51 protein-coding genes and 2 tRNA genes (1 of these 53 running past the window's edge) are annotated in these 57,671 nt (G+C 42.3%); 24 read left to right on the top strand and 29 right to left on the bottom strand.

The features are described from left to right. A protein-coding gene (locus IE130_RS11245; RefSeq protein WP_189585966.1) for a tyrosine-type recombinase/integrase crosses the window boundary here: on the top strand, positions 1-630 show its end. Its footprint begins 735 nt before the window's first position; only the last 630 of its 1,365 coding nucleotides appear in the window; its start codon lies beyond the left edge, outside the window; the stop codon is at positions 628-630. On the opposite strand, the gene IE130_RS11240 is transcribed toward IE130_RS11245, so the two are convergent. Then, the gene (locus IE130_RS11240; protein WP_189585962.1) at positions 627-1,541 is read right to left on the bottom strand and encodes a hypothetical protein; all 915 of its coding nucleotides are present in this window, start codon (positions 1,539-1,541) and stop codon (positions 627-629) included. The two genes, IE130_RS11245 and IE130_RS11240, sit on opposite strands and share 4 nt — an antisense overlap. A gap of 451 nt (positions 1,542-1,992) precedes the next feature. On the opposite strand from IE130_RS11240, the gene IE130_RS11235 reads away from it, so the two are divergent. The 6 genes from IE130_RS11235 (at position 1,993) to IE130_RS11210 (ending at position 7,084) form a co-directional block, all read left to right on the top strand. Beyond that, positions 1,993-2,907, top strand: coding sequence for a YagK/YfjJ domain-containing protein (locus IE130_RS11235; protein WP_189585959.1), 915 nt, complete (start codon positions 1,993-1,995; stop codon positions 2,905-2,907). 132 nt (positions 2,908-3,039) lie between these two features. After that, positions 3,040-3,330, top strand: a complete 291-nt coding sequence (locus IE130_RS11230) for a hypothetical protein (RefSeq protein WP_189585955.1) — start codon at positions 3,040-3,042, stop codon at positions 3,328-3,330. 49 nt (positions 3,331-3,379) lie between these two features. Next, positions 3,380-4,372, top strand: coding sequence for a DUF932 domain-containing protein (locus IE130_RS11225; RefSeq protein ID WP_189585952.1), 993 nt, complete (start codon positions 3,380-3,382; stop codon positions 4,370-4,372). A gap of 106 nt (positions 4,373-4,478) precedes the next feature. Continuing rightward, positions 4,479-5,606, top strand: a complete 1,128-nt coding sequence (locus tag IE130_RS11220; RefSeq protein ID WP_189585949.1) for a YqaJ viral recombinase family nuclease — start codon at positions 4,479-4,481, stop codon at positions 5,604-5,606. A gap of 140 nt (positions 5,607-5,746) precedes the next feature. Next, the gene (locus IE130_RS11215) at positions 5,747-6,658 is read left to right on the top strand and encodes a recombination directionality factor (protein WP_189585946.1); all 912 of its coding nucleotides are present in this window, start codon (positions 5,747-5,749) and stop codon (positions 6,656-6,658) included. A 165-nt stretch (positions 6,659-6,823) separates the two neighbouring features. Further along, positions 6,824-7,084 carry a helix-turn-helix transcriptional regulator gene (locus tag IE130_RS11210; RefSeq protein WP_227676208.1) on the top strand — a complete coding sequence of 87 codons (261 nt, stop codon included), beginning with the start codon at positions 6,824-6,826 and terminating at the stop codon, positions 7,082-7,084. Positions 7,085-7,140: 56 nt separating this feature from the next. Here the strand turns inward: IE130_RS11210 and IE130_RS11205 are convergent, their stop codons facing one another. The 14 genes from IE130_RS11205 to IE130_RS11145 all read right to left on the bottom strand — a co-directional run bounded on the left by IE130_RS11205 (position 7,141) and on the right by IE130_RS11145 (position 22,659). Next, on the bottom strand, positions 7,141-8,250 hold the full coding sequence (locus IE130_RS11205; protein WP_189585943.1) for a hypothetical protein: 1,110 nt from the start codon (positions 8,248-8,250) through the stop codon (positions 7,141-7,143). Positions 8,251-8,651: 401 nt separating this feature from the next. Then, entirely contained in the window at positions 8,652-8,816 is a 165-nt protein-coding gene (locus tag IE130_RS11200) for a hypothetical protein (RefSeq protein WP_189585940.1), read from the bottom strand. A gap of 518 nt (positions 8,817-9,334) precedes the next feature. Then, entirely contained in the window at positions 9,335-9,775 is a 441-nt protein-coding gene (locus IE130_RS11195; protein ID WP_189585937.1) for a hypothetical protein, read from the bottom strand. Continuing rightward, positions 9,745-10,848, bottom strand: a complete 1,104-nt coding sequence (locus tag IE130_RS11190) for an RNA/DNA-binding domain-containing protein (protein ID WP_189585932.1) — start codon at positions 10,846-10,848, stop codon at positions 9,745-9,747. Before IE130_RS11190 ends, IE130_RS11195 begins: the two co-directional genes overlap by 31 nt. Further along, the gene (locus tag IE130_RS14330; protein ID WP_264997271.1) at positions 10,838-10,969 is read right to left on the bottom strand and encodes a hypothetical protein; all 132 of its coding nucleotides are present in this window, start codon (positions 10,967-10,969) and stop codon (positions 10,838-10,840) included. Before IE130_RS14330 ends, IE130_RS11190 begins: the two co-directional genes overlap by 11 nt. A gap of 145 nt (positions 10,970-11,114) precedes the next feature. After that, positions 11,115-12,020, bottom strand: a complete 906-nt coding sequence (locus IE130_RS11185; RefSeq protein ID WP_189585930.1) for a hypothetical protein — start codon at positions 12,018-12,020, stop codon at positions 11,115-11,117. Continuing rightward, positions 12,017-12,877 (bottom strand): hypothetical protein, encoded by an 861-nt coding sequence (locus IE130_RS11180; protein WP_189585927.1) that lies wholly within the window; start codon positions 12,875-12,877, stop codon positions 12,017-12,019. The genes IE130_RS11185 and IE130_RS11180 overlap by 4 nt, the downstream gene beginning before the upstream one ends. 142 nt (positions 12,878-13,019) lie before the next feature. Continuing rightward, on the bottom strand, positions 13,020-13,451 hold the full coding sequence (locus IE130_RS11175; RefSeq protein ID WP_189585924.1) for a hypothetical protein: 432 nt from the start codon (positions 13,449-13,451) through the stop codon (positions 13,020-13,022). Positions 13,452-13,594: 143 nt separating this feature from the next. Further along, positions 13,595-14,419 carry a M48 family metallopeptidase gene (locus IE130_RS11170; protein WP_189585921.1) on the bottom strand — a complete coding sequence of 275 codons (825 nt, stop codon included), beginning with the start codon at positions 14,417-14,419 and terminating at the stop codon, positions 13,595-13,597. A 28-nt stretch (positions 14,420-14,447) separates the two neighbouring features. Further along, positions 14,448-17,765 (bottom strand): type I restriction endonuclease subunit R, encoded by a 3,318-nt coding sequence (locus IE130_RS11165; protein WP_189585918.1) that lies wholly within the window; start codon positions 17,763-17,765, stop codon positions 14,448-14,450. Beyond that, the gene (locus IE130_RS11160) at positions 17,765-18,373 is read right to left on the bottom strand and encodes an HNH endonuclease family protein (RefSeq protein ID WP_189585915.1); all 609 of its coding nucleotides are present in this window, start codon (positions 18,371-18,373) and stop codon (positions 17,765-17,767) included. Before IE130_RS11160 ends, IE130_RS11165 begins: the two co-directional genes overlap by 1 nt. Next, positions 18,357-19,832, bottom strand: a complete 1,476-nt coding sequence (locus tag IE130_RS11155; RefSeq protein ID WP_189585912.1) for an AAA family ATPase — start codon at positions 19,830-19,832, stop codon at positions 18,357-18,359. Before IE130_RS11155 ends, IE130_RS11160 begins: the two co-directional genes overlap by 17 nt. 21 nt (positions 19,833-19,853) lie before the next feature. Next, positions 19,854-21,152 carry a restriction endonuclease subunit S gene (locus IE130_RS11150; protein ID WP_189585909.1) on the bottom strand — a complete coding sequence of 433 codons (1,299 nt, stop codon included), beginning with the start codon at positions 21,150-21,152 and terminating at the stop codon, positions 19,854-19,856. Continuing rightward, positions 21,142-22,659, bottom strand: coding sequence for a type I restriction-modification system subunit M (locus tag IE130_RS11145; protein ID WP_189585906.1), 1,518 nt, complete (start codon positions 22,657-22,659; stop codon positions 21,142-21,144). The genes IE130_RS11150 and IE130_RS11145 overlap by 11 nt, the downstream gene beginning before the upstream one ends. A gap of 359 nt (positions 22,660-23,018) precedes the next feature. Here IE130_RS11145 and IE130_RS11140 point away from each other — a divergent pair, with 359 nt between their 5' ends. From IE130_RS11140 to IE130_RS11110, 8 genes are all read left to right on the top strand, one after another. After that, on the top strand, positions 23,019-24,326 hold the full coding sequence (locus IE130_RS11140; RefSeq protein WP_189585903.1) for an SEL1-like repeat protein: 1,308 nt from the start codon (positions 23,019-23,021) through the stop codon (positions 24,324-24,326). Between the two features lie 33 nt (positions 24,327-24,359). Then, complete coding sequence (locus IE130_RS14420) at positions 24,360-24,698, top strand: YkgJ family cysteine cluster protein (RefSeq protein WP_373299681.1); 339 nt, start codon at positions 24,360-24,362, stop codon at positions 24,696-24,698. A gap of 18 nt (positions 24,699-24,716) precedes the next feature. After that, on the top strand, positions 24,717-25,646 hold the full coding sequence (locus IE130_RS11135) for a hypothetical protein (RefSeq protein WP_189585900.1): 930 nt from the start codon (positions 24,717-24,719) through the stop codon (positions 25,644-25,646). A 17-nt stretch (positions 25,647-25,663) separates the two neighbouring features. Beyond that, positions 25,664-26,080: a hypothetical protein gene (locus tag IE130_RS11130; protein WP_189585897.1), complete on the top strand. Its 417-nt coding sequence runs from the start codon at positions 25,664-25,666 to the stop codon at positions 26,078-26,080. 913 nt (positions 26,081-26,993) lie between these two features. Next, positions 26,994-28,157: an iron-containing alcohol dehydrogenase gene (locus tag IE130_RS11125; protein WP_189585894.1), complete on the top strand. Its 1,164-nt coding sequence runs from the start codon at positions 26,994-26,996 to the stop codon at positions 28,155-28,157. Between the two features lie 74 nt (positions 28,158-28,231). Continuing rightward, positions 28,232-29,131 (top strand): SMP-30/gluconolactonase/LRE family protein, encoded by a 900-nt coding sequence (locus tag IE130_RS11120; RefSeq protein ID WP_189585892.1) that lies wholly within the window; start codon positions 28,232-28,234, stop codon positions 29,129-29,131. Positions 29,132-29,446: 315 nt separating this feature from the next. Then, positions 29,447-30,160, top strand: a complete 714-nt coding sequence (locus IE130_RS11115; RefSeq protein ID WP_189585889.1) for a hypothetical protein — start codon at positions 29,447-29,449, stop codon at positions 30,158-30,160. A gap of 71 nt (positions 30,161-30,231) precedes the next feature. After that, positions 30,232-30,912: a cupin domain-containing protein gene (locus IE130_RS11110; RefSeq protein ID WP_189585885.1), complete on the top strand. Its 681-nt coding sequence runs from the start codon at positions 30,232-30,234 to the stop codon at positions 30,910-30,912. A 50-nt stretch (positions 30,913-30,962) separates the two neighbouring features. On the opposite strand, the gene IE130_RS11105 is transcribed toward IE130_RS11110, so the two are convergent. The 3 genes from IE130_RS11105 to IE130_RS11095 all read right to left on the bottom strand — a co-directional run bounded on the left by IE130_RS11105 (position 30,963) and on the right by IE130_RS11095 (position 34,146). Beyond that, positions 30,963-31,505, bottom strand: coding sequence for a DUF3124 domain-containing protein (locus IE130_RS11105; RefSeq protein WP_189585882.1), 543 nt, complete (start codon positions 31,503-31,505; stop codon positions 30,963-30,965). A gap of 97 nt (positions 31,506-31,602) precedes the next feature. Continuing rightward, the gene (locus IE130_RS11100) at positions 31,603-32,304 is read right to left on the bottom strand and encodes a potassium channel family protein (RefSeq protein WP_189585879.1); all 702 of its coding nucleotides are present in this window, start codon (positions 32,302-32,304) and stop codon (positions 31,603-31,605) included. 81 nt (positions 32,305-32,385) lie between these two features. Then, positions 32,386-34,146 (bottom strand): TrkH family potassium uptake protein, encoded by a 1,761-nt coding sequence (locus IE130_RS11095; protein WP_189585877.1) that lies wholly within the window; start codon positions 34,144-34,146, stop codon positions 32,386-32,388. A 310-nt stretch (positions 34,147-34,456) separates the two neighbouring features. On the opposite strand from IE130_RS11095, the gene cls reads away from it, so the two are divergent. Further along, a complete protein-coding gene (gene cls / locus IE130_RS11090; RefSeq protein ID WP_189585874.1) occupies positions 34,457-35,908 on the top strand; it encodes a cardiolipin synthase in 1,452 nt (483 codons plus the stop codon). Between the two features lie 30 nt (positions 35,909-35,938). On the opposite strand, the gene IE130_RS11085 is transcribed toward cls, so the two are convergent. The 7 genes from IE130_RS11085 to rsmH all read right to left on the bottom strand — a co-directional run bounded on the left by IE130_RS11085 (position 35,939) and on the right by rsmH (position 45,555). Continuing rightward, on the bottom strand, positions 35,939-36,901 hold the full coding sequence (locus tag IE130_RS11085) for a putative RNA methyltransferase (protein ID WP_189585871.1): 963 nt from the start codon (positions 36,899-36,901) through the stop codon (positions 35,939-35,941). Positions 36,902-37,083: 182 nt separating this feature from the next. Then, positions 37,084-38,202 carry a phospho-N-acetylmuramoyl-pentapeptide-transferase gene (gene mraY / locus IE130_RS11080; RefSeq protein ID WP_010198007.1) on the bottom strand — a complete coding sequence of 373 codons (1,119 nt, stop codon included), beginning with the start codon at positions 38,200-38,202 and terminating at the stop codon, positions 37,084-37,086. A gap of 3 nt (positions 38,203-38,205) precedes the next feature. Beyond that, positions 38,206-39,657 (bottom strand): UDP-N-acetylmuramoyl-tripeptide--D-alanyl-D-alanine ligase, encoded by a 1,452-nt coding sequence (locus IE130_RS11075; protein ID WP_189585868.1) that lies wholly within the window; start codon positions 39,655-39,657, stop codon positions 38,206-38,208. Between the two features lie 109 nt (positions 39,658-39,766). Further along, a complete protein-coding gene (locus IE130_RS11070) occupies positions 39,767-41,506 on the bottom strand; it encodes a UDP-N-acetylmuramoyl-L-alanyl-D-glutamate--2,6-diaminopimelate ligase (protein WP_189585865.1) in 1,740 nt (579 codons plus the stop codon). Positions 41,507-41,576: 70 nt separating this feature from the next. Next, positions 41,577-43,667 carry a peptidoglycan D,D-transpeptidase FtsI family protein gene (locus tag IE130_RS11065; protein WP_189585863.1) on the bottom strand — a complete coding sequence of 697 codons (2,091 nt, stop codon included), beginning with the start codon at positions 43,665-43,667 and terminating at the stop codon, positions 41,577-41,579. Beyond that, entirely contained in the window at positions 43,664-44,161 is a 498-nt protein-coding gene (locus tag IE130_RS11060) for a cell division protein FtsL (protein ID WP_189585860.1), read from the bottom strand. Before IE130_RS11060 ends, IE130_RS11065 begins: the two co-directional genes overlap by 4 nt. Positions 44,162-44,496: 335 nt before the next feature. Then, positions 44,497-45,555, bottom strand: a complete 1,059-nt coding sequence (rsmH, locus tag IE130_RS11055) for a 16S rRNA (cytosine(1402)-N(4))-methyltransferase RsmH (RefSeq protein ID WP_189586159.1) — start codon at positions 45,553-45,555, stop codon at positions 44,497-44,499. A gap of 400 nt (positions 45,556-45,955) precedes the next feature. On the opposite strand from rsmH, the gene gltX reads away from it, so the two are divergent. The 4 genes from gltX (at position 45,956) to IE130_RS11035 (ending at position 48,563) form a co-directional block, all read left to right on the top strand. Next, complete coding sequence (gene gltX / locus IE130_RS11050; RefSeq protein ID WP_189585857.1) at positions 45,956-47,494, top strand: glutamate--tRNA ligase; 1,539 nt, start codon at positions 45,956-45,958, stop codon at positions 47,492-47,494. 272 nt (positions 47,495-47,766) lie between these two features. After that, complete coding sequence (locus tag IE130_RS11045) at positions 47,767-48,132, top strand: hypothetical protein (RefSeq protein WP_189585854.1); 366 nt, start codon at positions 47,767-47,769, stop codon at positions 48,130-48,132. Between the two features lie 122 nt (positions 48,133-48,254). Then, positions 48,255-48,330: transfer RNA gene (locus IE130_RS11040), tRNA-Ala, on the top strand. A 157-nt stretch (positions 48,331-48,487) separates the two neighbouring features. Next, positions 48,488-48,563 (top strand) — tRNA-Glu (locus IE130_RS11035). Positions 48,564-48,774: 211 nt separating this feature from the next. Here IE130_RS11035 and IE130_RS11030 read toward each other — a convergent pair. After that, entirely contained in the window at positions 48,775-49,683 is a 909-nt protein-coding gene (locus tag IE130_RS11030; protein ID WP_189585851.1) for a DMT family transporter, read from the bottom strand. 507 nt (positions 49,684-50,190) lie between these two features. Here IE130_RS11030 and IE130_RS11025 point away from each other — a divergent pair. Together IE130_RS11025 and IE130_RS11020 are read left to right on the top strand one after the other, a co-directional pair. Beyond that, positions 50,191-50,844 carry a LysE family translocator gene (locus IE130_RS11025; RefSeq protein ID WP_189585848.1) on the top strand — a complete coding sequence of 218 codons (654 nt, stop codon included), beginning with the start codon at positions 50,191-50,193 and terminating at the stop codon, positions 50,842-50,844. A gap of 32 nt (positions 50,845-50,876) precedes the next feature. Continuing rightward, positions 50,877-51,335, top strand: coding sequence for a hypothetical protein (locus IE130_RS11020; RefSeq protein WP_189585845.1), 459 nt, complete (start codon positions 50,877-50,879; stop codon positions 51,333-51,335). A gap of 247 nt (positions 51,336-51,582) precedes the next feature. Here the strand turns inward: IE130_RS11020 and acnA are convergent, their stop codons facing one another. Both acnA and IE130_RS11010 read right to left on the bottom strand, forming a co-directional pair. Next, on the bottom strand, positions 51,583-54,411 hold the full coding sequence (gene acnA, locus IE130_RS11015) for an aconitate hydratase AcnA (protein ID WP_189585842.1): 2,829 nt from the start codon (positions 54,409-54,411) through the stop codon (positions 51,583-51,585). Positions 54,412-54,699: 288 nt separating this feature from the next. Beyond that, positions 54,700-55,740, bottom strand: a complete 1,041-nt coding sequence (locus IE130_RS11010; protein ID WP_189585839.1) for a DUF3025 domain-containing protein — start codon at positions 55,738-55,740, stop codon at positions 54,700-54,702. 113 nt (positions 55,741-55,853) lie between these two features. Between IE130_RS11010 and IE130_RS11005 the strand changes: the two genes are divergently transcribed. Continuing rightward, positions 55,854-56,570 (top strand): metal-dependent hydrolase, encoded by a 717-nt coding sequence (locus tag IE130_RS11005; protein ID WP_189585836.1) that lies wholly within the window; start codon positions 55,854-55,856, stop codon positions 56,568-56,570. Positions 56,571-56,614: 44 nt separating this feature from the next. Continuing rightward, the gene (locus IE130_RS11000) at positions 56,615-57,166 is read left to right on the top strand and encodes a YchJ family protein (protein WP_189585832.1); all 552 of its coding nucleotides are present in this window, start codon (positions 56,615-56,617) and stop codon (positions 57,164-57,166) included. Positions 57,167-57,170: 4 nt separating this feature from the next. Here the strand turns inward: IE130_RS11000 and IE130_RS10995 are convergent, their stop codons facing one another. Then, complete coding sequence (locus IE130_RS10995; RefSeq protein ID WP_227676206.1) at positions 57,171-57,623, bottom strand: type II toxin-antitoxin system VapC family toxin; 453 nt, start codon at positions 57,621-57,623, stop codon at positions 57,171-57,173. Between the last annotated feature and the right edge of the window lie 48 nt (positions 57,624-57,671).

Here is a 57,671-nt window from a genome sequence, read left to right as displayed (position 1 = left end):
TCTTTCTGTCGTACTATCGAGCTTAGAATGATGAAGTGGGAGCATATCGACTTTCCTAACCGTCTATGGCGCGTCGATATTGATAATCTTAAGGTTGCGCGTAAACATGTGGTTCCTTTATCAGATCAAATGCTGGCAGTCTTGGAGGAAATGAAGCCTATTACAGGACAATACGAGTATGTGTTCTATCATACTGGTATGCACCAACCTTATAGCGAAGAATTCATCAATAATGCTTTAGACATTCTTGGCTACGCTGGCAAGCAGACTGGACACGGTTTCCGGCATATCGCATCTACCAACCTAAACGAGCTTGGCTACATGGGCGATGCGATTGAAAAACAGATGGCTCATGATAAGAAAGGCAGCATTAGAGCCGTATATAACCATGCTCAACACCTAGAAGAGCGACGGAAAATCATGCAAGTTTGGGCCGATTTTTTAGACTTACTTAGAGACAAAGGCGAGGTTGTAGACTTTCAGACAGCGCGGCAGCAGATTGAAAAGTCATTTAGTAATCCAACCGCAGCATCGCTATCAGATATAGATAGTGATGCTTTGATACAAGCTCTATTAAACAAGGGTTTGAGCTTTGAAGATATTCAAAAATTAGCTACCGTGAAGGCTTAATAAATATCTTTGCCATATCTATCCACATAGTCTGTTTCGTAAGCTGAATTGATCAGCATATCTAAAATTAAAGTTGCCGTAGTATTTTGAATCGAAGCCATTCTTTCAAGTCTTTTCTGCGTCTGTTGAGTCAAAGGTAAGTGATAAGGCTTTTTTGTCTTACCTGCATCACGGTATTTTTGCTGGCTCCAAGCTCTTTTCATTTTATCTATAACACGTTCTTTGCGGTCAGACTGCTTATATGATGTATAGTCATTACTATAGACGGGTGGATCTATAAGATCTAGCGAACCTAGTATTACTGCTCTTATTTCACTATAGTTTGATCTATCAACAGTTATACGACAATAGTGATTTTTAGTATTTAAATAATCTTTTGTCCATTCAATTTGCTTTACATCCTTTTCGTCTAACCACTCAGAATAGTTATCTTCTTGGCGTACTGCATCCCATCTTAATCTGATATTATTCAACAGATCTATTTTTGCGTTTATATGCATTGGTTGACTGTCAGTTTCTAGAAAATCAAAGAAATTATATATAGAGTTCATAATTCCTTCACCATAATTTTTGGGCTGGTTACCAGTTCTAAAGTCTGTTATTAATATAATATTGGAAAATATTTGTGCTCTAAGATCATTTATCAACCACTTGAAGTTTTCTTCAGGTATCAGATACGCTGCCATGTTTAAAAGTGCATGCTCTATTATATCCTTGAAATTTTCATATCTACTTAGAGCTAGTATCAACCCATTCTTTGAATCGGTAGAAGGTATTTGCATAAAATCTGCATCAGTAGTCAAAGCAAGATTGTTGCGTAACCAGATACCTTGCCTATCAGATAATGACCCAATTTTATCATCAAAATATTTCTTATTATCTTGTATTTTTTGTACATTTCCAATAGCCATGCTCACACTCCAGTTTTAATAAAAATTATTATCACGAGTGATATTACCGTGACATCACAATAGTATCACAGTATCATTCTGAGTCAATTCAAAATACATAAATAAGTTAATATAGAGTTATCACAGTAGTATTTTCATAGTGGTTGATCGCTCTATTTTTTTAATATCAACTACTTAGACAATATAATAAGTATCTATAGTGCCGTTTAGCTAACTCCATCTTAACCATAAGCCTATAAACCATAGCGAATTGCTATCGCTTATTACGTCATTCTCCAATGCTAGTTGGAAAATAGCTGCACTATGGCAGCTCATCCTTACTGGGTTCTATATATTATTGAATACACTAGGTACTTTATTGTAGTGCTGAGAGCTGACCTCTCAGCACTGAACATTATAAAAATACGTACCTACCTGACCCTATGAACATTAACTTAATAGGATCACAATCATGCCGTATTCAAACTTCAACCAACCTCAAGTTGTCGCTAACGTCCATAGCCTTGTTACAGACGTACTAGCAAACACTATCCACTTTGAGGATGTCAAAACTCAGCTGAACGGATTATATTATCCGTTCATGACACACTTCAATACTGAGCTATTTTATTCACAGCCGGTTGTTGCATTTGTATATAGCACCAACGCTATCGTTGGTGAATCATATCCAATTAACGTCGTCTGGGATCATGATAAAACCCAGCGGTTTATCGCTACGTTATCCTGCTATAGAAATGATATTGAGCGTGAACGCATTACGTTCAGCTATCAGGAGTCGCAAAATAGAAACAATTTAGCGAATTACTTAGGTAATCTGACCACTCATTACTCAAAACTGCTATTTATCCGCATCGACCTAAAGTACGCAAAAGAGACCAGCCATCATGTATCTATCGAAGACTTTGACTTTCACATGAGCAAGTTCCGTGAGCTTATCGGTAATAAAAAGACGTGCTTTGAGCATTTGCAAGGTAATGCTTGGGCTATTGAACAAGGTGGTATCGAGGGCGGGTTGCACTGTCATTTACTACTGATATACGATGGCTCAGAGCGACAGAACGATTGGTATATTGCTAAAGAGGTGGGTGAAAAATGGAACATGATTACAGCGGGTTTAGGTGAGTACTATAACTACCACGATCCAGAGTGTAAGCAGAAGTACCAACAATACGGCAAATTAGGTATCGGCATGATTCATCGTGATAACCCTCAGGAAGTCGAAAACGCTATAGCTTCAGCTTTATACTTAACGAAGCCAAGTAAAGATGAGCAGCAACTTAAACTGTGGCTACCAAACATGCGCACCTTTGGTCATGGTATTTATAGAATACCTAAACGTCGCGGACTACTGCCCATAGTAAAATAATATCAGATATATACTATCCTTATGAAATCAGTCAGGGAGACTAGCTACCTGTCTGTTTAACCCCAATCCATCCTAGTCAAAGGTCTGCTTAATCGCAGGCCTTTTTTATGCGCAATCTAAAAGGAGCTATTTATGAGACCGATCTGCCCACACTGTCATTCAGCAAACGTAAGAAGCACTACCGATACTGACAGTCCCTTTAATATCTTTGAGCAACTGTGCTCACAATCTGCCCTATCAGGTCTTGGTGTGAGTATCTGTAGGTATTACAAAATCAATTCAGCAATCGGTGTGGTAGTAGGCACAGCCCTTGCCTCAGCGATTAGCTTGGCTAAAGACAAGCTACAGCAGCCCCCTTTACTCGTTTTGGCAGAAAAGCCCCGTTATACCTGCAATACCTGCTCAAGAACTTTCAGCATTTAACCTATCTATCTAACCCATAATTCTAATCAAATCTAAAAGGAATATTCTCATGGCACATTTAATAGAATCAATGGCATACGTTGGTGAAACCCCTTGGCATGGCTTAGGTAATGAGCTGGCACCCAAGCAGCCTATCGATGTCTGGGCTAAGCAAGCTGGTATGGACTGGCGTATAGAATCCTCAGACGTCAGTTACATGGCTAATAATGACAAAGGGCATAACCTGATTCTGCCCTTTGCTGAGCAGAAGGTTTTATATCGTAGCGATAACTTCGAGCCGCTATCGGTGGTCAGTCAACGCTATCAAGAGGTACAGCCGCGTGAGATCTTAGAATTCTATCGTGATCTTACCGAGCAATCCGACTTTGAGCTGGAAACGGCAGGTGTGTTAAAGGGAGGTCGTAAGCTATGGGCATTGGCTCGTACAGGCCAGTCAGCAACGCTTCGCGGCAAAGATGTGAGTAATGGCTACTTGTTACTGGCAACCGCTTGTGACGGCACGTTAGCGACTACCGCTCAGTTCACCTCCATCCGTGTGGTGTGTAATAACACCTTAGCGATCAGCTTGGCGAACGGCAATGGTGGCGTAGTAAAAGTACCGCATTCCACCTCCTTTGATGCTGACAAGGTCAAGCAGCAATTAGGCGTGTCGGTGAAGCAGTGGGAGGAGCACAGCTATGAGATGAAGCAGTTATCTGAGCGCCGTGTGACCCAAGCAGAAGCGGCTAACTATCTCAGCCGTGTGTTCAATGATCAAGACAATGACATCATTCTGTTTAACAGTGCTAAGAAAGAGAAGGATGCCGTGCCTAATGCTAAAGCGATGAATCAGGTCATGAAGATGTTCAATGGCCAAGGTCGCGGTGCCACACTTGATGCCGCCAGTGATACAGCTTATGGCTTGCTGTGTAGCATCACTGAGTATGTGGATCATGAAAGACGTGCGATGAATACGGATAACCGTCTCAATTCAGCATGGTTCGGTGCTGGCGCTAAGCTGAAACAAAAAGGGTTAGAGCAATCGCTACTGATGCTTGCTTAACCAGTGCTGTTCTAATTTGACAAACAATCAACCACGCCTTTGAGCGTGGTTTTTTTATGCCTTTCATTTGATATCAATCAATAACCACTCTATTAAGGAATTCACTATGAATATGATCGCATTAAACACGACAACTCAGTCAAGACAGACCAAGCGTGCCACCGTTAAAGTTAAGATGCCAAGAAAGACTAAGCATGGTATCGAAGATAGACCAAAGTCCAAGGCAGAGAACAAATCCGCTAAACCCTCGGCTAATTCGGTAACTACTGCCAAACGCCTGGCCAATACCAAGTCTTTGAGCCGTGAAGACTGGCTACAGTTTCGCAAGCAAGGTATTGGCAGCTCTGATGCCGCTGCTGCTTGTGGCATTCATCCGTATTTATCAATGCTTGAGCTATGGATGATTAAGACAGGACGTATGACCTCAAACATCGATGAGAGTATTGAAGGCTATTCACCACTCTATTGGGGTAATACGCTTGAGCCAATGGTGGCTAAATACTACCAAGAGCACACAGGAAACAAAGTACGCCGCGTCAATGCCATCTTGCAGCATCCTGATCCTGATAAAGCCTTTATGCTGGCTAACCTAGACTATGCCATTACAGGCAATGATGAGGTACAGATTCTAGAGTGTAAGACCGCTGGTGAACATGGGGCCAAGCTGTGGAAGCATGGCGTGCCGTTATATGTGACGTGCCAAGTTCAGCATCAGTTAGCAGTCACAGGTAAACAAGCGGCGCATATCTGCGTACTGCTGTGTGGACATGAAGCTAAGATTTATAAAGTCGAGCGTGATGAGCGCTTGATTGACTCTATCATCGAGCATGAGCGTCTGTTCTGGCAATATGTGGAAACCGACACACCGCCCACACCTGATCACTCTGAGTCTGCTGCTCGGGCATTAAAGCAGCTGTACCCAACGGCTAAGCCGTCAAGCAAGGTTGATCTAACGGATGATGATGGTGCCAACAAGCTATTTGAGCAATTGCTGAGCTACCGCGACTACATGCAGGAGCTAGAAGAACGCCATGATCAGGTGAAGCATCAGCTGCAAACGCTGATTGCCGATAATGAGGTTGCCGTGTTTGAGAAAGGTGCGATCTCATGGAAGCGCTCGAAAGACAGTGTCGGACTTGATAGCAAAGCTGTCATCAAAGTGCATCCTGAGCTATTAGCCAAGTTCAGTAAAACAAAGCAAGGCAGCAGACGTTTCGTTGTGCTTAATGACTGAGCTGAAGATCACTCAATCATCAGCGCGGCAACCAATCAGTCAAAGCTGATTAATCAAAGCAAGCGAATAACCACCCACCTAGCACAGGTGGGCTTTTTTATGGCCAAACACATTCTATTAAATACATAAGGAATACCATCATGATTAAAGGTCTAACGATTACTCCACCAGTTTTAGGTCGTATCAGCATCGGGCGTGTCATCGTAAAAGATGGCAAGCGTTTACCTGCCAAAGACGATCAATTCACTATCACCAGTCAAGTGCAGAACAAAGACGGTTGGATCAATCATCCACTTGATGCAAAGCTACGCGCAAAGAACGACGGTAAGCTCAGACAGATTCCTGTACGTATGCTGTTTAACGATCCTGAGTTAAACCTCAGAGCAGAGTACACACTGTTCGATAGGAAAACAGGTCGTCCACTATGTGTTGGCGACGGTGAACAGTGTCAGCGCAGAACCAATAATGGCGTCGAGAAATTACCGTGTCCATCCCCTGATCGTTGCCCACTAGCACAAGGCGGGGCTTGTAAGCCGTATGGCAGATTGTATGCAAATCTGTCTGAGGATGATGAGCTGGGTACGTTTATCTTTCGAACTACTGGCTTTAATAGCATACGTACCTTGGCAGCACGCTTAAGCTACTTTGCAGCAGTATCAGGCAATAAGCTGTCATGCTTACCATTACAACTCACGCTCAGAGGTAAGAGCACCACGCAAAGCTACCGCACACCGATCTACTTCGTGGATTTAACCCTGCGTGATGGTTTGACACTAAAACAAGCGGTACAAGATGCGCAAGCAATTGATAGGGAGCTGAGCGAACATGGCCTTGATCAAGCGGCATTAGAGACAGCAGCCAAACAAGGTTATGTAAATTCCTGCTTTGAGGTTGATAGCGATGGCTTGCTTGATGTGGTCGAAGAGTTTTATCCCGTAGAGACAGATGAGGCTGATAGTAATCATCAAGGAAGGTCAAAAAATGGTATGGCTCCCTACAATGTCGGTAATATTGAAAGAAGTCTAAGGGAGAGTGTGACAGCTATAAGTTAAAGCAGTGGTAATGATATATGGCATAAAAAGGAGCTGATTGTTCAGCTCTTTTTTTTATGTAATTGATAAGGAGTACGCGCGGTCAGTATAGGACGCCGTAAAAAAATATGGGACTCCGTAACTGTATGAGAAGAAAAGTTCTCATTAACTAATAAGGAGCTAGTCATGGAAAACTTAAATACTAATAGCCAGAATGAAACCGCCAATCTCAATACATTGTGCTTACCACGAATGTTGCCATTAAAAGAAGTAACCTACCATACTGGACTTAGTAGTACTACCATTTACGATATGCTAGACAAGAAATCTAAACGCTACGACCCTAGCTTCCCTGTTCAAGTAAAACTGTCAAAAGGTCGTGTAGCGTGGGTTGAGGAAGAAGTTGCAGAATGGTTAAATAATAAAATATTTGCTAGAGCTCAATAGGTTACAATAAAAACAAGCTACTTTTAGTGGCTTGTTTTTATCGCTAACAATTTTTTCTACCAAGTAAACTGTTTGGTAGCAAGAATCTCGTTGGTACCCTTATCAAAATAGGTAATATCTGCAAGTATTGGTTCAAATGAAACACTACTCTTACCCATTTCTATGGGTACGTTATAGTACACAAACCCTTTAGATGCTAACCTATCGCCCACTATAACTTCTTCTATTTTCCTTGCTTGAGCTTCATCATCTACAGATAAGCCACACTCTACATTCATATACACTTTACTCCCTTCTCCATAGCCAGGATCATAAACCTGCTGAGTAACTTCTCTTGGAGCCAGATCAGACCATACTGGATAACCACCTCCCTGCGTTAGCTTCGACTCTTCTTCCCAATTCATGAAAAAACCCTGACTTTCCCCAGATTTGAGACATGCATTAAGCGGAAAAAAACCTTTTTCAAAGTCATACTGTTGGAGTCCAAAAGTACCTGCTTGTATAAATATTTCTTTTGACTCATTGTAGTCATCGATAAAAGAAAGCTCTGAGAAATCGATGTATTTGATGGGTACTTTCACCCGATAACCATTCTGATATTTTTTCTTATACTCATCGATCTTAGGGTTAATTTTAGATAGTAAAGACTTAGCTAAATCCCGTTGTTTGAAGCCATCCTCTTCATATTGTCGCTCCCCGAAGTACATAACTTCCATCTGTGCTACCTTTTGTTCATCAGACAAGCTATCGGCAACCTGTACAGTCCAAACACCATTCATAAAATCGACAATATCAGCTTCATTAATATCTATATATTCACTCAATTCATATATAGGCTCTTCAGCCTGCTCTTGTTCAACAGGTAATAACGGTGCTAATTCTTCATCATCAGCTTCAAGAGACATCATAGGGTCAATTTCATCACTCGAATTCGTATCATAACTCTCTGGGACATAACTTGTATTACCAGCCCATGTTCTTATTGATAAGAATATTATCCATGCGCAAACCATTCCTAAGTAGAATTTAGTACGCGAGTACTTACCATTTTGGTTTTTTCTAGTATGGATATATAATTTTTCAGGCCGAAACAGCGAATATAAGAATGTAGCTGGAATTATAATAAATACCGCAAGAGAGGCTATAAAGAAAATCACATTCAGCATTATTTGGGAATCCATAGTTATTTTAATAATCAATTATTTTACGCACAAAACAGCTATTCGCATTTACTCCAACAACACCTTAGCACCACATTTTAGGCTAGTTAATGGCCTAACTTATTTTTTGGAATCTGATCTACTTAAGAGTAGCAATGCTAGACTTTGTTGCTTGAAAACAGAGCATTAGTCGACCTAAATCAGACACGCAAATATAACTCATAAGTAATATTCTAGCAATAATTATCTAGTTTCAGCATATCTACACAACTACAAATCAGTAGAACTTAACAATTTTTAATACTAATTTAGCCAATGATTATTGGTGGAATAACTATCTTTTCGCAATGTTTAGTAATATACAAACATAAAAAAACCTCACTTATAAGTGAGGTTTTAAATCCTGATTAGCTGAATGTGTTTGGGGGTCTACCATCTGGAAAGTCATCATCTGTCAATCCGTGCTTGCCCATCTCCTGAAGTTCATCATTTTCTTTCTGTTGCTCAGAATCATTTAGATTTTCATCGTCATCGTCATCTAGATGATCATCATCATCATATTGGTCACTCATCATACTTTCCTTGTAGTCACTAAATAAGAAAGTAGTATCAAATGATTGAGCTATTATTTCAAGTATATTTTTGGCCATTTATAGAAAAGTATTTTTGTTAGGCTCTGTCATAATATAGTTTGAAACTTTTCTAAAAACCTTCATTACGATCATGCTCGGCAGTATGATGTAGCTCATGCAATACTACATGATCAATGTATTTTTCTGATTTTTTTAGAAAGGCAGATTAATTTTTGAAGCTATTTAATGATTATAATTGTGATTATTTTTAATTAAAAAAGACTATTTAAACCCTCTAGGCCTTATATATAAAGGGTTTAAGTCCCTCTCTAGAGATAAGCACTTTTTTATATTTATACCACTTAATAGGAGACTACCTAAGCTGCGTCAAGTGGAATGATTATAGATAATTAACATTTATAAGCAGGCAGAAAATTGGCGAAACGATAAACTCAGACAGCTACTGGGCTCTTCTAGAAATACTTTAAATAGCTAAATTTAGCTATCTTTAGCTATCTTTAGCTATTTGGAAGAGACCAAGACCAACCCTCAGAAACGACTAAACCATCTCGGCACATTTTTTGTAATAGATTACGTACCTTGTTTTTACGCTGTTTATCATTTAGTACTTGCGGTAATTTGTTAGCCAGCACCTTATCAAAGTCAGCTAGTCTACCTCGTTCAAACGTCTTGAGGTACTCTATAATCAAGCTTTGATAATGCATATCATCCAAACCACGCATTTGCATATACTCAGCTTGCTGCTCAGTATGCCGAGCAACATCAGCGGCTATGATATAGCTATTTTTACGCCCTTCAATCAGTGACTTTTTGCGTAGTGCTTCTGCTTCGTCTTCAGTGATCGATTTTCCTTTTTGTACTTTATCAAACGCTATGATGTCGTTTATTGCGAGATTATCAACTGTCGCTAGCTGCTTGGCATACTCCTGATCAAGCACTTGCCCGTAAACTTTACGCGTACTCTTTCATGGGTTAAATCATAATCTGGCAAAGGAAAAAAGCGCTTGTACTGAATCTGATACATTTTTTTGATGCCACTACCAATGGTGTCCATCATATTTAGACTAACCATGGCATTAACCAAAAATGGATTACGATAGCTCGCTTCAGGCGCATCTTGTAGCAAGACATTCTCGATGGTCTTAGGAATAAACTCACCACTGTTTTGGAAAATCAGTGTTGAGTCTTCTTTTTCAACCACCGTAATACGTCCACCCAGACGATAGTCTTGATGACCAATGGCATTGCTTAATGCTTCACGGATGATATAGGGATCATATTGCTGCACCTCTTCAGGAAACAGCGTACCAGCAGGCATGTAGCGGTAATTTAGGTTTCGGATTTTTTTATACACCTCGTCCAAGGCTAACAAAAACGGCGGTTCAAAATGTTGATAGTCTTTTTCAATGCCATCAACGCCCTTTAGAATCCAAGTGATATGCGCTTGCGCTGGGCTTAAAAAATACGTGGATTCATAACGTCCCAATAAAATAATCGCTGTGTTGGTGATCTGACCACGAATGGTAATTTTGGCTTTATTCAAAAAGGTAATGTCATCCCATTCTTGAATGTCTTCAGCCAAACGTTTGTTCTTATCAGCAAAGACTTGTCTGGCCACAACAATGGCTTTAGGGTCAAGGTCTTCAAGCGTTGCCTCGTGGCAAATCTCAGCACTCCAGTCATCCGCTCGGTTTTGCCACAGCTTACGGCTTTGATCTGGGCATTGTTTAAGCAGTTTTGTGAAGCTACCAACACGAATATAAGGCTCATGCAAAAAACTAACGGGCGTATCAGTGACTGCGGGAATCTCGAACAGTACTACCGCTTTACCATCAATCTGTAGCTCATTAATTGTAAAATGAATCTTAGGGCTTAAACGGCTTACCAGCCAATGCTCTAAGTCTTCGTTGCCTTTGGCTTTTTTTGTCTTCGGGCTAAAGCTTGTACCAATAATGTTATGTGTGCTGTCCTCTACGCCAAATACCAAGTAGCCAAATTTCTTACCAGCCAAACATGCGTATACGCTTACCGATCTCTTCAGGGCTGTGGAAATTATGCTTAAACTCAAGCCATTCTTGCTCGGTGGGCTGCTGAGTAAGGCTTAGGATAAGGCTTTGATAGTGATTGGGCATAACAGTATGAGCTTTACTTTTAAATTGATAATTAGTGCTAGTATAGAGGTAAAGCGAACTTATTAGCAAAAAAAACAGACCATCTGTTTAGATGGTCTGCCCTTTATGTTATCGCTTTGATAATGCTCATTTATACAAAATATAGCTAAGTCACAAAAGCAGCTACCTTGTCATAAACATCCTCTTCACTATAAAAAACTTCTATCTCAATATTATAGCCTTCTTTCTGTCTTAGACGCTCTAAGGTATATAAAGACTTCTCTATATGGTTATCAATAATATCTACAACCTCTTTCGTAACGCGCTCGTTCAGTGATGGACGATATATAAACAGCCCAGCTTTAGCTTCGCGACCTGTCAATAAACATGCATTTTGTATGTTACTACAGCCTAAATAATCTAAGTTGAAGCTTAAAGCATTTTTTTCTATGTAATCTGCTGATACCACACTTGCAAATAAATGCTCGCTTCCAAAAAGACTATTTTCTTGCTGTGGTCTCCAGATAGGTAAATCTAGAGCAATGTTGCCACTATCAATATCACTTTTTAAGAAGATTTCTTTCTCTTGATAATATTCAGTTTTATTAATGCTTTTCAAATTTTGCTTTAAACCTTTACGCAGATCTACCGTATTAAGAATAGAAGCTTTAGACTTTTTATTCTCTTGAAAGTGATCCATATGCACATAATCGCGATATAACGAGTTTAGAACTGTCTCTATAGATAAACCTTTAACGGGCATTAATGTCGTATAAGCAACCTGTGAGGAAGGCGGGAACGAGTAGCCCACTGTATTTAAAGCAGTCGATATAGATTGTAATAGTAACCTTAAACCTTGAACTGCATTTTTGCCGTAGATACAGGCAAAGCCCTGTAAACTCGAATGAGCTAACTTAAAACGGATTGCCTCGCTGCCTTCTTCTATAAAACCAATACCTAAGTTAAATACTTCTTTGGCTATAGCGTCAGGGGTAAACTTTATGACAAAAAAGTGACCCTTAACTAAAGAGTCTACGGTAGGTTTAGGTTGTAATAAGCTTGTCCAGTTCATAATGACAGCATCCCATAACGCTCACTCAAAATGTGAGTAATATTATCGTCTCTACTGTGCAGAAAAGCTAAGAACTTCTGCCATATCTCTCGATCTTGACTACTGATGAATGCATCTATCCAAAACTCACATTCAGCTATAATCTGCCTGAAAGCTTTAAAATTTTCTAGCGCTGTTTGTATAATGAGATTGCCTTTTTTACTATCAGCCTGTATATCTTTAATCACTAAGTCAGCCAGATAATTACTATAGTTATTATGCTCAATAAGTCCTGTTGACTGCCAGTTAGTGCCGTCCTCTATAGCAAGTTTACCGTTGTCAATTAACCAAAAATCTTTCGAATTAGCTGTTAGGATATTGCGAGGTAGCCGATCTGTATTTGCCATAATTTCATCACAGATTAATGCTTGTTTGAAGTGTGGCCATTTTCTTAGTTCACTTTCTACAGCCTGTCTACTGTGATTATATCTAAGCGATAACGCCTTGGCATATATACGCTGTGTAGCGAACATAGGAATAACGTCATAAGTCTCGTAGCTTTTTTTAATACGATCACTAAGGTCACTCCATAAATGCGTAAGACTCTCTTTTGGCATTAACACTAAGAACGCTTGCTCAGGCTGTGGTACTTTGTATAGGTCACATATTAGATAACCGATAATTTCATTAAGTAGACCTCTATCACCCTTGCCGACATGTGGATGATCGTAGGCATAAGCTTTAAAGTAGACAGGTATATCCTCACCCTTATAAAGCACATTACCTGTGAAGACATCGCTTACGATATCGTTTTTTTCGGCGGTATCCACTCTCAGTATATCGAAAGGCTGAATCGTTTTAATAACAATATTGTTCATATTAAGTTATGCCTATTAAGCTGTTATCCTGAAAGTTAGTTTTACTCGCTTGTAGTAACAGACTCTTCAACCATCTACTGTTCAAAAACATGAATAGTAGACGGTGTTCAATTTTCAACTAATTCGTAATGCTTTAGCTCAGCTAACCTGCTTTTATATGCGGTGTCAGCTCACCACTAGGTGACTCTAACAAGTAGGTTGTCACCAAATAGGGCTCTGCTGGGAATGTTAAAGTTTTAGGAATTAGTGGACCATCTACGCCTATTCCATAATTGTTCATATCAGCAAAGGATTTTTCAGCCGCTATTAACGTGTCCTCTAAAATGCTGTGCATATATTGATTGAACATAGCTACTTCCACAGCCCCAGACATCGTCCCATGCTCAGAGCTAAGCTTGTAATTATCAGGGATCTTTGCTACTTGGGCTATTCGATAATCAGAACGAGCAAGTATTGTCAGAACCGTACTTATTTCCTGATCAGTGGCTTCTAAAGCATATGCTCTAAATAAAAAACGCTGAACGATACCAGTCATTTGATCTACGATTGGCCAAATATTTGCTACAAGTTCCATAACTCTTTCCCCAATTATTAATTACTACTTTAAAAGAACCGAATACCGAACTAATTGGATTAAAACTATTTTACAATGTCGAGCATACTGTCTCCGCGTAATTTATATTATAAAGTTCTTGCCAAGATACAATCTTTCTTTAGTCACTCATTCAAATAAAGCTCAGCCATCCCATCAAGCCTAGCTTTCACCTCTTTCCAGTTCGGCATTACTTGCGTTAGTAGCCGCCAAAATTTTTCGCTATGATTATGCTCAGCGATATGGCAGAGCTCATGTAGTATCACGTAGTCAATGCACTCCTTTGGTGCTTTTACCAAATGCGGATTAAGTATTAGATTGCCTTTAGTAGAGCAGCTACCCCATTGTTTTTTCATTAACATTAGTCTCAATGAAGGACTATTTTTTACCCATGAGGCCTTATGTATCAAGGCTTCAAGCCTCTCTCTGGAGATCGACCTGAATTTATTTTTGTACCAATGATCAATTAGGCTTTTTACGATAGCAGTTCGTTCTTCAATATTTAGTTTAGAATCACTTTGAGACAGTTCTATCTTCAGCTTACCGCGACTAAGCTTCACAGTGTTATATATTACATCAGCAGCTTCTGCATTGGTTATCACTTTTAACACGTAACGACGGCCTAGATAAAACTGGGTTTCGCCGCTGACATAACGCTTGGGCAATACATGATCTTGTTGCTTGGCAAAGTCCTGTAGGCTTTGCCATATCCAGCGCGCACGCTTCATCATGGCCTCATAAATCATCTCATCGGTAGCATCGACAGGAGCGGTAGCAACCACACGCTGATCAGGATGTACTTTAATGATCACTTTTCGAGGCTTGGTCTTTTTAGCAATCAGCTTGTCGCTTTCAGGCTGGTTTATCTTTTCTTTATAAGTTACTTCTTTACGCACAACTTCATAGTCAATTTTATCTTGACCATAATAAAACACACCATTCTCAGTCATTGCCTACTACCCTCTTGCTACTCTTATGCTACTTGTCTCTTGAAAGTCCAAGACGGGTAATCTTTAGTACTTCCTCAATGAGCTGTTGCGCTTTATCGATACCCAAATCCATAAATAACATCGGTAGCAATTTGACACTAATAGCATTTTCAATTTCTGCTGGATTGATAGAATACTCAGCTACTGCTGTCTTAACGATCTTATCAATCTCAAAGGCGTAAGCGACTAGCTTATCGTTATCTAGCTCTTTGTCTGCTAAGAAGTCGGTGTCAAATAAATGCTTAAACAAACCAAAATACGCCTGAGCATGTTTGTTCAATTTACCACTATCATCGATAAACTCATTGGGCACATCAGCGACATCACGGTCTTTGACGGCTTGCTCAAAGTCAGCAAACATCATGTACTGCTTCACGGGTGCATCGAACATTGCCTTGGCATCCGCAATCGCTTGCTTGAGCAATTTAGAAAAATACTCTTGGGCATAAGGATCATCAGCCAAATCTTGCTCAATCATCTTAGTAACACGACCAGTGATTTTATCCGTTTGGTTGCGCGCTTCATCATCGCTTAATTCTTCAGGCTTAACATCCTTACCTAAGTTATCGACTAGGTAAACGCCCTTTGCTTCTTTCACCTCAAGCCCTGCAATATGCTTATCTAGTAAGCTACGAATATCTGCTTCGTATTCATCGTAATCGATGGTCTCATCAGCATCTTCACGCACTTGCTTACGTAGATTAATAAAGGCTTTTAGATCGGCTTTGTAGCGATCACGCTTGCTATCAAACGATTTATCTTCAAAGAAAGACGCTGATTGCAAGGCAATTTTCATGGCGTTAGAAAACTCGGTCAAAGCCGCATAGAAGTCATCACGTTCTTTGAGCTTGGTATCGACTACCTTGCCATCGATTTCCTGCATTTTTGGCGCAAGTACTTGCCTCAACGCTTGCCCATCTTGTTTATTCTTCACTGATGAGAAGATAGCCCATAGATCGCTATGCAGTCTTGGTAGCTGCTTATACTCAGTATCCATCGCGTTATACAGACCTTTGAGGTCTTCGATATCAAAGCCACCTTGCGTACGCTCGGCTAAGTCTTGGTATTTCTCAATGGTGACATCCAGCTCTTTTAAGATGCCACGATAATCAATCAGATAACCAAAGCGTTTCTTCTCATGCAAGCGGTTTACCCGTGCAATCGCCTGAATCAGGTTATGCTGCTTTAAAGGCTTATCTATATACAGTACGGTATTCTTTGGCTCATCAAAGCCCGTTAGTAGCTTATCGACCACGATCATAATGTCAGGACCATCATCTTGACTAAAGGCTTCTATGATGGCTTTGGTATAAGCCTTTTCGTCACCGCCATACTCTTTGGCGACATTGGCTTGCCACCAATTCTGGACGATGTCTTTTGATTCGCCATCGACAGTGTCATGCCCTTCACGGGTATCAGGTGGCGACATGGCAACCACTGAGGTCACTTTGCCAATCTTGTCTAACGCCATTTTATAACGGATAGCTGAGGCTTTAGAATCACAAGCCAACTGGCCTTTTAGATGCTGCTGTTTAAAATTTTGAAAGTGATCAGAGATATCATGAGCAATTAGCTCAATACGACCTTCAACCTGATAGATTTGACCTTTTTGTGAGAACTTACGTTTGAGGTCAGTTTTTTGATCATCAGTAAGCTTTTGGGTGATACGGTCAAACCAAGCATCAATGGCTTGGTCATTGGTATTCAATTCAGGGATACGCTCTTCATATAAGAGTGGCGTGACGGTTTTATCTTTAACCGCTTGCTGCATGGTATAAGAGTGAATGATGCTACCGAATTTGTTTTCAGTCTTATCATCTTTTAGTAATGGCGTACCCGTAAAGGCAATAAAGGCAGCGTTCGGCAAGGCTTGCGCCATACGGATATTATTCTCACCGTTTTGGCTACGGTGACCTTCATCGACCATGACGATGATGTTTGGGCTGTCGTTGTAGCATTCATCATACTTAACGGCTGAACCAAACTTATTAATAATGGAGAAAATAACGCGTTCATTACCATGCCCGATTTGCTGCGCTAGACGGCGACCAGAGGTTGCCATGGCATCGGATTTATCGCGATCGGATAATACGCCACCAGAAGCAAAGGTTTGACTAAGCTGAGTTTCTAGATCGACACGGTCAGTGACAACAATGACGCGGCACTTGGCGAGCTCCTCTAACCAAATAAGCGCCTTAGAGAAAAACACCATCGTAAAGGACTTACCACTACCTGTGGTATGCCAAATGACACCGCCCTCACGACTTCCATTTTCGTCAAAGGTACTGATACGTTCAATCAAGGCTTTGATACCAAAGACTTGCTGATAACGGGCAACAATTTTGCCCACCTTTTTATCAAACAAGGTAAACATGCGTGTCATTTCAAGCAGACGCTGTGGCTGCAAAAGGCTGATGATTAAGCGGTCTTGGTCGGTGACGGCTAGATCACCGCCAGCAATCAATGACTGATATTCCTCTTTGATAGAGGTAGGACGATCACCAAACAAATTCTCAATTTGCTTAGGACTGAGTGCTTGGTTTTTTATACGGGCAAACTCAGGCTCAGAGATTTCTTCTTCAACCCATTTTGCCCAAAACTTCTCAGGCGTACCGCAGGTAGCATACAGACCGTCATTACCATTAACCGCTAGTAATAACTGGCTATAGGCAAATAGATGCGGTATTTCTTTTTGATGTTGATTGCGAATATGCTGGGACACCGCCTGGGCGTTGGTCGATTGCCACTCTCTACTCGAATCAGGACGTTTGGCTTCGATGACTGCCAGCGGTAGACCATTCACAAAGCAAACGATATCAGGTCTACGACTACTCGTACCTTCACTATTAAGTACTACCAGCTCTTCAGTAAGGTGAAAGCTATTATTATCGATGTTATTCCAATCGATCAAACTTATGGTTTGCGAGGTTTTTTTACCGTCGATAAACTCAGTCACGGTCACGCCATAAAGCATAGCGTTATATAGCGCCTCGTTTGCTGCCTGCAACCCTAAGTTCATAGCAGGGTTTAGCTCGTGCATGATTTTATCAATAGCGCTGTCTGATAAAGGATGCGCCTGACCTTCAAACGTAAAAGTTTGCTCGGCTAAAAATGCACGCATGATAGGCAATAGCACCACTTGATTAGTGGCTTTGTTAGCATTCGCCTGATCAACTAGCAGCTTACTGCTACGCATGGCGTTGCATTGGCTGGGTGGAATAAACTCATAGCCTAATGTTGTCAGCAAGGTTAAGGCTGGAATCTTTGAGCTAAATTCTTCGGCGAAGTTGATACTATTTTTAGACATTAAGCTATCCATTGGCGCAAAACGTTTACGATAACTGGAGAAAATGGCTGTAGTTTTCCTTGTTTTACTTTATCGAGTTCAAGAATCATATTTTGTATTAGGTCTCTATCATCAATAGCAGAGTTACCATCTAATAGTATTGTTGTGACGATTTCTCTTCTTTCTTCAACTAATGCTGCTTTATTTAAGTTTAAAACTTTTATAGTCTCTGTGGCATTAGGAGTGCATGCTTTGGCTTCACCACTTAATTTGAAGACAATATCTGTCTCACATTCAGAATCAAAAGGTGTAAGAGGTAGTGGCTGATTACCATGAGCATTGTCACATTGGTGTTCTTCTATACAACTTGTAACTATATTCGAAAAATCGAGTTCCCTGGTTTGATCTATCGATCTTGCAGTCACATGTTCATTCATACAGTCAATACTAGTTCCTGAGACTGACCTGCAGCAATATGAACACAAATAAAATTGCTCTTTAGCACACTCCAATCGAATTTCTTTTTTTACAAAACTGTTTAGCTGTTTGTAATTACCATTAGGATTCCTCGTTTTCCAATCAGTCAAACTACTTGGCTCATATCCTAATCGTTTAATTATTTTTCGCAAGTTGTAGCTCCTTCTTAAATATCAACAACTTTGCTTTCGCCAGTTCTACATTACTAGCAGAAATCTCTCCTTCTAAATTTTCTAAAAGCTTTTTAGCTGAATTGATATCAGAGTCATCAATCATATTCCATATATCTTTGAGCTTTTCGTTAACTTCGTTATTACGGATACCTGTATCCATAATTCTTAAAAGAACTGTATTTGCATCCTCCCCATATAAAGAAGGAAGTTGTTTTATCTCATTATCGTCAACTAAATACGTTAATATATTCTTACAATCACTAATTACAAGCGGCGAATGAGTCGTTACAACAAATTGACATTGTGGGAATGTCACTATTAATTGTTTTAATAAACTTCTTTGCCACTGAGGATGTAAATGCATATCAACTTCATCTATAAGAATAATCCCATCACCTTTTAGAGGGTTTTCTAAAGAAGGGTTCATCATAGCTAATCGTCTTGCAATATCGCCAACTAAAGCCATTAGTGACTTCTCACCTTGAGATAATTGCAGTACGTCTAGGGATTTACCATTTTTATCTACAGCCATATGTAATTTTGGTTTTCTTTGTACTCGTATATTGGTAAGCTCTGGCATAAAAGTAGTTATAGCAGTTCTTACTGCATTTAATTGTGTGTCTTGAAATTTATCTTCTGGCTTTTTAATGAGATATCTTTCTTTTCTCATCTCCCCTAACTTTTCCATCAATGCCTTTAAATCACTTTTATCTAGATCATCGATTTTACCTTCATACTTACTGACTAAATTATCTACCTCTGAAAATTCGTTATATTCAACACTAACTAATTCTTCAAGTCTTCTCTTTTCCATCTCATTTTCTATATCTTCTCGTTCTCTAAACCACTCAAAGAATCTACGGAAATCTACACCTTTGCTCAGTGATTTGTCGTAGCCATCTAGTTGTAAAGATGTGTGTTTATATTTAATTTTTAAAGGGATATCGATTACTACTCGTTCAACTGAGTAAAAGGCTATCAATGGTAGGGAAGCCTTGTCATTTTTCGTCAGTTGAGTTCTATATTGATTTGCTAACGCGGTAGCACCCCAATAATCGCTCTTAAATTCTCCTTTACGTCCTTTCTTAGCTCTAGCTGTTGTCCAAGGAAAGTAGTTATCATCATCTGAATATCCTTCAAGGTCAGGATCAAATGAACTTCCAGAACAATGATAAACATCTATATCAATGGCTGCTGATGTTTTCCCATTTTTGATGACAAACTCAGGTATTGAGGTTCCATTTCCTTTTTCAGTTTCAATTCGAGCGACTAACCAGCTCAATGAAGTAGCTAATGACTTTAAAATAGAAGTTTTACCGGAGCCGTTGTTACCGACAAAAACTGTAACATTGTTCTCTGAATTACCTAGTGGTGCCAATAAAACACTTAACTTATCGAAACGTCCAACATTGTGTAACGTTAATTTTTTGACTTCCATTAGCTTGGCCTTATATCTAAATTAAATTACTGTTACCCTTTTCTTACCCGTCAACAACACCTGCATCAGCGCCTTTTTCTCTTGCTGCAAATCAGCCAATTGCTGCTCAAATAACTCAATTTCTTTATCGGCATTGGTTAATACGGTAGCGATTTTCTGTTGTTCCTCTAAAGAAGGTAAAGCTATAGATATTTTCAATAGTTGAACTTTTGATAAGTTATAACGTGTAGCACCTTGAGCTAGAATTGCAATTTTTCTCCGAACATGGCTACTTCTCAAAATATAACCAATAAAAGCTGGAGCAATCTTATCGATTTCGAAAAGTCTAAAGCCGAAGCAGAAAGAGTTTAAATATATTGGTTCTTTAGTTTTCTTCAGCAAAACAGATGACATACCGACCTCTTCAGGGGTTTCTGACGACGTTGTGAAAAAAACATCTCCAAACTGTACTGTATTCTGCTTCTCATCGACATCAATATTTACATAATCGAGATTATCCGTATCTATGAAAGTATTTTTGAAAATATTCATGTAAGGGATGTATTTCTTGCCAGAACCGAAGTCTACTTTGGTTTTTCCTGTTAGGCCATTAAACGTTGAACCTAAGTTGCTCAGCTTCCTCTCTTTCCACTCACCCTCAAACCTTTTCCCCGACTCATCAAGCAGACGCTTTTTACCCGTCAGCAATTGATGCATCAAGGCTTTTTTCTGCTGGTTACTATTCTCAATCAAACGCTCAGTGGTACTAATCGCCTTATCCCAAGTAGATAGAATTTTAGCGATTTTTTGTTGTTCTGGGAGAGGTGGCGTTGGCACAGGTAATTCTTTGCAAAGCTGTATAGTTAGATTCTGTTGCCCAGATGTCTTTTTAGATCTAGATTGCAACCACTGTTGGGCTAACTCACTACTTAGAAAATTTAAGAAATAATCTTTATTAACTTTCGACGATACGGTTCTATAAATAACTATAGCTTGGTTCATATTGTATTCATCAAAATCTCGACCTAACATCGCAATTTTACCAAGCGGAGGACCTACGATATTCATAAGAATATCGCCAGGGTAAGCAATTGATCGAGCTAGGGAGCCATTATGTGCTTCTTGAGTTACGAAGATCATATCTGACGAGGTATCTAATTCGCCATTAAAACCTAGATTATTTACCCTCAAAAAAGGTATCTTAGAATCACTAACAATTTCAGTTTTTGGCGGTGTAGTACCTTTTGTTATTTTACTTGTTAATTCATCAGCAGTTTTTACTAGCCAGTCTGAAGGGCAATTACCTAGTCCTGTTATAGTTTGAAATTCCTTAGGCACCATAACCCAACTCCTTTAAAAACCCTGCCATCTCAGCTTCTAGCGTATCCAACTCAGCCTTTAACTCAAGACGCTCAGCACGTACCGCATCCAAATCAATCTCCGCCTCTTCTTCAAAGGTATCAACATAGCGCGGAATGTTTAGGTTAAAGTCGTTTTCTTTAATTTCATCAAAGCTGGCTAGATACGCATATTTATCGACGCTTGAACGCGCTTTATACGTCTCAATGATCTTAGCAATATTATCTTCAGTGAGCTGATTTTGGTTTTTACCTGATTTAAACTCATTGCTGGCATCAATAAACAGTACCGTATCATCGGTCTTATTCTTTTTGAACAGTAAAATAGCGGCTGGAATACCCGTACCAAAGAACAGCTTTTCAGGTAAGCCAATTACCGTATCTAGCAAGTTTTCTTCTATCAGTTGCTGACGGATTTTACCTTCACTTGATGCACGGAACAGCACGCCATGCGGTACGACCACACCCATACGACCAGTGCTTGGCTTAAGTGTTTCAATCATATGACTGATAAAGGCATAGTCGCCCTTAGTCTTGGGCGGTACACCGCGATGGAAGCGACCATAGGGATCGCTACTGGCATCCTCATGACCCCATTTATCCAGTGAAAACGGTGGGTTGGCGGTCACCACATCGAACTGTAATAAGTGCTTGCCGTCTTTGTCGAGTAGCAGCGGATTACGGATGGTATCACCCCACTCGATACGGTGGTTGTCCTCACCGTGTAGGAACATATTCATCTTGGCCAGTGCCCATGTCGAGCCAATGGCTTCTTGACCGTATAGCGCATACTTCTTAGAGTTTGAGTTTTTGCGTACCATCGCCCCGCACTTGATGAGTAGCGAGCCTGAACCACAGGCTGGATCACAGATCTCGTCACCTTCGACAGGCTCAAGGATAGTCGCTAGTAAGTTAGATACTTCGGGCGGCGTATAGAACTCACCAGCTGTCGCGCCACTACTCGCGGCAAAGTGCTTGATTAAGAACTCATAGGCATTACCAATCACATCGAGGCTACCGACACGCTCAACGCTTAGATTAAGGATGTCTTTGCCAAAATCTTCTAATAAGTGGCGTAATAGCTCGTTCTTTTGCTTTTCTTGACCCAATTTGTCCGTGTTGAAACTGATGTCTTGAAAGACGTTTTTGAGCTTGGTGCCGTTGGCTTCTTCGATAGCATGTAGCGCTTCGTCAATACGCTGACCATTGCCCGGCTGATGGCGCTGCTCATACAAGTCCCAAAAGCTTGCGCCTTCAGGTAAGACGAAACGCTGCTTGGACATCATGGCATGGATCAGTTCGGGGTTGTCGCCGAACTGTTCGACCAGCTTGTTGTACTCATCGCGATAGACGTCAGACAAGTACTTAAGGAACAGCATGGTTAAGATAAAGTCTTTATAGGTATCGGCGCTGATGACCCCGCGAAAAGTATCACAAGCGTTCCATACGGCTTTATTGATATCGTCTTGATTGATTTTGCTGGTGGGCATACTGACTATCCCTTATTTATTTGTTATTTCGTTAAACGAATATACGATTGATTAATTTGGTATATTGCGCGTATTCATCGCAATAGCATTATACATTTGCTGTCTCTTGTTGATGCTCGGTCATGACACTTTTTACTTTTGCATAAACTAACGGTATATAGCCGTTAGTTTATGCTGTTTATCTAAGCCAAATGTAATATGTCACTATGAGATATATAGGTCTTTCTCTACATGAATTAATACCTGAAAATCTCACTAAATTGCAATAAATTAGAAACAATAGTTTACAAAGTGTTATATGTTGTGAATAATACCATAAAAGCCGCTGAAGCCTATATCAAAGAACTTGGAGCAAATCGATGTACCAAAATTCCGCCAGCAAAAATTACCTTGAAGCACAAATGCTGATTGGAATGGACTATCTCAATGGAAATGGTATCTCACAAGACTATGCTAAAGCACTTGAGTGGTTTGAAAAATCAGCTAGTGAAAATTATGCACCAGCTCAAGATAGTATTGGATGCATGTATAACAATGGTCACTGTGTTGATCAGGATCATTTTAAAGCATTTGAGTGGTTCCAAAAAGCAGCCAATCAGAACTACCATACAGGGCAAGTCAATCTTGCATTGATGTATAAAGACGGTTTAGGTGTTGCACAGGATCATATCAAAGCCCTTGAATGGTTCCAAAAAGCGGCTGACCAAGGTGATGACATTGCAAAATATAATATCGACTTACTAATAAAAGAGGACGCTGAAACTCAAAATGCGAATAGTACTCAAATAATTGTTGAGCAACCAGATACTGTTAGCGAAGACATAAACTCTAATAAAGCATTGCTAATACCATTACGTAGTTTCTTTGACGATTACTTCCGTGATGAGTCTAAAAGATTACCACTTAATGCAGGCGGTGGTGTGTGGTTTCCTGAAAGTATGAGTGAGGAAGAATTATTCAAATATATCGATAGAACCGAGAAAGCCCAAGCAGCAACAGGCTTTGATGTTCCTTTTGCTTTAGGAATATTGAATATAGATACAACTGCCAGCCAAAACCTACAAGAAGGTATCTATTTGCATTTCAGCGATGAAGAAGATGGGTACGTTATTATTCTGAAAAACTCCTCAAACGATTGGGAGGCAGTTGTTGAGCTTACGTCAGCCCACTACGATCAGTCAAATCAGATACTCTATATAAACGAATATGCCATAAAATCTACTGATCAAGTTGCCCGCTCCTATGCAGAGCGGCTATCAGACTGTATCAATGCCTACCTAAACCAAAATAAAGAAATTGCAGTAGAGCAAATAGAAGATATCTATTCATATGTTATCACTGATGCCTTAGATAACATTGATGAACGTATTGAGGATATAGAAGACAAAATTGCTATGTTATTAGAAAATGATGAGTCTATTGACGAAGAACAAGCACCACTAGATTTAATATATGAACTATCAGAAAAACTATCTACTATTGAACAATATAATCTAAGTACTGATAATAATGAAGAATTTCTCGATTTGATGGATGATTTTCAAAAAAGTGCTACTGATCTAAGTTCACGCTTTGCTGATATGGATGAGAATGGCGTGATATTAGAGAATGAACAACATATAGAAGAATTGATGAATAACATAAAAGAAAGAATCGAAGCATTGTGAAAAAATACGAATATACCAAATCAAGAGAGTATTGTGAGAATAATAGAGTCTAAATTTATAGAGAAACCACCTAAACTAAGTCACACTCTTTCGAAAGATAAGTTTCCTTGTAATCAATGTGGCTGGTGCTGCCAGAACCTGCAAAATCAAAAACTATATGAGAGTTTAGACAGTGGTAATGGCGTGTGCATTCACTTCGATAAAACCAATAATAATTGCGGTATTTATGAATACAGACCTTTAATTTGTAATATCGAGGCAATGTATTTTTACGCTTTCTCTACTATGAATTATGAAGACTATATAAATCTGAACATTAGTGCCTGTCAGAAAGCTCAAATAGAAAACAACTTACCGATTATACAGGTTTAAATAACCAAGGAGTTTCACATGCCTATTCCATTTATACTGGGCGGAATGGCTTTAGCCGCAGCAGGAGTTGGCGTAGCTTCAGGCGCTAAAGGCATGTCAGACATATCTGATGCTAATAGCATTGTTGAATGGTCTCAAGTACGACTAAAGCTGCAAAGAGATATCTTGAAACTGTCTAGCTCTGACGCTAATCATGAGCTTAGGAATTTGGGTCAACTAAAAGTTGATATATTCAATAATCAAATTAGACATATCATAGATATGTTGAGAAAAATCAAAGATGCTGGCTCAAGAATTGAAAATTTTAATCAAATATTAACTGAGCAAGAATATGTAGAAATGAAACAGGGTGTTACTACCGCAGTTAAAATCGAAAACGGTATTGCAAGCGGTGTGACTGCCGGAGTTCTTACAGGTATGGGGGCTTATGGAACAGTAGGCTTGTTCGGTGCAGCCTCTACAGGAACAGCCATTTCAACGCTTGCAGGAGCTGCTTCAACGAATGCAACCTTAGCTTGGCTTGGCGGTGGTTCTCTTGCGACAGGTGGTTTGGGTATGGCTGGTGGGACTATGGTGTTAGGTGGTTTAATTGCCGGTCCTGCATTAGCCATTACAGGTCTTCATTTAGCGGGGAAAGGGGAAGAAGCTCTAACTAAAGCAAGAGCAGTAGAAGCAAGAAACGATGCTAATATTGCTGAAATTGAACTGATGGAGGTTGCTGTAAAAGCCATTACTATCAACGCACTTGAGGTCCAAAAAGTATTACTCGAAACAGTCAAACGATTTGAACAAATGAAAGTTAATGATGCGTCTGACCCAGAGGCCTTTACAACAATGCTTGCTATAGGAAAGTCACTCAAAAATATTTTAGATCAGCCTATTTTAAATAGCGAGGGACAAGCAATACAGAACATACGTCATAAGTGCGAAGGCTATCTTGAAATATAACTAGGAAAATTGACCATATGAAAGAAGTTATCAGAAATTCGAAGAAAGCTTTTACCTCCTCTAAAAACCCTGTATCTAATGCAGCTAAAGGCTTTGAGATGCTGGTTAACGCGTACGCTGACTATAAGACTGTTTGTCAGACTGAGCATACTAAGCGCGAAGCAATTTCAGCTTGGAGAGAAGTGCAATTATCAAAAACTAATAATCAAAGAGAGTTTTTAGAGTCGTATCTCAAAGAACGCTTTATAGAACGTAGACACGTTATTGATGAGATGTTTCATAGGCTGGACCAAGGTATTGAAAGTGATAACCCTGAATTAATTTCGATGGCAATGACTGCCATTCAAAACACAGTTCAGTCTTCACCCCTTCAAGAAGCTTCTAATGTCCTTATGGCAATGAATGATCCGTCAGTTGATAGAATTGAATTTTGAGTCAATAGTTCTTTGTTAGAAAACTAAAGTGTTCTGGCTATTTACCTATTAAAATAGCCAACACTTTGTAATTATAGATTAGCTATTATTTCGTAAAATATTGATTAAAAATAATATACGTTAGTATTAATTCACTTAAAAGGATTTTTAGTGATAATATGTATTTGAAACTAAATAGTGACGTAGAAACATTTAGTTACATTTAATTAGAATATAAGCTTAGCTGTCTGTTATGCATCCAATACTTATTCTTTGTTGGTCTAATAGTTGGTCTATAACTAGGGTTAAAATAAATAATGTTATATTTATCATACACTTAAATAAATAGTTTGACTTCCTCCTTCACCGCCAATCTTATAAAATCCTAGTTTGCCCAGCTTGCCCCAATTCAACCCATATACCAATAAAACCCTTTGTAAATAACGCGTCTAGCGTTTTTTTTATGTCTGTTGTTTTCCCAAGCTATCCGAACATAACCCACTTATCCCTTGGCTTGTGCTGGTCTATTCGTTGGTCGACCTATGCTATTAATCCTGTAAATATTAACTTGAGAGACTTTAGTTACGCAGCCTGACGATAATGATCAAACCCAATACGTCCTGATATTTTTTTGAATTATATATACTATTTATCGCTAAGTAGATAGTTAGGGTCTATTGAATCAGTTATGCAAGCACGATAAACTCTTGATATGCACGCATACTAGACAGCCTATAACTAAGGAAATTGCGTATACTGAATTACATAAGCTATAGTCGGTTCAGTATAATTTGGATACAAGGAAGGCGAGTGAAAGTACTACAAGTAGTAAACTAAGCAAGCTTGACACCGTATCCAATTTATAGAGGATTGACTATATCTTACGATTAGTGCTGATTCATATCTAGATATATCTCTACACAAGGAAGAAAAAATGACAGGGATTGAGTTTTATAGCAATGGTCATATCATCAGCGAAGCTGACAGTATGCGCAAAAAGCTAGGCGCGTTAGCTCAACAATACCGTGCGACGTCGGCTATTATTGTTACCGATGCTGGAATCACTCAGCTGGGCTATGTCGATATCGCACAGCAATCATTACAAGAAGCTGGCATTCAAGTGGTGGTCTTCGATGCTGTCATTGCTGACCCACCCGTTGACGTCGTCAATGACGCTATGAAAATTGCCAGAGACCATAACTGTGATTTGGTTATTGGTCTAGGCGGTGGCAGCTCTATTGATACTGCCAAAATCGTCGCCTTGCTTCCAAATGACTTTGAGTCAGTAAATGACATTTTAGACAAAGATGTCAGTGGCTTTAATAAGCTGCCTTTATTTGCGATACCAACGACTGCTGGTACAGGTGCAGAGTCTACCTTTGTCTCTGTCATCACGGCAAAAGATGGCAGCAAAAAAGCCATTTATACGCCTAAAATTCTACCTGATGTCGCCATTTTAGATGCCACACTAACACTGAAGCTACCTCGTCACATCACGGCTGCAACCGCCTTGGATGCCATGGTTCACTGCGTTGAAGCGTATACGAGCCGTACCAAGAAAAATCCTATTTCAGATGCCTTGGCTGTTAAAGGGTTGCAGATGCTCTGGAATAACTTTGAGAAAGTCTTGGCTCAAGGCGATGATATCGACGCTCGTGCCGAAATGTTATTAGGCTCTACTTTGGCTGGTATTGCCTTTGTGAACTCATCAGTAGCAGCAGTACATGGACTCTCGTATCCGCTGAGCATCAATTTTCATATTCCTCATGGACATGCCAATGCACTCGTTATGTGTGGTGTTTTCACATTTAATTTATCAGAAGCCGCCCCGCTTTATGCTGAGCTGGCTCATGCTGTCATGCCTACTCAGACATCTGGCATGGTAGACTTAGACGCAGCGACTTTATTTATTGATCAACTAAAGATGTTTTTAGAAAATAGTGGTCTCAAGTATCGCTTAAGCGAATTGGATATAACAGATCAAGACATCCCCGCATTGGCAGACATAGTAATAAATACCTATGCCCGACTGATTGCAACCAACCCCAAAGACATGACTTTAGATGAGGTGACAACGATATATAAGGAGATACTCTAAAACAGAAACCATTGTTGCTATTCAAAACAGTTTTATTTATCAAGGAAGATAACCACTATTCAAGGGAAACAATTATGTCAGAATATAAATTAGACGTTGTCGTTGATGGCTTTCATTACTTAGAAGGCCCTCGCTGGTATAACGATGCTTTATGGTTTGTTGATTTTTATACTCAAGGCATTTATCGTGTCAACGATGAGGGAGTGGCAGAGGAAATTGCTAATGTTGAGCAGCAACCCTCTGGTTTAGGGTGGTTGCCCGATGGGCGTATGCTGGTTGTATCGATGAAAGACCGCAAAGTATTACGACTAGAAAATGACGGTAACTTGGTCGTTCATGCCGATATTTGGGAGCATTGTGGTGGTCATGCCAATGACATGGTGGTTTCAGACAATGGTAATGCTTACATCGGTAACTTTGGCTTTGACTTGATGGGTGGTGCTGACCATGAAAATACGGGGCTTGTTTTGGTTAAGCCTGATGGAAGCTCACAGATTGTCGCTGAAGGATTGGCATTTCCAAATGGTATGGTTATCTCTGCAGATCAAAAGACCTTGATCGTTAACGAGCTGTTTGGCAATAAAATTACGCAGTTTGCTATCAACGAAGATGGTAGCCTTGGTGAAAAGCGTGACTTTGCTAATTTTGGAGAGTTGGGTGATGAGCCAAACCTTGGTTTGCGTATAGAAAATGCCAGTATACTACCTGATGGTCTCGCGCTAGATGCCGAAGGTGCAGTTTGGATTGCGGATACGTTGAATCAGCGTGCCGTCCGTATAGCAGAAGGTGGTGAGATTTTAGAAACTATCGATACGGCACCTGATGGTATCTTTGCTGTTGCCCTCGGCGGACAAGATGGTAAAACACTATTTATGTGTGCGGCACCTGATTGGGATGAAGCATCACGTAAAGCTGAAACCAAAGGTCGTATGCTGTCCACACAAGTCAAAGTAGGTCATGCAGGTACACCTTAGCTCAAAACCTTTTTAGACATAAATCTAAAATAATCCGCCTGATTTCACAGTATGCAATAAAATGCCAGTGCAACGATTAGACAGCTTACACCCGTCTAATCGTCGCTTCATGCCTGCAAGCTATTTTATTCTTGACCCCTATCCTGCTTCTTATTCTTTTTAGCCTCTTTATCTAGGGCGTGTCCTCAATTCAATTGATCATATCTAGACGGGCTAAAAATAGCTATTAACGAATGTCAGACGCGAGTGGCGTAAAATTCGATTATAGTAGGTATTAGCAACTCAGAAAATTAAAATAATGGGAAGGATGGCCTTATGAAGAATTTAACGGTGGTAGTAGTAGCAGGACTCAGCTTAAGCGCTTGTGTGACGATTAATGCACCGATGGGCAGCACTGATAATGGTAGCAGTAATGGGAATATCGTCACTCAATACCCTGTTGAGACCGCCCTACTCAATGTCTATACCAAAGAGCGCAGCGAACAACTATATGCCGTAGTGGACAAGCAAAATATCGTCGCCGATATTAAGGTGACACCCAAAGGTACAGTGGCTTTCAACAATAAATCAGTTAAAGCTGCTGAGATAAATACCGTCACTAAACGCTACAATCAAATCACCAATCAATCTATCGCGACCAACTATTTTACGACCAATCCCTTGATGTTCCATGGCTTCACGGATAATAGCGGTAGATACTCGCTATCGAACCAAACGACCGTCATCCCCAAGATGGCTTCAGTTGGCGATTCCAGTGCCTTAATCACCGAAAACGTCTACAGCGACAGTAGTATGCGCAAACAAACTGGTACTTATAAACAAAGCTGGTCGCTAACGAGGGAGAGCAATAACCGCGCTTGGCTATGTATAGAGACCTCAGAGAACCTACTCCTCAATTTTGATCCTAATGGCACTTCATCAGAATGCTATAAAATCAATGCTCAAGGCGATATTTTGGCGAGCAAAATCACTATCAGTCAGCCTAGTGAAAATGGCAGTACTGAGGCGGTGACGTTTATCAGTCAGTAGCTCTCTGAATTTTAAAACCTTTAACAGTAAGACTCTCAGTCTATACCTTTAGTACTTTTTTGGAGTACCTTATGCTTATCAATGCAGATTTTTCACGTCGTGCTTCGCTAGCCCCTGAACATCACCAATGGGTAAAATCGCCACAAAATGGTGTGGAGCGTGTGATGCTTGACCGCGTAGGAGAAGAGAAGGCACGCGCGACCAGTTTGGTTCGTTATGCACCGAGCTCTTACTTCCCGCATCACTTGCATCCGGGTGGCGAAGAGATTTTGGTATTGTCAGGGACTTTTTCTGCTGATGACACACACTATCCAGTAGGCTGGTACTTGCGCAATCCACCGGCTTCAGGTCATAGACCTTATAGTGAGGAAGGTGCAGTTATTTTTGTTAAACTACGTCAAATGTCATCTGATGAGTCCAATCCTGTGGCGATTGATACCCAAGATAGTGCCAACTGGCAGCGCCAAGACAACCGCGACGTTTGTCCTCTGTTTTTAGATAGTAACGAGCAAGTGAGCTTGCAGCGTATAAATGCAGACGAGTTGCTGTTTGATACTCCAATAGATGGTGGTGCAGAGTTACTGGTGGTGGCAGGTGAGCTGATAGATGATGACCAAGTCTATCAACGAGGTGGGTGGATACGCTTCCCTATCGGTGAACAGCCGCAAACTAAAGCAGGGCCAGAGGGTGCTACGGTGTATCTAAAAACTGGACATCTCACTCACGTCATTGGTTTAGAAATGAATGAATAAAACCTAAAAAATAGCCACTGCCAGTACCACATTTGAATGTTCAACAGACCCTAATGTATTACTGGCGTACCTTGCGTCGTAAAAGCAAAGGCTTTATTGCTAAAGTTGCCTATCATCACCGCCTCAATAACTGGGGTGACAGTATCGTCAATGCCTTCGACCTCAATGATGAAGTTAGCGCCAGAGCCACCTTTGTCCTCTTCTTTTTCGACAATATAATTGAGCGTGCCCATGGCCGGTAGCTCAATAGGTTTATTCAGATACGATTTTAAAAAAGTCCCATGCGTATCGTAGTAATCGATTTTATTGATATACAATGATTTCTTTAGGGTGGTATTACGAACGCTCAAAGTCGCGGACAGTAAGACTTTACGATTGTCTCTATCGGTATAAATGTCAGAGTAAATCGGCACATAAAAGGTTTGCTGATAGCCAAATTTGCTACGATCAATTTTTGAGGTAATTTCCAGCTGTTTGATGGGGTCTTTCTGCCCTTCTGACAGCATAACGTTCGGGTCTTGAGACGATTGATCACAGCCTGATAGCAGTGCCGTCACAGCAATCAGCAGGACGGATATGTGATACTTATTCATAACTTTCCCTTTTATAATGTCATAGCGTTGCTATTTAAATAATAGGTATGTCGTCGTTGATGTTCAGACAATACATCCTTTATTTAGATTTAGCCCGCTACTGGATTTTTACCCCAACGCTACGTAAAAACTGATTAATATGCTTGTTCGCGCCATAGATTATCAGAACATCTTTGTCCTGTAGCACTTGCTCAGGCTCAGCTAAACCTTCGATACTCGGCTTACGTTGCGTACGTCCAAAGCTGTCTTCATAATACTCATAGCGCATGGTACTAAGCAATCGAATATTAAATTTTTGCTTGAGCTGTAAGTCGTCAACGGTCTTTCCAATCAATGTATTTGGGATACTAAGCTCAACGATACTAAAATGATCGGTAAGCTCAAATGAATCTACAAAGTAGCGCAGTGACAGCCGTTTGGCCCAGCGGTCGGCGGCTTCTTTTTCAGGCAGAATAAGATCGTCCACGCCGATGGCTTGCAGCACTTTTTGGTGCAATGGATTGATACTGCGGCTAATCAAGCGCCGTGCTTTTAAGGTCTTAAATAGCGCCGTTGCCATGACGTTCGCGCCTTGATCTTCGCCGATTGCGACCACGACAATATCAGTATCGATAATGGGTAAACCAGTGACGGTATACTCATCAGTGGCATCCATACAGACAGTATGCGAGATGACCTCTTTATAGGCCTCAACTTTTTGCATATTACTGTCAATAGCAATCACTTCATGACCTTGACTGGTCAGCGCCATACCCAGCGACGAGCCAAAGTTGCCTAACCCTACGATGATATATTTCATATTATCCTTTTGATGCCTTAATAATAGTGCCACGCTTGTGTTAATAGAAATTTAATTAACAGGGACTTAATTAACAGGAACTTAGTTAATAGTAATCTCTTCCGTGGGATAGCGGTAGTTACGCTCGCGCATGTTTTTGAATAAAGCAATAAAGAGCGTCAGCATACCCACACGACCAACGAACATAATCACCGAAATCACCATTTTGCTAAAATCTGACAGCTCGGTCGTCAAATTCAAGCTCAAGCCCACAGTGCTATAAGCAGAAAAGCACTCAAAAATTACTTTAATTAAGTCCAGCTCGGGCTGATCGTAGCTGATAAGTGTCACGCCCATGCCAATGACCAATAACGACAGCCACATGATAGAGAACGCGCGACGAATCGATATCTCAGCGATTTCACGTTTGAATATTTCTACTCTGGTCTGTCCACGCGCTAAACTCAAGGTATTTAATAGCGCGATGGCAAAGGTACTGGTTTTGATACCGCCGCCCGTCGAGTTCGGTGACGCCCCAATCCACATCAAAAAAATCGTCAACATAATCGTCGGAAATGCTAGGTCACCCATATCAATACTATTAAACCCAGCGGTTCGCGGAGTGGCAGCAGTGAAGATTCCCGTCACTAATTTTCCATAAAAACTGCCGTGGTCAGCCAGTACACCATTATATTCAAACAGCATAACCCCAATGAGACCGACTAGCAGCAAAGCACCTGTCGTAATGAGGGTAATACGGCTGTTAATATTGAGTAACCATGGTAGATATGCATAGCGCTGATTACGACGATATATCAGGCGCTGAGCACGGTAACGCAAATACCGCAGTACATTGACCACGATCACAAAGCCCATACCGCCAAAAATAAAGGTAATACCAATAATCAGCTGCAAAGGATAATTGAAGCGCAGCGCGTCATCATATAAGCCTGCACTAAAGGTAGAAAAACCTGCATTACAAAAAGCCGAAATCGCATGGAATACAGAAAAAAACAAGCGCTCAGATAAGTCCATGCCAGGTAAATCATAAATACTGGCGTAAATAAATGCCGCCGCCAACGACTCAACGGCAAAGGTCACATATAAGATAGATTTGAGGGTCGCCACCACATCACCCGTCCCGCGCATATAGGACATCTCACTGATACTTAACTGAGTCTCATAGCTGACACCACCCTTGAAGAAATAGCTAAAATACGTCACAAAGGTCAAAATTCCGAGACCGCCGATTTGAATCAAGCCCATGATAATGACTTGACCAAAGGTTGTGTAATAGGTCGCGGTGTCCACCACAATAAGCCCAGTGACACATACCGCACTGGTGGCAGTAAATAACGCATCGATAAAAGACAAAGGCTGGGTGGTCGCGTTGGGCATCATTAATAGCAAAGCGCCAACCAGCACCACCGACAAAAAGCTTAGAATAAAGAATTGGGCTGGGTTTAGAAAAGTACGATCAAGATTGAAATCGTGATCAGAGATTTCACGAATGAATGTGACCAGCACCGCAATCTTAATGGCGACAAAACCGTCAACGGAAACAGCCAAGCCTGAGCGTATTAAATCCGTGAAATGCGCCACAAGTAAGATGACAATAGCGATACTGGTCAATAAGTCAAAAACGGCCACTTTATTAATCGTTAGCGGTTTTTTGCTATAGATATAGCGCCCTGTTGTGACGACAAACCCTAAGAAGATAATGACCAAATACAAAATATGAAAAACATGTTGTATCCAATTCGGTAGCGTAAAACCACTATCGAGGAGAGCCACGGCCACTCCAATGATGCTAATAAAAACAGTAAAATTATTAAGTAATCGATAGCGAATGGCAGCGTGCATAGCCTTAGTCCATGAAAGGAATAACCACGATACTTATACTCCTTTTTTTGACTATTCACTAAGACTGATTTTAAGAAATCTGTAACCAGTTATGAGTTGACTGTTGAAAGCTATGATGAACAAAGAACAGCGTTGTTTTTACACCAGACAGCTCCTTAACTCATCCCAATAAAGGCTGTTGTCATCAACGCTATTGATGACAATCTGATGACAAGTTGGCTACGGTCTAAACGAGTTGCCATGGTAAAGTACGGAGTAATAAATAACGATTGCAGCACCCTGCATAAAGACAATAACTAAGGACGGCGCTATGGTACTGGATATTTTATTGACCATTCATTTCATATTACTAGTGCTGATATCCTTAAGGATACTCTCCCGCCATGATTTGACTTCATCGGCTAGACTGGCATGGATGGTCGTCCTGTTTATCTTGCCTTATATCGGCGTCGTGGTTTACTGGATGTTTGGTGAGATACATTTAGGCAGTGACTTCAGCCGCAAGCATGAGCAAATTATAGATAAGCTCCATACGCAAAACCCTGAAGTGCTCGGTAGCGACGAGGCATTAACACACGCCATAAAAACCGAGTATCAAGCGGCGTTTGCTTACTCTGCGAACGTCACAGGCTTTCATACCACGGTGGGCAATCATGCGGAACTCATGGGCGATGCGGCTGAAACGCACAAACGAATGATTGCGGATTTTGATGCAGCAACCGATCATATTCATGTGCTGTATTATATTTGGCTGATTGATGGTACGGGTATCGATATTGCCCAAGCCTTGATGCGTGCAGCACGTCGCGGTGTCACTTGTCGAGCGATGGTGGATGGCATGGGCTCACGAAAGATGGTGAGCTCAAAGATATGGCAACAAATGAAAAATGCTGGCGTGCAAGTCAGCGTGGCACTACCGATTAACAATCTTATAAAGGTGATGTTATTTAGCCGTATTGATCTGCGTAATCACCGCAAGATTACCGTGATCGATGGCAGCATTGGTTACTCTGGTAGTCAAAACTGCGCGGATCCTGAGTTTCGCGTGAAGCCCAATTTTGCACCATGGGTCGATATTATGCTGCGCGTCGAAGGACCAGTCGTAGCACAGAACCAGATGCTCTTTGCCAATGATTGGCTGATAGAAAACCCTGACACAGCGATTGAGAGCTTTTATTACCCTACCGAGCGACTAGGCTCGCCAACTTCTACAGGCTTTGCCGCACAAGTCTTTGCTGATGGCCCTACCCAACGCTCAGGCGCAACACCGCAATTCTTAGGAGTGCTCATTAGCCAAGCACAGAAAACCCTGACCATCTCAACCCCTTACTTTGTCCCAGATTATTCTCTAATCAATGTGTTATGTGCCACCGCCTATCGCGGCGTAGAGGTCACGATGATCTTCCCCAAACACAACGACTCATTGGTGGTCGCCGCGACCAGCCGCAGTTATTACTGGCAATTGCTAGAAGCAGGGGTAAGAATCTATGAGTACAAACCAGGATTGCTACATGCTAAGACCTTGACCGTTGACGGTCAGATCAGCTTAATTGGATCGACCAATTTAGATTTGCGTAGCTTTGATTTGAATTACGAAAATAATATCGTTTTTAGCGATACCGCATTAACCGCCGATATTATTGAACGCCAGTATCAGTATATCGCTGATTCAGAAGAAGTCAGCCGTCAACAAGTTGCAGACTGGTCATTGCCATACAGAATTTGGAACAATATTGTCGCAACGATGGGGCCTATTTTATAAATAATGGCTGGGTGCTAGGGCGTGTCCTCATTATTGATCAGCGCGTTTTTGCAAAATATACACCACAAATTTTGCTTCCGTGCTAAATGCTTGTTGCTCAACGCCTGCCAGTAATGTCTGTCTTTTTTCGCTACGGGCGCGGTAGGCATAAGGTGTCATGGTCAGCAAGTCAGCTAAGTCAGTCGCTGACAATGTCATCTCGGTACTGACTCGATGCGTCTCTATCAACGTAAAGTATGGTGCCAACTCCTGCAAAAACTTATCAGAATCATGCTCGCGCACGCTATCAAATAGTGCATCACGCATCGTTGTTAAATGTCCGACATCAGGCTTGGCAATAATTAGGTAGCCCTTATCAACCAATACCTTGGCAAAAGCCTCAGGCAAAATAGGGCTAAAGATACTGCTGATACCCGTGACGCTATGAGCACGCAGAGGCAAATTTGCCGCACTGGTGACCAACGGGTAAATAACCGTCGTATTTTCAGCCTTGTCTTTATGTTGTTGATACCACAGCTGACCGGCTGCTTTGCTCACTTTAGCCAACTCAACCAACGCGGGCTTGCTGATATCAGCCGCTATCAAGGTAGTGATAATATCTGAGCCCATCTGTGCCATCGCCTGCGTGTAATAACCTTCCCCGCAACCGATGTCTAACCAGTTGACTGGGTTTTTATCAGGCTTAGCTGTTGGCACAGAGATGCTTGCATCTTGCCCTAATAACTGCCCCATTTTCTGACAAACCAATCTTTGTAACGGCGCATAATGCCCAGCTACCAAAAACCGCTTTCGCGCTTCGATAGATTGCTGGCTGTCGCCTGGTGTTTTGGATTTTTTTTGCTGTACGGGCAGCAGATTGACATAGCCTTGACGCGCCACATCAAATGGATGCGCAGTTTGCTTAGGGTTTAAACTGCCATCGCAGCGCCACGTATCGGCGGCTGGTTGCAGAGGTGACTGGCAAAGGGGACAAACAAATAAGGACACAAGCATCTCTAGGTCATAGCAATATGGCTAGCATTTTAACAAAAATTGCGTGGGTTGATGAATAAAAGAAGCCGTTAACATAGAATTTGAGAAAACAAAAAGCCACCTCAGTTATTGCTGAGATGGCTTTTTAATCACGCAAATACTTATTTACTACAGCACCTAGTTTAATACTATTTTAATGCGGCTTAGCGCAGTTTCAACGTCATCAAACCAAGTATGACCAGTAAAATGGCGATAATCCAAAATCTGGCAACCACTTGCGTTTCTTTCCAGCCAATTTCTTCAAAGTGATGATGTAGCGGTGCCATACGAAAGACGCGTTTTTTGCGCAGTTTATAGGAGCCGACTTGCAGCATAACCGATAGCGCCTCGGCGACGAATAAACCACCCATAATGGCAAAAGCGATCTCTTGACGGGTCATGACGGCAATCGTACCGAGCATCGCACCGAGGGCAAGCGCGCCCACATCGCCCATAAAGACTTGCGCGGGATGCGCATTGAACCACAAGAAGCCAAGTCCAGCACCGATCATCGAGCCACAGACAATAATTACTTCAGAGTTATAAGCAATATAAGGCACATGCAAATAATCGGCAAAGCGTACGTCACCCGAGACGTAGGCCATCGCGCCCAAACCAGCCGCAACTAAAACAACGGGTAAAATTGCCAAGCCATCTAAGCCATCGGTCAAGTTGACAGCATTGGAAGAACCGTTAATCACAAAGTAAGTAAAGATAATAAAACCAATGCCGAAAGGCACGGCTGAGAACGGAATCATCCAGTCTTTAAAAATGGGTATCAATAAATCTTGCATCTCGCGGGTGGTGGCCATATCCGGTTGCAAGGTGGCGATATAATACAAGGAGATACCGACGAATAATGCACCCATAGACAGCCAAAAGTATTTTTTGCGAGCAATCAAACCTTTGGGATTTTTATATTTAATTTTGAGCCAATCATCCGCCCAACCGACCGCGCCAAATATGATCATTACGATCAGCAAAATCCAGACATAAGGATTGTTGAGGCGTGCCCAGAGTAAGGTCGACACCCCGATGGCGCTCAAAATCAACACCCCGCCCATGGTCGGCGTACCAGTCTTAGCCAAATGCGACTGCGGGCCATCATTACGAATGGCCTGACCATACTTTAGTGATCGCAAATGCCGAATAACCGGTCCGCCAAAGAACATACTAAATGCGAGTGCCGTAACCACCGCAAGTAGCGCTCGTAGCGTCAACGAAGAAACCGCAGAAAACGGTGAGTAATACTGGCCAAGCCAGCCAAACAACCAAACTAACACCGCCTACTCCTCTACTAGCGCATGAATAAGTGTTTCCATCTGCATGGAACGAGAGCCTTTAAACAACACCGTACAAGGCTGAGCTTGTTGCGCTTGCAAGTAAGACTGTAAATACTGCAGTAAACTATCTTTATCAGCGAACGCATGCGCGCTAATCTCAGAAATCTCTTGTGCCCCAGCCACGGTATAAGGCGCGTACTCGCCAACACACAGCAGTACATTGATACCCGTGGTTGCGATGGTACGACCCAAGCTTTGGTGTTCGCTCACCGCAGCATCGCCAAGCTCACCGATATCTCCTAACACCATCACCTGTGTACCGGTTTGCGCCGCCAATACTTTGGCAGCCGCGCGCACCGAATGTGGGTTGGCATTGTAAGTATCATCAATCAGGCGATGCATACCGAGGAGCTGACTGTTCAAGCGCCCTTTAGCGGGACGTGCGTTCTCAAGCCCGATCACAATGTCATTCACGTCGATATTTAAAGCATGGGCACAAGCCGCCGCCGCCAACGCATTATTCACATTATGCTCACCTGCTAGTGGCAAGCTAATATCATGGACTTGGTTGCCAATATGCAGCTTAAATTCACTGCGTTCAGGCTCGACATCTAAGTGACTGGCGCTGACATCAGTATTACCAAAGCCGATGACATGTGAGGTATGCTTTTCAGCAATACGGCGTAATTGATTGGTAAAATCATCTTTATCGGGAACGATCGCAAATTGCGCGTCACCCAAAGTATGATAAATCTCTGCTTTGGTTTGGCAAATGCCTTCGCGGCTACCAAATTCACCCAAATGAGCGGTGCCGATGTTCAGAATACAAGCCACGTCCGGACGAACAATTTCAGTAGTATAGGCAATTTCACCAATATGATTGGCACCCAACTCTAAGATGGCATAGCGATGGTGATCGGATAATTCGAGCAGCATCATCGGCACGCCTAAGTCGTTATTTAGATTGCCACGGGTAATGAGCGTCGGTGCTAATCTGCCGAAGATACTTCCGAGCATCTCTTTACAAGTGGTCTTACCGCTGGAGCCTGTAATGGCAATCACGGTCAAATCTTGATGCTGCTGACGACGATAGGCGGCTAATTGCCCTAGCGCTAAACGAGTATCCTTGACAACTAACTGCGGAATATTGGTAGAGATAGGCCGTGAGACGATAGCGGCAACTGCGCCCTGTGAGGCAGCCATATTGATATAATCGTGACCATCAAAATTGTCACCGGTTAAGGCTAAAAATATATCACCGGTTTTTATCGTGCGCGTGTCAGTGGCAATACGGTTGCTAGTAATGCCGTTACTTATCTCTGCTTGCCCTTCTTTTAACTGTCCTGAATCTAACTGCCAGTGACCATCAATAGCGGTGGTGGCTGCTAGCAAGTTATCTGCTTGCCAGACATACAGCCCTTGCGACTGTATGGTGTTATCGTTGTCGGCTGTCATAGTAGTGATTACCTTATATGATGATTACGTATTTCTTATAACTAGGGTCTGTTGAACATTCAAATATATTAAAAAAATTAGTGGTGCTAAACACTTAGACAGCACTTTTTTATACGCGCCCAGCGTGCTCTAGGGCATGTTGTAAAATAACGCTGTCGTCAAAATCATAACGGACATTATTGATTTCTTGATAAGTCTCATGACCTTTGCCAGCGATGACCACAATATCATCGGCAGCCGCTTGATTGACGGCATATTCAATCGCTTTTTGCCGCGCTGGTTCGATATGGGTACGCTGATATTGCTCCGCACTCATGCCTGCTTGCATATCTTGCAAGATCATCTGTGGGTCTTCGGTACGTGGATTGTCTGCCGTTAGAATCACCTGATCCGCACCTGCCAGCCCTGCTTGCGCCATCAATGGGCGCTTGCCTGCATCACGGTCGCCACCGCAGCCAAACACTGCCCATAGCTGACCTTTGCAATGGGTTTTTAGACTGGCTAATACCTGACTTAAGGCGTCAGGCGTATGCGCATAATCAACGATAAAGCAGCCATCATTAGAGGGCACACGTTGCATACGGCCAACAGCACCTTGTAACTGTGCAACAGCAGTCGCAATGCGCTCAATACCTACATTTGACTTAGCACCAATCGCCACCGCTGCTGCCATAGCAGCAAGCAAATTCGCCACGTTAAAACGTCCAAGTAATGGACTGACGATATCTAAATTATTAATTTTCCCATCGCCAAAATCTGTATGTAGGCTAATCTCGACACCTTGTAAGCTGGGCTTGATTTTAGCAGCGATAAAAGTAGCCGTTTTTGAAGCATCCAAACTATAGGTCCAAACCGTCAATTCGCTGGCATGGGCAGTATCCAACATAACCTGCGCATGCTCATCATCGATATTGATAATAGCGTGGGTCAAATCCGGAAAATGGGCTTTATCAAACAATCTAGCTTTGGCCGCTGCGTACTCTGCCATATCAGCATGATAATCCAAATGATCGCGGCTTAGGTTGGTATAAATCGCCACCGACACAGGCATACCCTGCAAACGTTGCTGATCTAAACCATGTGAGCTGGCTTCCAATGCTAATAGCTCGGCGTTCTCTGACCCCATTTGATATAAGAACTGCTGGACGGCTAGCGCATCGCCAGTGGTATGGCTGGCTTGCACCAAGGCACCCAATCTACCGTTACCCGCTGTACCCATGACGGCACTACTCATGCCAGTCAACTGGGTTAATTGCGCCACCAATTGACTGATGGTGGTTTTGCCATTGGTACCTGTCACCGCCACTACTGCTGGTAGTGTCACTGGCTGCTGATGCTGCAAATGAGATTGGATTAAATCGCCTAAAAAATCACGGATGTTGGGCACATATAAAACAGGGCAAGGCAAGGAATCTAATTGCTGCTGCGCTACAGATTGTGAGTCATCCGTGCTTAGAGCAATATTGGCATGTGGTGGCACATTAGCCGTGGCAAACAAAGCAATCGGATCGATTTCTGATAGGATAAAAGCCGCGTTTTTAGCGGCTTGATAAAGGTAATCACGACTTTTTTGGCAGTTTGGTGTATGGCTCTTTAGTAGTACAAACACATCGTTTGGCGCTACCTGACGGCTGTCCAAACGAAACCGCTGAAACGGTACGTTGGCAACTGTATTTAGTTGAGCGGAAGCTGCCTGATTTGTTGATGTTTGAGTGGCTAGCGCTTGAGCTGATGCTGCTATCATCGCCGATAATGCCTGCGCTAGGCGATGGTCATTACGGTTGCTAGCATCCATAAGCTGTTGCAAGTTAACCGTAGCACTGGTTGGCGATGAAGTGAGCATAGTCATTGGCAAATCCTAAACAGTTAAAACAAATCAGATCATTAGTAGCTGGATACTCAAAAATCCATATCCATGCCTATTGGGCTTCAGTTTTTAAGGGCTTATCTAATGGCACATTATAGAGGCGTAGCGCTTCTTTCATGACGTTATGGAATACGGGTGCTGCGGTCAGACCAGCATAATGAAGCCCTCGAGGGTCTTCTACTAAGATGACACCGACCAGTCTTGGGTTTGATGCTGGCGCCATGCCAGCAAAGACGTTGCGATATTGGTCAGTATAATAACCGCCTTTTGGGTTGATACGACGCGACGTACCCGTCTTACCCGCCACTCGGTAACCGTCAATCGCCGCTGCTTTGGCGGTACCACCTTCTTCGGTAACGCTCTCTAACATCTGTACAATCGACATGGCTTGTTCGTGCGCCATGATGCGTTTGCTTGGCTGCACTTTGTCACTCTTGACCAAGGTTAAAGGATGCATGACCCCGCCTGCTGCCAATGCCGAATAAGCCTGCGCCACCTGCGCTACAGTCGCCTCCATACCATAACCATAACTGATCGTTGCACGACGTGAGGTTTCTTTTTCTTCCGGTGTAACCACAAGCCCACTGCCTTCCGCTGGGAACTTTAACGGTGTCTTTGAACCAAAGCCAAATTGCTTTTGCATATTGGTAATAGCATCAGCGGGCAAAGATAAGGCAATCTTGGTCGAGGCCACGTTACTTGATTTTTGTAGGAGTGTGGCAAGATTGATGGTGCCCAAATTATTATGGTCACGAATGGTATAACCACGCACACGAATTGAACCCGGATTGGTATCAATTAAAGTAGTCGATGTGTATTTGCCCGAATCTAGCGCGGCAGCAACGGTAAATGGCTTCATGACTGAACCCGGTTCGAATACATCAAGGAGCGCACGGTTACGCTGGTTTTCACCAGTCATCTCATTTAGATTATTTGAGTTAAATGATGGCCATGTCGACAATGCCAATACTTCACCAGTCTGCACATCAACGACCATGCCAGTTGACCAGCGGGCTTGTTGCAAGCGCCCTACTTTCTCTAGCTCTTTATAAAGCAAATACTGTAAACGTGAATCAATCGTCAACGCCACGTCTTTGCCAGGTATTTCTGGCTCAACCTGTTTGATTTCTTTTAGGCTGTTTTGTTTGGCGTCTTTAAGTACCAACACCTTACCATCATCACCCGCCAGATCTTCTTCAAATTGGCGCTCGATACCAGCGCGTCCCTCATAACCACCTTCAGGATCGTTGGCATTTTGCCCCATAAAACCCAACAGCTGCGAGTTCGGTTGGGGCTGCGGATAATAACGCTGAAAGAAGTTTTTTTCGTACACACCAGGGAAATCAAGCGAGCTGACGCCTTGAGCTATTTCAGGTGTCACTTTATTCAGTAGTGGCAAATAATGCGAGCCTGCGCCCGACGGTAGTGCTGCTTTTACCGCCGCCTCATCGGTCACATCAATACTATCGTCGACAGCAGTAACCTTTTTTAATTCACTGACCGGAATATTTGCTGCCGCTGCCAGTCGAGTCAGATCCATATTATCCAGTCGCTTTTGCATGCGTGCTTGGAGCTGTGGACTATTAGGATTGGTGATTTTAATGCGTTTGAGCTCGTAGTATTCACGCGAATAGTCATGCGGACTAAAGGAGACAGTCGCAAGCGGTGCACTAACGGCTAATGGTAGATTATTGCGATCGGTAATCATACCGCGGTAGGATTTTTGCGTCCGTACGCTGGTGATGAGCTCGTTACCTTTATCTTGATAAAACTGCGCGTTGGCCACTTGGATATAATAGGCACGTCCTATCAGTAGCGCCAGTACGACAAGCGCCATGCCCCAAACAGTACGGAATCGGTTTTTATCGTACTCAAAGCCGCCACGAGATGATGCACCAGTGGCCTTATTAAAAACCATTTTTTTACGGTTTTTGACACTGGTATACGCGCCTTGATCCTCATTTTTTTTGAGGCGACCAAAGAGTTTGGCTTTGCGGGTGTCTGAGGACTTGCTGTCAGTTTGTCCTGATTTGGCCGCACTAGCAGGACGCAAAGGCTTGGTCACTTTACCGCTGGCAAGTTTTTTACTGGTATTTTTTGCGGTTGTTTTACCGCGATTGGTATTTGGCTTTTTATCACTCATTGTCCTGCCTCCGCAAGGTTGGCGTCGGTCACAGGAGCATCGGTTATAGGAGCATCCGTTTCGATTACGTCTGAATCATTGACTCTAATCATCTCTGCGCTAGACGGCTGGGCTGGTGCCAATGCAACGGCAGCACCCGGCTGAATGATGAGCTTATCTGTAAGGGCTGGTGAAAACATGCCAAGCTCAGCAACAGCACGACTGGCTATTTGCGGGGTCGCACTAAAGGTTTGCTGTTCAATTAATAGGCGCTGATGTTCAATTTTCAGCTTACGTTCTTGTTTTTTCATGTCTTGCAAGGTTCTATAATCCTGATGATATTGCTGCACTTCCTCAGCGGTTTTGATACCGCTCCAGACGATAGCCGCTGCCAATAGCAATAACACGGCGACATAAATACTGACCACATTAAAGCGGCGCACGAATAGCTCGCCAACGTCAGTGGTATTGGCTGTAGCGGCGCGACGGTTTGCTGGTTTGTCAGATATTGCCATGACGATCTCAAAAAAGTAAACTTCAAATATAAAAGAGCAGCAACTGTCTGCAGGTAATAACAATCTCATCCCTGCTCAGTACCATCAAGAAAAATACAACCAAACATGCTGTGCAATGATAGCCATAAAAACCTGCCATGATTGACGTTTATTCTAAAACCCACTGTCATCTATGCTAAGAACTAATCGTCATCGCCAAATTAGCTCATATATAAACAAAAAAGTAACTGCTGAGCCTAGCAGATAATATTTACAGCTTTTTAACAGTTGCGTAAATATTAAGACATTTAGTCACATTCACTCACCAGAATACTAGGGTATGCCATCGACAGGTTTCATTGCTTTAGTGTTTGCTGATAATCGGTATCCGTACGTGTCGCTAATCGCAACCATGCACTGCGCGAGCGCGGATTATGACTGACCTCAGCTTTACTAGGGCCAACACGTTTGGGCTTGCTAAAATACCGTGGACGATTTGGCGGCATTGGCAGATTTTCGTCTTCTGGATATTGCCCTTTGCTATGACGCTGCAAAAACTGCTTAATGCGGCGATCTTCTAACGAATGAAAGCTGATGACTGCCAACTGTCCGCCTGACTTTAATATAGGAATGCTTTGTTCTAAAAAGTCATCGACATCGCCCAGCTCATTGTTAATAAAAATACGCATGGCTTGAAAGCTCTGAGTCGCTGGGTGCTTGCCGCGCTGCCAGTTAGGATGCGCCACTTTGATTACTTCTGCCAACTCAAGCGTGGACTTGTAACTTTCCATCTGCTTAATCGCACGCGCGATACGGCGACTGTGACGCTCTTCGCCAAACTCATAAAGCACATTGGCCAAGGTTTCATCGTCAACTTTTTCTAACCACTCAGCGACCGACTGGCCACGACTGGTATCCATACGCATGTCCACCGCGCCATCACGCATAAAGCTAAAGCCACGGCTACCATCATCAATCTGCGGTGAGGAAATACCCAAATCCGCCATCAACCCATCAACTTGCATGATGCCCATGGCTGCCAGACTGTCCGTCAATGTCGCAAAGCTGTCATGAACCACTTTTACACGACTGTCGGTAGTTGCCAATTCGCGAGCAACGGCAATGGCGGTCGGGTCTTTATCAAAGACGATCAATGTTGCATCATCAGCAAGTTGACTCAATAGTAGCCTGCTATGACCACCGCGACCAAAGGTTGCATCAACGTAGATGCCACTTATTTGCAAGCTATTTTGACGGTCACTGCTTTGTTCGTCACTGCCTGTTTGCTTGGGCAGCGCATTGACGCCAAGCACAGCGGCGACGGCTTCTTGCAGTAGCACAGCGTCGTGCACGAAACTTAATTCATCTGACACCTTATCGCCTTGATTAGGGTCTTGAACAGAAATGTCTTCCATAGCAGATGGGCTAAGCGCTGACTCAGGGCTATCAGTAGCAGCAGAAGGACTGGCGTTAACATTTGGCGTTAGCTTAGATTTTGATTTTGATTTTGATAATGACACAAACAACTCAGTAGATGACGACCATAATGGCCAGTAATAGTAAAAAATCGGATGAAAATAAACAAGTTATGCCTTGTCTAACATTATTATCGCAAGGATACGCTGGTAGTCAAGCGCTAGAAGGGCTTTTCATTAAAAATATCACATCTCTCTGTTATACTAGCGCTATATTTTACGCTATTTTTCAACATTGACGGCTATTGTTTCATCCGTATTTTTTCAAACTTTTGATTCATATTTGTCCTTACTCTCTTTCACTGCCTTATTTTATTAACAACAACATTCTGAGATTCCTATGACGCAAACATCGACCCAAAAACCAACCCAAGCATCAACGCGCCCTGTGCGCACTCGCATCGCACCCTCACCAACTGGCTTTCCTCACGTAGGCACTGCTTATATTGCGCTATTCAATTTGGCTTTTGCTAAAGCGCATGGCGGCGAATTTATTTTACGTATTGAAGACACCGATCAGACACGTTCAACTGAGCAATCAGAGCAAATGATTTTGGACGCCTTACGTTGGGTAGGACTTGATTGGGCAGAAGGCCCAGATATTGGCGGCCCACATGCGCCTTATCGTCAAAGCGAGCGTAGCGACATCTATACCAAACACGCCGAGATGCTCATAGAAAAAGACCATGCGTTTCGTTGTTTTTGTACCAGCGAAGAGCTAGATACCATGCGTGCAGAGCAAATGGCCAATGGCGAAACCCCACGTTATGATGGCCGCTGTGCCCATTTGCCTTCTGATAAAGTTGCTGGACTTGTTGCATTAGATCAACCGCACGTCATCCGTATGCGCGTGCCTACCGAAGGCGTCTGTCAAGTGCAAGACATGCTACGCGGCACCGTTGAGATTCCTTGGACGCAGGTCGATATGCAAGTGCTGCTAAAAACCGATGGCATGCCAACATATCATCTAGCCAACGTCGTCGACGACCATTTGATGGATATCAGTCATGTGATGCGTGGTGAGGAATGGTTGAATTCTGCGCCTAAGCATCAGTTGCTTTATGAGTATTTTGGTTGGGAGATGCCTGTACTTTGCCACATGCCATTACTGCGTAACCCAGACAAATCAAAACTGTCTAAGCGTAAAAATCCAACGTCTATCACCTATTATCGTGATGCGGGCGTACTCCCTGAAGCGTTGCTAAACTATCTCGGTCGTATGGGCTACTCAATGCCTGACGAAGCGGAGCAGTTTACCTTAGAGGAAATGATTGCCAGCTTTGACATTCAGCGTGTGTCGCTTGGCGGCCCTATTTTCGATATCGAGAAACTCAACTGGCTCAATGCTGAATGGCTACGTGCATTAACGCCAGAAGAACTCAAAAATAAAATCCTTGAATGGGCAAGCAACAGTGACAAGCTAACCGCTATCGCAGCGGCGATTCAACCACGTATCGAATTGCTGTCTGACGCGGTCAATTGGAGTGGCTTCTATTTTCAAAACTTGCCTGATATCAACGCTGAGAGCTTTACGCATAAATCGCTCACACCTGAGCAAATCATGGATATGCTACAGCTGTCATTATGGCAGCTAGAAGTCTTACCTACTTGGTCAGAAGAAAACATCTACGCCACGCTAAAAGGCCTGGCTGCACATCTTGATATTAAAATGCGTGACTTTATGGCACCTTTCTTCATCGCTATCGCTGGTAGCACCTCATCGACGCCTGTCATGAACTCTATGGCGATTATTGGTGCTGACATGACCCTGACACGCTTGCGTCATGCGGTTGACGTGCTGGGTGGCCTCGGTAAAAAGAAACTCAAAAAACTAGAGAAACAAGCAGCAGAGTTGCCAGATTTTTTGGCTGCTGAATAGCTTAGCTACTGAGTAATAAATTAGCTGAAATTTTTGGATTTGAAAGGGTCAGGCCAGTTCTGACCCTTTTTCATTCTTAGTCAGCATTACTATAGTCGCTACTAAATAAAATGGATACACGACATTATAATGCGTGACTGGTACAAATTTTTCTTGCTTGCTGTGCCTACCCAGACAGAGGCTACAAAAAATTTATATCCGTCACGCTGTCTCTTTTTTATATTGACCTGACTATACCCTTCTACTGTCAAAACTCTTAATTGGAAATAAACATGGCTGCCAAAACTGTCACGATAGAAAGTAAAGATTATGTCTTTAACACCCTCAAAGAAGCGCAGAAATACTATGATGCCATCGTAAAAGAGCTTTATGATGCAAAACTTACCCTGACAAAGGGTCAAGATTTTGATGACTTAAAGTGGATATACACCACTTACTGTGGTTATACCAATCATAATGTCGATCGATTAAAAGAATCTGACATCGTTGGCTTTAAAGGAATCAGCACAGTACAACAAAAAGGTGGACAATATATCCCCACAGAATGCAGTGCAATTATTTTTTCAGATGGCACCGAAGAAGAATTCTTTACCGATAAAGCCATCAAAGAGATCTCTCTCAAGCAAAATCCACGCTAATTTGGGCTTGTTAAGCAGCTAAAATCGCTTTAACCACGTTTTTTCGCATATTTATGCATTATTTTTAAAATAGTGGTTGACAAGAAGGCTGCTGTTACCTAAAATACGCACACTCTTAGCGAGGGGCTATAGCTCAGTTGGTAGAGCACTTGCATGGCATGCAAGGGGTCAACGGTTCGACTCCGTTTAGCTCCACCATACTATTTAAGACAAAGCTCAGTTTACTGACACTTTAGAATAAATACTCGCTAGTAGGACGATATCAGCACCTAGGCAAGGCTTGCTCTATTTTAATAGATAAGCACTCTGATATTGTGAAGTACCGTTGTAATCATTTGGTTATAACACTCTATGCGTCCCCATCGTCTAGAGGCCTAGGACACCGCCCTTTCACGGCGGTAACGGGGGTTCGAATCCCCCTGGGGACGCCACTATACGGCGTCACTTGTTAGCACTTTTGCTTAGCAACTTTAAGCATCAGGTTAGACTAATAAGCGAACAATAAAAAATCCCAGTCATCATATGGTGACTGGGATTTTTTATGTCTATAATTTTTATAATGGCTTACTGCAACTCACTTCAACTCTCAATCACCGCTTAAGACTTTATCGGACAAACTACTGGTCTGTCCGATAAAATCGTTTACGACTTGACCAAGCCTCTTAACGATAAGTTTAATGATAGGTAAGTGCCAAACAAAATCACGACTGAGCCAATGATAGCACCGATATCCAGTGCTTCACCAAGCAACACATAACCAAAAAATATCGCAAAAATGGGAATAACCAGCGTAATACTGGTTGCACGCATGGGGCCAATATTTTTGATCAACTGGTTCATAAAGATAAGCGCAATGGCGGTCGAAAACACCCCGATACAAATCACCGATACCCAAGCTTGCAGGCTAATACTTGCGCCATAAGGGAATTTATATACAGCAATTGGCATCATCACCACGCTTGCAATGATTAATGAGCCTGCCGTAATAGCAATCGGTGAGATGTCGTACAGATAGTTCCTAGTAATGTTTGCCCCTATCGCATAGCCAACACAGGCAAATAGCGCATAACCCATCGGTAACAACGCTGAGCCTAAATCCGTCCCCAAGCCCTGCCCTTGCGCACCAAACAAGTTCTCACTCATCAAAATAATCACCCCAACAAGGCCAATCACCAACCCTAGCGTTTGCCGCTTAGTCAGTCTTTCTTTAAAAAACGTGCTGGCAATAAAGCCGCTCATCATTGGCACAGAAGCATTAAGTACCGCCAATACCCCAGCGTTTACGGTCTGCGCTGAAAAGGAAAATAGCACAAAGGGAATCGCAGCTGAGAACAAACCAACGACGGTCAGCATTTTGTAGCTTTCTTTAATACCTTTGCGATTTTTTGCGCTGATTAACACAAAAACAAGCATGGTTAAACCAGCAAATACCACGCGCAGGCTGGCAAATGCCAACGAGCCAAACTCAGGGACACCCACCCGATAAAATATAAATGAGAGCGACCACATAAAGGAAAGTGCAAAAAAGGTAATAAGGTCGCGTCTGGTCATGGTGTACTCAATTTGGCTGGCTATTTATTTAGCGGTGTTAAATGGGTTGGTTAAGTCATAAAAAATATTGTGATCATAACGTTTTAATGGCTTCAGAGATGCTGTTTTTATGTGTTTTTGCAGGATAGATATCAAGAAATAGGCAAGACTTCTTGAGTTTTGGCAAGACGAAAATTTGAATGTAGCGCGGGTTTGTAATGATTGAGATAACTTGGTTTGAATAAGATTGGTTTGAACGAGGTTGATTTTGCGGATATCGGGCGTGATAGGATTTGATAAAAGATGAGTGTTCTTGCTAATTCAACTTAAGCTCACTACTATCTATCCTATAAAAACTTATAAAATATATAAACACTCTATATAGTCGGTTCAGTATAATTTGGATACAAGGAAGGCGAGTGAAAGTACTACAAGTAGTAGACTGAGCAAGCTTGACACCGTATCTAATTTATAGAGGATTGACTATAACATAGGGATGTCTAGAGCTATCAGAGGGAGGTGATTACGATGTTTGGTATTGAAAATTATCTAGGATTTATCGCTGCTGCCATTTTATTAAACCTAACACCCGGCACCGATAGCATGTACATCATTACCCGTAGTATGGCGCAAGGGCAAACAGCAGGGTTTTATTCGGTGTTGGGTATCACCTCAGGCATTTTGGTACATACGTTATTGGCGGCGCTCGGGTTATCAGTATTACTCGCCAACTCTCCTACGGCATTTATGCTCGTCAAATATATTGGGGCCAGTTACTTGTGCTATTTAGGCTTTAAGATGCTAACGAGCAAAAGCTCAAACTCAATAGCAAACAGTTTGTCCAAAGATCAGCACGCTACTAGTCAAAAGGATGTCGACGGCTGGAAAATCTATAAGCAAGGCGTATTAACCAATGTGTTTAATCCAAAAGTGGCTTTATTCTTCTTGGCGTTCTTTCCTCAGTTTATCGACGCTAGTTACGCTTATGGCATGCTGTCATTTTTAATGTTGGGACTAACCTTTGCTGTAACTGGTTTTGTTTGGTGCTTGTGTTTGGCCTTATTAGCTGCACGATTTAGTACACGCCTGCGGGAAAACCCCTCTATTGAAACGATGTTAAATAGAATCAGTGGTGTGGTATTTATCGGGCTGGGAATTAGGCTGTTGACTGAGAAAGGTTGAAACAGTGGGAATAAATGATGAGGGAAATAATAATGAACGATGACACTAAGCAGAAAATCACTTTATTACTTGAAGAGTTACTTAACACCACATGCTCAGAAGCAAGGCAAATAGAAATAAATCTTGAAGTAAATCAATTATCACCCGATCCATTTTGGAGTGATTATATATTCTGGAGTGAGGAGTATGTAAACGAAGATTTAAGTATAAATTACGAGGGATTTTTGGATAAAATTTCTGAATATCCAAATTCTTATGAGTACAGAACAAAGAGTCGCATTTTAGAGCTGGCTCAAAGACTGATTACTAGAGATTTTTCTGACATTGGCGAAGTTGACATAGTAAATGAAATCAATGAACTGTCTCCTGATATTAACTGGACGAATTATCTTTTTGTCGATAAGACTTGCTTGAACAATGACGGTAGCCTCGATAAAGAAACGTTCTTAAATAAAGTATTTAAAGAGAGCTGGAATGAGAACTTCAGATGATTCAATGAAATAGTTTCCAGATACTACAGTCAGTAAAAAGTAATATCGATACATCACGCACTGCTGATATCAATTTTTCTTGCTTGCTGTGCCTTTGCAGACAGAGGCTACAAAAAACTGATATCAGCAGTATCGTAGCGTTTTTGGAATATTTTGACTATAGTTTCCTTTTTCCTCACCCAATAAAAAAGCCCAATCCCCTATTTTACTGGGATTGGGCTTTTCTCGTTCTAACTCTAATCAGTCATTAAGCAGCGTCTTTATTCTCAGCCGCCAATTGACGTAACACATAGTGCAACACGCCGCCATGACGCACATATTCGCGCTCTTTTGGCGTTTGTAGACCGACGTTAACCTCAAAGGTTTCTGCTGATCCATCAGCACGCGTAGCGGTGACTTTAGCGGTTTTGCTTTCACCATTATCGAGACCACTAATGCTGATCACTTCTGAACCATCGAGCTTGTAAGTCTCAGCGTTTTCACCTTCTTTAAAGGTCAATGGCAACACGCCCATGCCTACTAGGTTTGAGCGGTGAATACGCTCAAACGAGCTGGTCAGTACCGCTTTTACGCCGAGCAAAATAGTACCTTTAGCTGCCCAATCACGGCTAGAGCCAGAACCATACTCCGCGCCGCCAAGGACGACGAGCGGACGCTTGTCTTCTTTATACTGCATCGCGGCATCATAAACGGCCATTTCTTCACCGTCTTGTAGCGTGGCGCTGTCGCCTTTGAAGTAATAGGTATAGCCGCCTTCGCGACCACCCATCATCGTGTTCTTGATACGGATATTGGCAAAGGTACCACGAGTCATGACCGCATCATTACCACGGCGTGAGCCATAGCTGTTGAAGTCGGCTTGCATCACACCGCGCTCTTGCAAGTATTTGCCTGCTGGCGAGTCTGGGTCGATATTACCAGCAGGTGAGATATGATCGGTCGTGATTGAATCACCGAACAGACCTAAGATGCGTGCGCCTTCGATATCACGGATACCGTCTGGTTCCATGGTCATACCATCAAAGAACGGTGGGTTTTTGATATATGTCGAGCCTTCATCCCATGGATACAGCTGGCTATCGGCTGAGCTAATGGCGTTCCAAGCAGCACTACCGTCAAACACTTCGCCATAGTTTTTGCGGAACATTTCAGCGTCGATATTGTTGGCAATCAGCTCATTGATCTCGTCAGATGTTGGCCAGATGTCTTTTAGGAACACATCATTGCCATCTTGGTCTTGACCTAGCGGATGCGTAGTCATATCGATATCGACCGTACCAGCGAGTGCATAAGCGACGACCAATGGCGGTGACGCCAAGTAGCTTGCTTTCACATGCGAGTGGATACGACCTTCAAAGTTACGGTTACCAGACAGTACAGCCGCAGCGACTAAGTCATTTTCTTCAATACCTTTCTCGATAGATTCGAGCAGCGGGCCTGAGTTACCGATACAAGTTGTACAACCATAACCGACTAAGTAAAAGCCCGTTTTTTCCAGCTCATCCATCAGTTTGGTTTTTTCTAGGTAATCAGTGACGACTTTAGAACCAGGTGCCAACGAGGTTTTTACCCAAGGCTTAGCTTTGAGACCTTTGGCAGCGGCTTTTTTCGCTACCAACCCAGCACCAATCATCACCGCAGGGTTTGAGGTGTTGGTACAAGAGGTGATCGCTGCGATAACCACGGAACCATCACGCAACTTATGGTCTGTCTCATCAATCTTAACGGTAGAGAAAACCCCATTGGCAGGCTGATATCCATCATTTTGATTATTATTGACCTTTGGCTGCGCTGCCAAGGCCTCGGCTTGCTCTTGCTCACCGCCTTCTTGGTCAAAGCGTACTTTGCCATCGACTTCTGACTTGCGATCTTTGGTCATTTTTTCTAAGGTTTCGCCAAATTTTTCGTGCATATCAGATAAGTTGATACGCTGTTGTGGCAAGTTAGGACCAGCAAGCGCAGGCTGTACTGAGGACAAGTCTAAATGCAAGTTGCTTGAATAGGTCGCCGCTGGAGTGTCGGCATCGTGCCACATGCCTTGTGCTTTGGCATATTTTTCAACCAGCTCGATTTGCTCTTCGTCGCGGCCTGATAGACGCAGATAATCAATCGCCATTTGGTCAATTGGGAAAATACCACAAGTCGCGCCATATTCTGGCGACATATTGGCAATCGTCGCACGATCGGCGAGCGGCATACTGTGTAGGCCTTCACCGTAGAATTCGACAAACTTGCCAACCACGCCATGAGCACGCAGCATTTCAACCACACGCAATACCAAATCGGTTGCGGTGACGCCCTCGGTTAATTTGCCCGTCATCTCAAAACCAACCACTTGTGGAATCAACATAGAAGATGGTTGACCAAGCATGGCAGCTTCTGCTTCGATACCGCCCACGCCCCAACCAAGCACGCCAATACCATTAATCATCGTGGTATGACTGTCAGTACCAAACACCGTATCAGGATAAGCGGTTAATTCTCCATCTACGTCAGCAGCCATAACCACACGAGCTAAATACTCAAGGTTGACCTGATGGACAATACCAGTCGCTGGTGGTACGACAACGAAGTTTTCAAAGGCGTTACGACCCCAATGCAAGAACTCATAGCGCTCATTATTACGCTTAAATTCGATCTTTTCGTTCAAATCTAGCGCATCTTCGCGACCATAAGCATCGACTTGCACGGAGTGATCGACGACCAATTCACTAGGGATAAACGGGTTAATTTGCTCGGCTTTACCGCCCAGCTCAACCACCGCATCACGCATGGCTGCCAAATCGACGACCGATGGCACACCAGTGAAATCCTGCAAGACGACGCGAGCAGGCATAAAGGCAATTTCTTTTGAAGCTTCAGCACCTGCGTCCCAATTGGCAACCGCTTCGATGTGGTTCTTACCGACAGATTGACCATCGTCTTCGTTACGCAGTAGGTTTTCTAATACGACTTTCATGCAATATGGCAGTTTACTGATATTACTATAGGTTTTGGTCAGCTCAGGCAGGCTGTAGTAGGCATGTTCCTTGCCATCGACCGACAGGGTGTCTTTTACGTCAAAGATATCACTCATGGTAGCTTCCTTATCTACTGGGTAGATTGTTATGAATTTATTGTTATAACTGGTGGCTAGATGGATTTGCTATAAAGGTGTTCGTTTGAAAAAGGCTTAAATGAATTTTGTATTTTCATAGTTGGAATTTCGAAGAAAAATCATTAGACCTTGCATCGTTTATAACGACTCTCCTTTACCATAACAAATCTAGAGCGCTTTGTTAACGCCTAGACGTAGTCAAATCGTGGCACAATCGTAAACGCAACAGCAGCTTAGCGGTTTATAAATAAGGTGTTCAATGATTTTTCACTTTTTGCTTTTGCGGCGACCATGACGAAACACATAAGGGTCGTCATAAAAGCTCATATCGGCATTTTCTGCCCAAAAATGCGGCACGCCCAAAATAGGTAAAGGGGCAAGCTGACGCGGTGTGACATCGTTTTTTGACAATAACTTATCCATATAATGAGCAATTTTGCCATCCAGATAGACCATGCGCGCAGACAACGATAAACTAAAAAAATCCTGCGAAACATGGATAACGATACTGTGTGCGCATAAAGGTTTGCGCGGTCGTATTAATTGCTCCAGCAGTGCATGACCAAAAACATAAACCGCAGTCTGAGACTGACGATTCAGTTGCTGTGGATTGTCCCACTGCGCGCGCGGCTCTATCAAACTTGCCTGCCAATCGAAATTAATCAAAGCCTCGCCAATAAACGGCTCAGACGTCACTAGCACCGCCCCATTTTCATCGAATACGGTGATGGTATCGCGGACGCGTCCTCTGCTAGCGCCAATTCCCTGATGGGCAATCTCCGCCATATGATAATAATTAAGCAGTGCTTTAGTCTTGGGAAAGGTCAGCCAAATACTGCCGTTAAATAAATCATGCAAGTTGTCACGCGTCGGGATATTCCCCGTCGTGGCGATAAAGCTCTCGTACGCTTCGCCTTCTGGCAACGCATGCTGTGAGACAAAGTTTAGCGTATGCGCTTGATTACTTTGCGTGGGCTTGGTGGTAGGTAGCTGGTTTTGCAAATGGTCACTTTGCTGGTTTAACGCTTCGTTTAAAACCTTAGCGATCACGTCAGGCCGACTCTTTGGTTTAGCTTCATTAGAGCCCTCCGCTTTATGAAAGCCTTCAGCATTATCAAAGCCTTCAGCATTTTTCTCACTGAGCTGAGCGATGGCATTACTAATATAGTCCAACTGGTGTAAATGAGCCAACCACGGCGCTTGCCAATCGATTTCAGCAAAGCTTTTATCAAGACTGCCGTCGCGTGTAGACAGGTTTTTAATAGGTACATCAGAATGGAGTGTGGTGGATAAGTCAATGATGGTCATGGGGCGGATCTCTATTAGACGTAGGGCTTGTCTATGGTATCATAGAGCGCTTTTTTGCTGCGAGATAGGCAGCTTTAAGCACCCTTTTTAGCGATATTTTATGGCAAACCTTTATGGCAAATTTTAATACCCACTTAAATGTCGCATTCATGGCCAGTGGTACGCTGAGTTTGACGGTTTATAAAGCGGGGTTGATCGATGATTCAGGGTTTTTGATGTGCGTGGCGCTCGGTACCATCGGTGGGCTGCTGCCTGATTTGGATTCTGACAATTCGACACCGATTAAGCTGGGTTTTAATATCACCTCGTTTATCTTTGCCTTTGGTCTGGTGATGCATTGGCGTAGTGATCTGAGCTTATTGGCGCTAATAGCATTATGGCTAGCTGGCTACGGTTTTATGCGTTACGTGGTTTTTCATATCTTTACCACCATGACCGTACATCGCGGCGTCATGCATTCTGTACCCTATATGGCGATACTGGGTCTGGGGCTCACCTACCTAAGCTACAGCGTGCTACAACTTCCACTGACGGCCAGCTGGTTTTATGGTTTATTTTTATTCAGCGGCGCAATGGTACATTTGGCATTAGATGAGCTATATAGTGTTAATTTATCGAATATGAAAATGAAGCGCTCATCGGGTACGGCGATGAAGTTTTATCAGCATAAAGATAAATGGTGGTATCTGCTGCTGTACGTCATCCTTGCGCTCTTGATCTACTTTGCGCCACCTTTCGATGAATTTTGGCAGCAACTACGTGACCCAGCACCTTGGGCAAAACTTAAAATCGGTTTATGGCCAGAATTGATAAAAAACTGGCTAAATTAAAATTTATAAAACTGTTAAAAAATGAATAACAACTCGAGTAAATAATGTCGATTTCCCTACAAACCTGCCCTTGCCAAATTAACCCATCATCAAACGTTATAAGTTCACCGCTACTTTATAAAGATTGCTGTCAGCCTTATCATGACAGTTTATTGAGCGAAGAAGCTGATAAGACAGATGGCGTAAAAGCGGACTCTGCTGAGCGTCTCATGCGGTCGCGTTATAGTGCGTTTGTATTGGTCAAGCCAGAATATATTGTTAAGACCTCGCTACCTGTACAGCAAAAATTGCTAGATATTCAGGCGATTGAGTCTTGGGCAAAAGAGACAGATTGGGCAGGATTAGAAATCGTAGCGCACACACCAAAACTTGGTAAACGCCATGCGCAGGTTAAGTTTAAGGCTTATTTCAAGACAAATGAGGATTTGCAAGCACATCATGAATTGTCTGCCTTTGTCAAGGTGACAGACAGAATCAATAATAATGAGCGTTGGTACTTCTTAGATCCTACAATTGCGATGACTATCAGCCAAAAACAGCCGTGTATTTGCGGTTCTGGAGGGAGGTTCAAAAGGTGCTGTGGGCAGTTTATTTAAAAAACTAAAGCGCTTGATAACGTTCGTATAACCTTTCCATTTGGTCTATGTGCTTGTCGTTGGATAGTAGCTCAATACCATTGATTTTAGCCGTGGCAAAGTGAAAGACATCAAACTTTCGCTTTTCTAAGTTCTTTGGTATACCTTTACTATCCGCTTCATGTTTATCTAAACGGTATAGATTGGTCGCCAAATCCGTTACGTCTTTGCTGATATCTAACCAAGTAAACTCTTCAACAGCTGCTTTAAATTTATTAAAATCTTCACTCTCATTCTGACCAAACTTTCTTAAAAACTCATATCGCAGCAATGGTGTGATGGCCAGCTCGACATTATCATCATTGACGAGTGCTAATAAATCCATCAGACGCTCAAGAAGATCGACATCATTTTCATCAATATTCTTACCTTCCAAGAGATAAGTCAAAAAGTTTGAGTCCAGTAGAGCCTTTCCCAAACTTTGTGTAACTGCTTATAATCCACTAACAGGAGAATAAGCAATGAC

This window comes from Psychrobacter glaciei (genome assembly GCF_014652895.1).
Lineage (GTDB): Bacteria > Pseudomonadota > Gammaproteobacteria > Pseudomonadales > Moraxellaceae > Psychrobacter > Psychrobacter glaciei.
Note: the sequence above shows the minus strand (reverse complement) of the source record. Positions and strands in the feature narration are given on the sequence as shown.

Coding starts and splice junctions, on each gene's coding strand:
- IE130_RS11240 (WP_189585962.1), bottom strand. CDS start 1,541: ATGGCTATTGGAAATGTACAAAAAATACAAGATAATAAGAAATATTTT.
- IE130_RS11235 (WP_189585959.1), top strand. CDS start 1,993: ATGCCGTATTCAAACTTCAACCAACCTCAAGTTGTCGCTAACGTCCAT.
- IE130_RS11230 (WP_189585955.1), top strand. CDS start 3,040: ATGAGACCGATCTGCCCACACTGTCATTCAGCAAACGTAAGAAGCACT.
- IE130_RS11225 (WP_189585952.1), top strand. CDS start 3,380: ATGGCACATTTAATAGAATCAATGGCATACGTTGGTGAAACCCCTTGG.
- IE130_RS11220 (WP_189585949.1), top strand. CDS start 4,479: ATGAATATGATCGCATTAAACACGACAACTCAGTCAAGACAGACCAAG.
- IE130_RS11215 (WP_189585946.1), top strand. CDS start 5,747: ATGATTAAAGGTCTAACGATTACTCCACCAGTTTTAGGTCGTATCAGC.
- IE130_RS11210 (WP_227676208.1), top strand. CDS start 6,824: ATGGAAAACTTAAATACTAATAGCCAGAATGAAACCGCCAATCTCAAT.
- IE130_RS11205 (WP_189585943.1), bottom strand. CDS start 8,250: ATGCTGAATGTGATTTTCTTTATAGCCTCTCTTGCGGTATTTATTATA.
- IE130_RS11200 (WP_189585940.1), bottom strand. CDS start 8,816: ATGAGTGACCAATATGATGATGATGATCATCTAGATGACGATGACGAT.
- IE130_RS14330 (WP_264997271.1), bottom strand. CDS start 10,969: ATGCCCAATCACTATCAAAGCCTTATCCTAAGCCTTACTCAGCAGCCC.
- IE130_RS11185 (WP_189585930.1), bottom strand. CDS start 12,020: ATGAACTGGACAAGCTTATTACAACCTAAACCTACCGTAGACTCTTTA.
- IE130_RS11180 (WP_189585927.1), bottom strand. CDS start 12,877: ATGAACAATATTGTTATTAAAACGATTCAGCCTTTCGATATACTGAGA.
- IE130_RS11175 (WP_189585924.1), bottom strand. CDS start 13,451: ATGGAACTTGTAGCAAATATTTGGCCAATCGTAGATCAAATGACTGGT.
- IE130_RS11170 (WP_189585921.1), bottom strand. CDS start 14,419: ATGACTGAGAATGGTGTGTTTTATTATGGTCAAGATAAAATTGACTAT.
- IE130_RS11165 (WP_189585918.1), bottom strand. CDS start 17,765: ATGTCTAAAAATAGTATCAACTTCGCCGAAGAATTTAGCTCAAAGATT.
- IE130_RS11155 (WP_189585912.1), bottom strand. CDS start 19,832: ATGGAAGTCAAAAAATTAACGTTACACAATGTTGGACGTTTCGATAAG.
- IE130_RS11150 (WP_189585909.1), bottom strand. CDS start 21,152: ATGGTGCCTAAGGAATTTCAAACTATAACAGGACTAGGTAATTGCCCT.
- IE130_RS11145 (WP_189585906.1), bottom strand. CDS start 22,659: ATGCCCACCAGCAAAATCAATCAAGACGATATCAATAAAGCCGTATGG.
- IE130_RS11140 (WP_189585903.1), top strand. CDS start 23,019: ATGTACCAAAATTCCGCCAGCAAAAATTACCTTGAAGCACAAATGCTG.
- IE130_RS11135 (WP_189585900.1), top strand. CDS start 24,717: ATGCCTATTCCATTTATACTGGGCGGAATGGCTTTAGCCGCAGCAGGA.
- IE130_RS11130 (WP_189585897.1), top strand. CDS start 25,664: ATGAAAGAAGTTATCAGAAATTCGAAGAAAGCTTTTACCTCCTCTAAA.
- IE130_RS11125 (WP_189585894.1), top strand. CDS start 26,994: ATGACAGGGATTGAGTTTTATAGCAATGGTCATATCATCAGCGAAGCT.
- IE130_RS11120 (WP_189585892.1), top strand. CDS start 28,232: ATGTCAGAATATAAATTAGACGTTGTCGTTGATGGCTTTCATTACTTA.
- IE130_RS11115 (WP_189585889.1), top strand. CDS start 29,447: ATGAAGAATTTAACGGTGGTAGTAGTAGCAGGACTCAGCTTAAGCGCT.
- IE130_RS11110 (WP_189585885.1), top strand. CDS start 30,232: ATGCTTATCAATGCAGATTTTTCACGTCGTGCTTCGCTAGCCCCTGAA.
- IE130_RS11105 (WP_189585882.1), bottom strand. CDS start 31,505: ATGAATAAGTATCACATATCCGTCCTGCTGATTGCTGTGACGGCACTG.
- IE130_RS11100 (WP_189585879.1), bottom strand. CDS start 32,304: ATGAAATATATCATCGTAGGGTTAGGCAACTTTGGCTCGTCGCTGGGT.
- IE130_RS11095 (WP_189585877.1), bottom strand. CDS start 34,146: ATGCACGCTGCCATTCGCTATCGATTACTTAATAATTTTACTGTTTTT.
- cls (WP_189585874.1), top strand. CDS start 34,457: ATGGTACTGGATATTTTATTGACCATTCATTTCATATTACTAGTGCTG.
- IE130_RS11085 (WP_189585871.1), bottom strand. CDS start 36,901: ATGCTTGTGTCCTTATTTGTTTGTCCCCTTTGCCAGTCACCTCTGCAA.
- IE130_RS11075 (WP_189585868.1), bottom strand. CDS start 39,657: ATGACAGCCGACAACGATAACACCATACAGTCGCAAGGGCTGTATGTC.
- IE130_RS11070 (WP_189585865.1), bottom strand. CDS start 41,506: ATGACTATGCTCACTTCATCGCCAACCAGTGCTACGGTTAACTTGCAA.
- IE130_RS11065 (WP_189585863.1), bottom strand. CDS start 43,667: ATGAGTGATAAAAAGCCAAATACCAATCGCGGTAAAACAACCGCAAAA.
- IE130_RS11060 (WP_189585860.1), bottom strand. CDS start 44,161: ATGGCAATATCTGACAAACCAGCAAACCGTCGCGCCGCTACAGCCAAT.
- rsmH (WP_189586159.1), bottom strand. CDS start 45,555: ATGGAAGACATTTCTGTTCAAGACCCTAATCAAGGCGATAAGGTGTCA.
- gltX (WP_189585857.1), top strand. CDS start 45,956: ATGACGCAAACATCGACCCAAAAACCAACCCAAGCATCAACGCGCCCT.
- IE130_RS11045 (WP_189585854.1), top strand. CDS start 47,767: ATGGCTGCCAAAACTGTCACGATAGAAAGTAAAGATTATGTCTTTAAC.
- IE130_RS11030 (WP_189585851.1), bottom strand. CDS start 49,683: ATGACCAGACGCGACCTTATTACCTTTTTTGCACTTTCCTTTATGTGG.
- IE130_RS11025 (WP_189585848.1), top strand. CDS start 50,191: ATGTTTGGTATTGAAAATTATCTAGGATTTATCGCTGCTGCCATTTTA.
- IE130_RS11020 (WP_189585845.1), top strand. CDS start 50,877: ATGAACGATGACACTAAGCAGAAAATCACTTTATTACTTGAAGAGTTA.
- acnA (WP_189585842.1), bottom strand. CDS start 54,411: ATGAGTGATATCTTTGACGTAAAAGACACCCTGTCGGTCGATGGCAAG.
- IE130_RS11010 (WP_189585839.1), bottom strand. CDS start 55,740: ATGACCATCATTGACTTATCCACCACACTCCATTCTGATGTACCTATT.
- IE130_RS11005 (WP_189585836.1), top strand. CDS start 55,854: ATGGCAAATTTTAATACCCACTTAAATGTCGCATTCATGGCCAGTGGT.
- IE130_RS11000 (WP_189585832.1), top strand. CDS start 56,615: ATGTCGATTTCCCTACAAACCTGCCCTTGCCAAATTAACCCATCATCA.